This is a genomic window from Micromonospora sp. NPDC048839 (assembly GCF_040649915.1).
Classification (GTDB): Bacteria; Actinomycetota; Actinomycetes; order Mycobacteriales; family Micromonosporaceae; genus Micromonospora.
Genome location: NZ_JBEZGL010000010.1, coordinates 224122 through 280195, shown reverse-complemented (window position 1 = coordinate 280195; position 56074 = coordinate 224122). Strand labels below are relative to the sequence as shown.

The 56074-nt window shown below is 72.2% G+C and carries 55 protein-coding genes, 1 pseudogene and 1 riboswitch (1 of these 57 cut by a window edge); of the genes and pseudogenes, 12 read left to right on the top strand and 44 right to left on the bottom strand.

The features are described from left to right. The 4 genes from AB0C25_RS21095 to AB0C25_RS21080 form a co-directional block, all read right to left on the bottom strand. Positions 1 to 961 carry the 5' portion of an LLM class flavin-dependent oxidoreductase gene (locus tag AB0C25_RS21095; protein WP_357254918.1) on the bottom strand. 182 nt of this gene lie to the left of the window's left edge, so 961 of the gene's 1143 nt are visible here — the first part of the coding sequence; the start codon lies at positions 959 to 961; the stop codon falls past the left edge of the window. Positions 962 to 1120: 159 nt separating this feature from the next. Continuing rightward, positions 1121 to 1396: a ubiquitin-like small modifier protein 1 gene (locus AB0C25_RS21090; protein ID WP_357375531.1), complete on the bottom strand. Its 276-nt coding sequence runs from the start codon at positions 1394 to 1396 to the stop codon at positions 1121 to 1123. A 2-nt stretch (positions 1397 to 1398) separates the two neighbouring features. Further along, complete coding sequence (locus AB0C25_RS21085; RefSeq protein WP_357375529.1) at positions 1399 to 2556, bottom strand: exo-alpha-sialidase; 1158 nt, start codon at positions 2554 to 2556, stop codon at positions 1399 to 1401. A 10-nt stretch (positions 2557 to 2566) separates the two neighbouring features. Beyond that, the gene (locus AB0C25_RS21080; RefSeq protein WP_357375527.1) at positions 2567 to 3208 is read right to left on the bottom strand and encodes a DNA-3-methyladenine glycosylase; all 642 of its coding nucleotides are present in this window, start codon (positions 3206 to 3208) and stop codon (positions 2567 to 2569) included. 100 nt (positions 3209 to 3308) lie between these two features. Between AB0C25_RS21080 and AB0C25_RS21075 the strand changes: the two genes are divergently transcribed. Both AB0C25_RS21075 and AB0C25_RS21070 read left to right on the top strand, forming a co-directional pair. Beyond that, on the top strand, positions 3309 to 3734 hold the full coding sequence (locus AB0C25_RS21075; protein WP_357375525.1) for a DNA-binding protein: 426 nt from the start codon (positions 3309 to 3311) through the stop codon (positions 3732 to 3734). A gap of 435 nt (positions 3735 to 4169) precedes the next feature. After that, positions 4170 to 4523: an MmcQ/YjbR family DNA-binding protein gene (locus AB0C25_RS21070; protein WP_357375522.1), complete on the top strand. Its 354-nt coding sequence runs from the start codon at positions 4170 to 4172 to the stop codon at positions 4521 to 4523. Positions 4524 to 4566: 43 nt separating this feature from the next. Here AB0C25_RS21070 and argH read toward each other — a convergent pair whose 3' ends face one another. The 9 genes and pseudogenes from argH to AB0C25_RS21025 all read right to left on the bottom strand — a co-directional run bounded on the left by argH (position 4567) and on the right by AB0C25_RS21025 (position 13683). Next, on the bottom strand, positions 4567 to 6030 hold the full coding sequence (gene argH / locus AB0C25_RS21065) for an argininosuccinate lyase (RefSeq protein WP_357254943.1): 1464 nt from the start codon (positions 6028 to 6030) through the stop codon (positions 4567 to 4569). 65 nt (positions 6031 to 6095) lie between these two features. Beyond that, the gene (locus tag AB0C25_RS21060; RefSeq protein WP_357375520.1) at positions 6096 to 7307 is read right to left on the bottom strand and encodes an argininosuccinate synthase; all 1212 of its coding nucleotides are present in this window, start codon (positions 7305 to 7307) and stop codon (positions 6096 to 6098) included. Beyond that, on the bottom strand, positions 7304 to 7819 hold the full coding sequence (locus AB0C25_RS21055; RefSeq protein WP_357375518.1) for an arginine repressor: 516 nt from the start codon (positions 7817 to 7819) through the stop codon (positions 7304 to 7306). The genes AB0C25_RS21060 and AB0C25_RS21055 overlap by 4 nt, the downstream gene beginning before the upstream one ends. Before the next feature lie 113 nt (positions 7820 to 7932). Continuing rightward, positions 7933 to 8844: pseudogene (gene argF, locus AB0C25_RS21050) on the bottom strand (ornithine carbamoyltransferase); the annotation flags it as partial. Then, a complete protein-coding gene (locus tag AB0C25_RS21045) occupies positions 8841 to 10199 on the bottom strand; it encodes an acetylornithine transaminase (protein WP_357375516.1) in 1359 nt (452 codons plus the stop codon). The gene AB0C25_RS21045 and the pseudogene argF, both read right to left, overlap by 4 nt. After that, complete coding sequence (gene argB, locus AB0C25_RS21040) at positions 10196 to 11101, bottom strand: acetylglutamate kinase (protein ID WP_357375514.1); 906 nt, start codon at positions 11099 to 11101, stop codon at positions 10196 to 10198. Before argB ends, AB0C25_RS21045 begins: the two co-directional genes overlap by 4 nt. Beyond that, positions 11098 to 12270, bottom strand: coding sequence for a bifunctional glutamate N-acetyltransferase/amino-acid acetyltransferase ArgJ (gene argJ, locus AB0C25_RS21035; protein WP_357375512.1), 1173 nt, complete (start codon positions 12268 to 12270; stop codon positions 11098 to 11100). The genes argB and argJ overlap by 4 nt, the downstream gene beginning before the upstream one ends. Beyond that, on the bottom strand, positions 12267 to 13268 hold the full coding sequence (gene argC / locus AB0C25_RS21030) for an N-acetyl-gamma-glutamyl-phosphate reductase (RefSeq protein ID WP_357375510.1): 1002 nt from the start codon (positions 13266 to 13268) through the stop codon (positions 12267 to 12269). Before argC ends, argJ begins: the two co-directional genes overlap by 4 nt. A gap of 133 nt (positions 13269 to 13401) precedes the next feature. Beyond that, positions 13402 to 13683, bottom strand: coding sequence for a hypothetical protein (locus tag AB0C25_RS21025; RefSeq protein ID WP_357375589.1), 282 nt, complete (start codon positions 13681 to 13683; stop codon positions 13402 to 13404). 361 nt (positions 13684 to 14044) lie between these two features. Between AB0C25_RS21025 and AB0C25_RS21020 the strand changes: the two genes are divergently transcribed. The 3 genes from AB0C25_RS21020 to AB0C25_RS21010 all read left to right on the top strand — a co-directional run bounded on the left by AB0C25_RS21020 (position 14045) and on the right by AB0C25_RS21010 (position 16636). Continuing rightward, positions 14045 to 15211, top strand: a complete 1167-nt coding sequence (locus AB0C25_RS21020) for a helix-turn-helix domain-containing protein (protein ID WP_357375508.1) — start codon at positions 14045 to 14047, stop codon at positions 15209 to 15211. Positions 15212 to 15221: 10 nt separating this feature from the next. Continuing rightward, on the top strand, positions 15222 to 15932 hold the full coding sequence (locus AB0C25_RS21015; RefSeq protein WP_357375506.1) for a 5-formyltetrahydrofolate cyclo-ligase: 711 nt from the start codon (positions 15222 to 15224) through the stop codon (positions 15930 to 15932). Between the two features lie 128 nt (positions 15933 to 16060). Continuing rightward, positions 16061 to 16636, top strand: a complete 576-nt coding sequence (locus AB0C25_RS21010; protein WP_357375504.1) for a hypothetical protein — start codon at positions 16061 to 16063, stop codon at positions 16634 to 16636. A 570-nt stretch (positions 16637 to 17206) separates the two neighbouring features. On the opposite strand, the gene AB0C25_RS21005 is transcribed toward AB0C25_RS21010, so the two are convergent. Continuing rightward, positions 17207 to 17866: a hypothetical protein gene (locus tag AB0C25_RS21005; protein WP_357375502.1), complete on the bottom strand. Its 660-nt coding sequence runs from the start codon at positions 17864 to 17866 to the stop codon at positions 17207 to 17209. A 13-nt stretch (positions 17867 to 17879) separates the two neighbouring features. Next, entirely contained in the window at positions 17880 to 18605 is a 726-nt protein-coding gene (locus tag AB0C25_RS21000; RefSeq protein WP_357375500.1) for a hypothetical protein, read from the bottom strand. Between the two features lie 274 nt (positions 18606 to 18879). Here AB0C25_RS21000 and AB0C25_RS20995 point away from each other — a divergent pair, with 274 nt between their 5' ends. Further along, the gene (locus tag AB0C25_RS20995; protein WP_357375499.1) at positions 18880 to 19308 is read left to right on the top strand and encodes a DUF429 domain-containing protein; all 429 of its coding nucleotides are present in this window, start codon (positions 18880 to 18882) and stop codon (positions 19306 to 19308) included. 261 nt (positions 19309 to 19569) lie between these two features. On the opposite strand, the gene pheT is transcribed toward AB0C25_RS20995, so the two are convergent. The 9 genes from pheT to AB0C25_RS20950 form a co-directional block, all read right to left on the bottom strand. Beyond that, entirely contained in the window at positions 19570 to 22119 is a 2550-nt protein-coding gene (gene pheT, locus AB0C25_RS20990; RefSeq protein ID WP_357375496.1) for a phenylalanine--tRNA ligase subunit beta, read from the bottom strand. A 40-nt stretch (positions 22120 to 22159) separates the two neighbouring features. Next, positions 22160 to 23227 (bottom strand): phenylalanine--tRNA ligase subunit alpha, encoded by a 1068-nt coding sequence (gene pheS, locus AB0C25_RS20985; RefSeq protein WP_357254884.1) that lies wholly within the window; start codon positions 23225 to 23227, stop codon positions 22160 to 22162. Positions 23228 to 23445: 218 nt separating this feature from the next. Continuing rightward, on the bottom strand, positions 23446 to 24243 hold the full coding sequence (locus tag AB0C25_RS20980) for an RNA methyltransferase (protein ID WP_357375494.1): 798 nt from the start codon (positions 24241 to 24243) through the stop codon (positions 23446 to 23448). 83 nt (positions 24244 to 24326) lie between these two features. Continuing rightward, positions 24327 to 24719 carry a 50S ribosomal protein L20 gene (gene rplT, locus AB0C25_RS20975; protein WP_007458417.1) on the bottom strand — a complete coding sequence of 131 codons (393 nt, stop codon included), beginning with the start codon at positions 24717 to 24719 and terminating at the stop codon, positions 24327 to 24329. A gap of 32 nt (positions 24720 to 24751) precedes the next feature. After that, positions 24752 to 24946 (bottom strand): 50S ribosomal protein L35, encoded by a 195-nt coding sequence (gene rpmI / locus AB0C25_RS20970; protein ID WP_110566082.1) that lies wholly within the window; start codon positions 24944 to 24946, stop codon positions 24752 to 24754. A gap of 20 nt (positions 24947 to 24966) precedes the next feature. Then, complete coding sequence (infC, locus tag AB0C25_RS20965) at positions 24967 to 25635, bottom strand: translation initiation factor IF-3 (RefSeq protein WP_357375492.1); 669 nt, start codon at positions 25633 to 25635, stop codon at positions 24967 to 24969. 787 nt (positions 25636 to 26422) lie between these two features. Next, positions 26423 to 26896, bottom strand: coding sequence for a PH domain-containing protein (locus AB0C25_RS20960; protein ID WP_357375490.1), 474 nt, complete (start codon positions 26894 to 26896; stop codon positions 26423 to 26425). A 271-nt stretch (positions 26897 to 27167) separates the two neighbouring features. Continuing rightward, the gene (hisG, locus tag AB0C25_RS20955; RefSeq protein WP_357375488.1) at positions 27168 to 28013 is read right to left on the bottom strand and encodes an ATP phosphoribosyltransferase; all 846 of its coding nucleotides are present in this window, start codon (positions 28011 to 28013) and stop codon (positions 27168 to 27170) included. Positions 28014 to 28063: 50 nt separating this feature from the next. Continuing rightward, the gene (locus AB0C25_RS20950; protein WP_355030129.1) at positions 28064 to 28345 is read right to left on the bottom strand and encodes a phosphoribosyl-ATP diphosphatase; all 282 of its coding nucleotides are present in this window, start codon (positions 28343 to 28345) and stop codon (positions 28064 to 28066) included. A gap of 117 nt (positions 28346 to 28462) precedes the next feature. Here AB0C25_RS20950 and AB0C25_RS20945 point away from each other — a divergent pair, with 117 nt between their 5' ends. From AB0C25_RS20945 to AB0C25_RS20935, 3 genes are read left to right on the top strand one after another with little or no spacing between them, the layout of a single operon-like run. Then, positions 28463 to 29320, top strand: a complete 858-nt coding sequence (locus AB0C25_RS20945; RefSeq protein ID WP_357375486.1) for a transporter substrate-binding domain-containing protein — start codon at positions 28463 to 28465, stop codon at positions 29318 to 29320. Then, positions 29317 to 30162: an amino acid ABC transporter permease gene (locus AB0C25_RS20940; protein WP_357375484.1), complete on the top strand. Its 846-nt coding sequence runs from the start codon at positions 29317 to 29319 to the stop codon at positions 30160 to 30162. Before AB0C25_RS20945 ends, AB0C25_RS20940 begins: the two co-directional genes overlap by 4 nt. 2 nt (positions 30163 to 30164) lie before the next feature. Continuing rightward, positions 30165 to 30908: an amino acid ABC transporter ATP-binding protein gene (locus tag AB0C25_RS20935; protein ID WP_357375482.1), complete on the top strand. Its 744-nt coding sequence runs from the start codon at positions 30165 to 30167 to the stop codon at positions 30906 to 30908. A gap of 37 nt (positions 30909 to 30945) precedes the next feature. On the opposite strand, the gene ribH is transcribed toward AB0C25_RS20935, so the two are convergent. The 7 genes from ribH to rpe all read right to left on the bottom strand — a co-directional run bounded on the left by ribH (position 30946) and on the right by rpe (position 37176). Beyond that, positions 30946 to 31446, bottom strand: coding sequence for a 6,7-dimethyl-8-ribityllumazine synthase (ribH, locus tag AB0C25_RS20930; protein WP_357375587.1), 501 nt, complete (start codon positions 31444 to 31446; stop codon positions 30946 to 30948). Between the two features lie 2 nt (positions 31447 to 31448). Then, a complete protein-coding gene (locus AB0C25_RS20925; protein WP_357375480.1) occupies positions 31449 to 32714 on the bottom strand; it encodes a bifunctional 3,4-dihydroxy-2-butanone-4-phosphate synthase/GTP cyclohydrolase II in 1266 nt (421 codons plus the stop codon). Further along, on the bottom strand, positions 32711 to 33394 hold the full coding sequence (gene pnuC, locus AB0C25_RS20920) for a nicotinamide riboside transporter PnuC (protein WP_357375478.1): 684 nt from the start codon (positions 33392 to 33394) through the stop codon (positions 32711 to 32713). Before pnuC ends, AB0C25_RS20925 begins: the two co-directional genes overlap by 4 nt. Further along, positions 33394 to 34032, bottom strand: a complete 639-nt coding sequence (locus tag AB0C25_RS20915) for a riboflavin synthase (protein ID WP_357375476.1) — start codon at positions 34030 to 34032, stop codon at positions 33394 to 33396. Before AB0C25_RS20915 ends, pnuC begins: the two co-directional genes overlap by 1 nt. A 1-nt stretch (position 34033) precedes the next feature. Next, positions 34034 to 35095 carry a bifunctional diaminohydroxyphosphoribosylaminopyrimidine deaminase/5-amino-6-(5-phosphoribosylamino)uracil reductase RibD gene (ribD, locus tag AB0C25_RS20910; RefSeq protein ID WP_357375474.1) on the bottom strand — a complete coding sequence of 354 codons (1062 nt, stop codon included), beginning with the start codon at positions 35093 to 35095 and terminating at the stop codon, positions 34034 to 34036. Positions 35096 to 35289: 194 nt separating this feature from the next. Continuing rightward, positions 35290 to 35460: riboswitch (FMN riboswitch) on the bottom strand. Positions 35461 to 35537: 77 nt separating this feature from the next. Next, complete coding sequence (locus AB0C25_RS20905) at positions 35538 to 36494, bottom strand: response regulator (protein ID WP_357375472.1); 957 nt, start codon at positions 36492 to 36494, stop codon at positions 35538 to 35540. A 1-nt stretch (position 36495) separates the two neighbouring features. Beyond that, positions 36496 to 37176, bottom strand: a complete 681-nt coding sequence (gene rpe / locus AB0C25_RS20900) for a ribulose-phosphate 3-epimerase (RefSeq protein ID WP_357375470.1) — start codon at positions 37174 to 37176, stop codon at positions 36496 to 36498. A gap of 254 nt (positions 37177 to 37430) precedes the next feature. Between rpe and AB0C25_RS20895 the strand changes: the two genes are divergently transcribed. Next, positions 37431 to 38321 carry a septum formation family protein gene (locus AB0C25_RS20895; protein WP_357375468.1) on the top strand — a complete coding sequence of 297 codons (891 nt, stop codon included), beginning with the start codon at positions 37431 to 37433 and terminating at the stop codon, positions 38319 to 38321. An 82-nt stretch (positions 38322 to 38403) separates the two neighbouring features. Then, positions 38404 to 39294: a septum formation family protein gene (locus AB0C25_RS20890; RefSeq protein WP_357375465.1), complete on the top strand. Its 891-nt coding sequence runs from the start codon at positions 38404 to 38406 to the stop codon at positions 39292 to 39294. Between the two features lie 47 nt (positions 39295 to 39341). Here the strand turns inward: AB0C25_RS20890 and AB0C25_RS20885 are convergent, their stop codons facing one another. The 4 genes from AB0C25_RS20885 to AB0C25_RS20870 all read right to left on the bottom strand — a co-directional run bounded on the left by AB0C25_RS20885 (position 39342) and on the right by AB0C25_RS20870 (position 44943). Next, positions 39342 to 40820, bottom strand: a complete 1479-nt coding sequence (locus AB0C25_RS20885; protein ID WP_357375585.1) for a transcription antitermination factor NusB — start codon at positions 40818 to 40820, stop codon at positions 39342 to 39344. Further along, positions 40775 to 41701, bottom strand: coding sequence for a methionyl-tRNA formyltransferase (fmt, locus tag AB0C25_RS20880; RefSeq protein ID WP_357375463.1), 927 nt, complete (start codon positions 41699 to 41701; stop codon positions 40775 to 40777). The genes AB0C25_RS20885 and fmt overlap by 46 nt, the downstream gene beginning before the upstream one ends. A gap of 5 nt (positions 41702 to 41706) precedes the next feature. Continuing rightward, positions 41707 to 42264 carry a peptide deformylase gene (gene def / locus AB0C25_RS20875; RefSeq protein WP_357254853.1) on the bottom strand — a complete coding sequence of 186 codons (558 nt, stop codon included), beginning with the start codon at positions 42262 to 42264 and terminating at the stop codon, positions 41707 to 41709. Between the two features lie 189 nt (positions 42265 to 42453). Beyond that, a complete protein-coding gene (locus tag AB0C25_RS20870) occupies positions 42454 to 44943 on the bottom strand; it encodes a tetratricopeptide repeat protein (protein ID WP_357375461.1) in 2490 nt (829 codons plus the stop codon). A gap of 241 nt (positions 44944 to 45184) precedes the next feature. On the opposite strand from AB0C25_RS20870, the gene AB0C25_RS20865 reads away from it, so the two are divergent. Next, on the top strand, positions 45185 to 46465 hold the full coding sequence (locus AB0C25_RS20865) for a hypothetical protein (RefSeq protein ID WP_357375459.1): 1281 nt from the start codon (positions 45185 to 45187) through the stop codon (positions 46463 to 46465). Between the two features lie 79 nt (positions 46466 to 46544). Here AB0C25_RS20865 and AB0C25_RS20860 read toward each other — a convergent pair whose 3' ends face one another. The 9 genes from AB0C25_RS20860 to AB0C25_RS20820 form a co-directional block, all read right to left on the bottom strand. Further along, a complete protein-coding gene (locus AB0C25_RS20860; RefSeq protein ID WP_357254846.1) occupies positions 46545 to 47528 on the bottom strand; it encodes an AAA family ATPase in 984 nt (327 codons plus the stop codon). Positions 47529 to 47784: 256 nt separating this feature from the next. Then, positions 47785 to 49827: a primosome assembly protein PriA gene (locus tag AB0C25_RS20855; RefSeq protein ID WP_357375457.1), complete on the bottom strand. Its 2043-nt coding sequence runs from the start codon at positions 49825 to 49827 to the stop codon at positions 47785 to 47787. A 59-nt stretch (positions 49828 to 49886) separates the two neighbouring features. Next, the gene (gene metK, locus AB0C25_RS20850; protein ID WP_357375455.1) at positions 49887 to 51080 is read right to left on the bottom strand and encodes a methionine adenosyltransferase; all 1194 of its coding nucleotides are present in this window, start codon (positions 51078 to 51080) and stop codon (positions 49887 to 49889) included. A gap of 87 nt (positions 51081 to 51167) precedes the next feature. Further along, positions 51168 to 52376 carry a bifunctional phosphopantothenoylcysteine decarboxylase/phosphopantothenate--cysteine ligase CoaBC gene (gene coaBC / locus AB0C25_RS20845; RefSeq protein ID WP_357375453.1) on the bottom strand — a complete coding sequence of 403 codons (1209 nt, stop codon included), beginning with the start codon at positions 52374 to 52376 and terminating at the stop codon, positions 51168 to 51170. A 14-nt stretch (positions 52377 to 52390) separates the two neighbouring features. Continuing rightward, positions 52391 to 52654, bottom strand: a complete 264-nt coding sequence (gene rpoZ / locus AB0C25_RS20840; protein ID WP_030335666.1) for a DNA-directed RNA polymerase subunit omega — start codon at positions 52652 to 52654, stop codon at positions 52391 to 52393. 65 nt (positions 52655 to 52719) lie between these two features. Further along, a complete protein-coding gene (locus AB0C25_RS20835; RefSeq protein WP_357375451.1) occupies positions 52720 to 53253 on the bottom strand; it encodes a guanylate kinase in 534 nt (177 codons plus the stop codon). A gap of 25 nt (positions 53254 to 53278) precedes the next feature. After that, positions 53279 to 53596, bottom strand: coding sequence for an integration host factor, actinobacterial type (gene mihF / locus AB0C25_RS20830; RefSeq protein WP_030335662.1), 318 nt, complete (start codon positions 53594 to 53596; stop codon positions 53279 to 53281). Between the two features lie 178 nt (positions 53597 to 53774). After that, positions 53775 to 54611 (bottom strand): orotidine-5'-phosphate decarboxylase, encoded by an 837-nt coding sequence (gene pyrF, locus AB0C25_RS20825; RefSeq protein ID WP_357375449.1) that lies wholly within the window; start codon positions 54609 to 54611, stop codon positions 53775 to 53777. Positions 54612 to 54675: 64 nt separating this feature from the next. Beyond that, positions 54676 to 55950, bottom strand: coding sequence for an adenosylmethionine--8-amino-7-oxononanoate transaminase (locus AB0C25_RS20820; RefSeq protein ID WP_357375447.1), 1275 nt, complete (start codon positions 55948 to 55950; stop codon positions 54676 to 54678). Positions 55951 to 56074: the final 124 nt, after the last annotated feature.

Below are 56074 nucleotides of genomic sequence, written 5' to 3'. Positions count from 1 at the left end.
CGAGCTGCTCCAGCACGGTCTTCAGCGGCAACCCCGCGTGGTCCACCAGGAACAGCTGCCGCTGGTAGTCACCGACGTACTCCCGGAAGCCCAACGTGCGGTCGATGACCTGCTGCGGGCTGCCCACGGTCAGCGGCGTCTCCCGGGTGAACTCCTCCAACGACGGCCCGTGCCCGTAGACCGGGGCGTTGTCGAAGTAGGGCCGGAACTCGCGGACCGCGTCCTGCGAGTTGCGGCGCATGAACACCTGGCCACCGAGGCCGACGATGGCCTGGTCGGCGCTGCCGTGGCCGTAGTGTGCGTACCGCTGGCGGTAGAGCGCGACCATCCGCTGGGTGTGCTCCTTGGGCCAGAAGATGTGGTTGGCGAAGAAGCCGTCGCCGTAGTACGCGGCCTGCTCGGCGATCTCCGGGCTGCGGATCGAGCCGTGCCAGACGAACGGGGGCACGCCGTCGAGCGGGCGCGGCGTCGAGGTGAACGACTGCAGCGGGGTGCGGTACTTGCCCTTCCAGTCGACCACGTCCTCGCGCCACAGCCGGTGCAGCAGGTCGTAGTTCTCGATCGCGAGGGGGATGCCGGCGCGGATGTCCTTGCCGAACCACGGGTAGACCGGGCCGGTGTTGCCGCGGCCCATCATCAGGTCCACCCGGCCGTCGGAGAGGTGCTGGAGCATCGCGTAGTCCTCGGCGATCTTCACCGGGTCGTTGGTGGTGATCAGCGTGGTGGCGGTGGACAGCAGCAGTCGCTCGGTGCGCGCCGCGATGTGGCCGAGCATGGTGGTCGGCGACGAGGGCACGAACGGCGGGTTGTGGTGCTCGCCCGCGGCGAAGACGTCCAGACCGACCTCCTCGGCCTTGAGTGCGATGGCGACCATGGCCTTGATCCGCTCATGCTCGGTCGGCTCCCGACCGGTGGTCGGGTCGACCGTGACGTCGCCGACGGTGAAGACTCCGAACTGCATGACCAGCTCCTCGCGTGTCAACCGGGTGCCGTCGTGGTACCCGGACGCAGCTCACAACTTATTTGACGACGCAACTATTCCGTGGCCGGCCCATCTCGCGGTGACGCCGGTCACGCCCGATAGCGGACACCGCCGGACTTGACGGGGCTTGTCACCGGCTCAACCGCCGGCCACCGAGGGGAGCACCTGCACCTCGGCGCCCTCACCGACGGGCGTGGCCAGCCCGCCCGAGTGCCGGCAGTCGGCACCGTCGACGTAGACGTTGACGTAGCGGCGCAGCTCGCCACGCTCGTCGCGGATCCGCCGGGCCAGCCGCGGATGCGCGACGGCCAACTCGTCGAGGACCGCCCGCAGCGTCCCGGCGGCGCCGACGCTCAGCCGACTGGCCCCGCCGGCCTCGCCCCGCAGCGGGCCGGGCAGCAGCACGGTGACCACGCTCAGACCCCCACGGCCCGGACGCAGAGCACGTCCGGCAGGTGTGCGGCCACCAGGGACCAGGAGTCGCCCTCGTCGCGGCTGGCGTAGACCGAGCCGGAGCGGGTGCCGAAGTAGACCCCACCGGGGGTGGCGTCGTCGGCGCACATCGCGTCGCGCAGCACCGCCGGGTAGAACGGCCCCTCGGGCAACCCCACCGACAGCGGCTCCCACTTGCCGCCGGCGTCGGCGGAGCGGAACACCCGGCAGCGGTGGTCGGTCGGGAACCGCTCGCTGTCGGCAACCAACGGGAAGGTCCACACCATCCCGCCCCGCCCGGGGTGGGCCACCATCGGGAAGCCGAAGTCGCTGGGCAGCCCGTCGGCGATCGAGGACCAGGTGCGGCCGTCGTCGTCGGAGCGGTAGACGCCGTGGTGGTTCTGCGCGTACAGCCGCTCGGGATCGGCCGCGTCCCGGGCGACCTTGTGCACGCACTGGCCGAACTCCGGCCACTCGTTGGGCAGGTAGCGGGCGTGGATGCCGGTGTTGCCCGGCGCCCAGCTCGCCCCGGCGTCCTCCGAGCGGTAGACGCCACCGGTGGACATGGCAACCAGCAGCCGGGCCGGATCACGCGGGTGCGGCAGCACGGTGTGCACGGCCTGGCCGCCGAAGCCGGCGTCCCACTGCGGGCGGTGCGGGTGGTCCCAGAGGGAACGGACCAGCTCGAAGCTGCGGCCACCGTCGGTGGACCTGAACAGCGCCGACGGCTCGGTGCCGGCCCAGACCACGTCCGGCTGGTCGGGGCCGGCCGGCACCAACTGCCAGACCCGCCCGAGGGAGACGCCGGTGTCGACCGGGAACGCGACCGGCGCCTCGTCCGGCTCGTCCCAGGAGGCGCCGAGGTCGTCGCTGGTGGCGACGCTGGGGCCGAAGTGTGAGCTGGTCATCCCGACGAGCAGCCGCGGGGTGGACCGCCGCGTGTCGACCGCGACCGCGTAGACCCCGGTCATCGGAAAGTGCGGGCCGGTGATCTCCCAACCGCGCCGGTCATCGGCGCTGGTGGCGAGAAACAGCCCCTTGGCCGTGCCGATCGCGAGCAGCGTCGCCATGATCTCCTCCGAACCGTCAATGAGCAGTGCGGTGATTATGGCCACACCCTCCGACACGTTCCCCGGACCCACGCCCGCAGGGTCAGCGCCGGGTGCGGGGCGCGTGCCGGCGGTAGGCGCTGACCGTCGGATCGCCGTCGAGCCAGAACCGCCACGGCAGGTCGTGCGCGCCGGTCACCCCGACGCGCGGGCCGGCGACCACCGTCTCCGGCGGCACCGGCCGCGTCGGTGGGCGCAACCGGACCGGACCGTCACCCAGCAGGTACGCGCCGTACGCCTCGCGGTCGATGCCGAGCGCGGAGCAGAGCCGGGCGGGTCCGCGGGCCAAATCCACGTCCCGCCGGATGGCCGGCCGGCGCTCCCTGGCCGTGGCCAGCCCGTCGACGACCTCCCCGGCACGCAGCAGGACCGCGGAAGCCTCCCCCTCGACACCTGTCACCACGTTCATGCACCAGTGCATGCCGTAGGTGAAGTAGACGTACGCGTGCCCGGCCGGCCCGAACATCACCGCGTTACGGGGGGTGCGACCACGGTGCGCGTGCGAGGCCTGATCCCCGGCCATGCCGGCGTACGCCTCGACCTCGGTGATCCGGACGGTGACGCCGCCCGCGTGCAGCTCGCAGCCCAGCAGCCCGCGCGCGGCCGGCAGCAGGGGGCCGGCGAGCAGGTCGGCCAGCCCCGCCAGGTCGGCGTCGGTGGCGTGGTCACCGGGCGACAGGTCCATGCTTCCGACGTTACCCAGCCGAGCGGTGATCACCACGCACGACCCACCCCAGCATCAACATTATGTTGACAATTGCATGTTGAAGGTGTGTGCTCGGGGCATGACGACGAACGACCCGTTCACCGCGCCGCACCCGGCCCACGCCCGTGCCCACCGCACCCACGAGGCCCTCCAGCGGATCAGCGACCGCCACGCCGGCAACGACAACCAGCGCGGCCGCTGGGCCCACCCGTACGTGCTAGACCCGTGGGAGGCCGTCGCCCTGGTCACCGCGCTGGCCGCCGGCGGAGCCGAGCGGGAGCCGGCCGAGGAGCCGATCGACGCCGCCGACCTCACCGCCGCGCTGACCCTGCTGCCGCACGTCCGCGCCGAACTGGACGCGCTGGAGGCCGGGCTGATGACGCTGGCCCGCGACCGGGGGCTGACCTGGCAGGCCATCGCGTACGGGCTGGGGCTGGGCAGCGCGCAGGCGGCCCGGCAGCGCTACGAGCGGGTCGCCGCCCGCTCGGCCGAGCAGAGCGCCTGACGGCCGCGCTGGTCCGTGCAGATCGTGCTGGTCGGCGTCAAGGTCGGGCTCATCCGCGTCAAGGTCGCGCTGGTCCGTGCAGATCGTGCTGGTCGGCGTCAAGGTCGGGCTCATCCGCGGCAAGGTCGCGCTGGTCGGTGCAAGATCGCGCGCGACCGCGTCAAGATCGTGCTCGATCAAGGATGTAGTGGCCTCAACCGCGGCGGAGGCCACTAGATCCTGGATCGAGCACGATCTTGCGGGGCGGGCCGGGGCGGGGCGGGGCAGGGCGAGCCCAGAGCGGGGCGGGCCGGGCGGGATCGGCGCGCGGGGCGGGGCCAGAGCCGGGCGGGGGCCGGGTGGGATCGGCACGCGCGCTTGTGCGGGCGGGATCGGCACGGCGCGCGTGCGACGGCCCCGCGGCGGGCACACTGTGCGCACGACGAGGAGGCACCCATGGAGCGCGCGGAGATGCTGGCGTACTGCCTGGCCAAGCCGGGAGCGTGGCTGGACCGGCCGTGGGAGGGCGACGAGGTGGTGAAGGTGGGCAGCCGGATCTTCGCGTTCCTCGGCAGCGGCGCGGGAAAGCCGACGGTCGGCATCAAGTGCGGGCAGACCCGGGAGGTGGCCGACGAGTGGCTGCACCGGCACCCCGACGACGCCCAGGTGATGGCCTACATCGGCCGGTCCGGGTGGAACACGCTGCGCCTGGACGGCGGGATCGACGACGAGGAGCTGACCGAGGCGGTCGACGCGTCGTACGACATGGTGGTGGCGAAGCTGCCGAAGCGGGAGCGCCCGACGGCCTGAACCGCCGCGGCGCCGGCGGCCAGCGCCGACGCCACGGCACAGCTCAGCGCGGAACGACCCGCTCGGCGGCCCACTCCCGCCACGTGGTCAGCCGGTCCGCAGCGGTGGCGAGCTGGTCGGCCACCGGGCCGGGCCCGGTGGAGCCGGGGGTGGTGCGGGCGGCGAGGGCCGAGCGGACCGAGAGCACGTCGCGCACCGACGGGTCGAGGTGCTCGCTGATCGCGGTCAGGTCGTCGTCGGAGACGTCGTTGAGCTCGCACTCCCGGGCCGCGCAGAGCGCCACCAGCCGACCGGTGATCTCGTGCGCGTCGCGGAACGGCACGTTGCGCCGGACCAGCCAGTCGGCGACCTCGGTGGCCAGGGAGAAGCCGACCGGGGCTGCGGCGACGAGACGATCCACCCGGACCGTCATCGTGGAGATCATTCCCGCCAGGGCCGGGAGCAGCAGCTCCAGGGTGTCGACGGCGTCGAACGCCGGCTCCTTGTCCTCCTGCATGTCCCGGTCGTAGGTCATCGGCAGGCCCTTGAGCATGGTGAGCACCGTCACCAGGCCGCCGACCAGGCGGCCGGACTTGCCGCGGGCCAGCTCCGCGATGTCCGCGTTCTTCTTCTGCGGCATGATCGACGACCCGGTCGCGAACGAGTCGTCCAGCTCCACCCACCCGAACTCGTGCGAGGTCCAGAGCACGACCTCCTCGCCGAGCCGGGACAGGTGCACGCCGATCAGGGCGGTGGTGAACAGGAACTCGGCGACGAAGTCCCGGTCGGCGACCGCGTCCATGGAGTTGGCGAACGACGTCCGGAAGCCCAACTCCTTGGCCACGGCCACCGGGTCCAGCGGAAGCCCCGAACCAGCGAGGGCGCCCGCGCCGAGCGGGCTGACCGCCGCCCGGTGGTCCCAGTCGCGCAGCCGCTCCAGGTCCCGCAGCAGCGGCTGCACGTGGGCGAGCAGCCAGTGCCCGAACGTGACCGGCTGGGCGTGCTGGAGATGCGTCATGCCGGGCGCGGCCGTGTCGATGTGCCGCTCGGCCTGCTCCACCAGCGCCTCGGCCAGCTCGACGAGCCGGCTGGCCACGCCCCGGGCGTGGTCGCGCAGGTAGAGCCGCAGGTCGGTGGCGACCTGGTCGTTGCGGGACCGGCCGGCGCGCAGCTTGCCACCGAGGCTGCCGAGGCGCTCCAGCAGACCGCGCTCCAGCGCGGTGTGCACGTCCTCGTCCTCGATGGTGGGGCGGAACGCCCCGGAGGCGCAGGCGGCCTCCAGGTCGTCCAACGCGGCCAGCATGCGGCCCAGCTCCTCCGGGTCGAGCAGGCCGGCGCCGGCCAGGACCCGGGCGTGCGCCCGGGAACCGGCGATGTCGTACGGGGCCAGGCGCCAGTCGAACTGCACGCTCACCGACAGTCGGGCCAGCGCCTCGGCGGGGCCGCCCGCGAAGCGGCCGCCCCACAGGCTCGTCCGGTTGGTGGCTGCGCTGTTCTCGGTCAGGCTCTTGTCGTCCACGTCGCCCATCATTGCTCTGCTCGTCTCTCCCTCGCGACTGCGGGGCTCACTCACTGCGTTCGCGCTCGCACGGGTCACTGTCCGCCACCGCCCAATCGGGCGTCCCGAGCGGCGGCCATCCGGCTCGGCAGCCCCCACAACTGCACGAAGCCCTTCGCCAGGGACTGGTCGAACGTGTCTCCGGTGTCGTAGGTGGCCATCCCGAAGTCGTAGAGGCTCGCCTCGGAGCGCCGGCCGGTCACCGTCGCCCGACCGCCGTGCAGGGTCATCCGCACCTCGCCGCTCACGTGCCGCTGCGCGTCGTCGATGAACGCGTCGAGCGAGTCCTTCAACGGCGAGAACCACAGGCCGTCGTACACCAGCTCGCCCCAGCGCTGGTCCACGCCCTTCTTGAACCGGGCCAGGTCCCGCTCCACGGTCACCGCCTCCAACTCCTGGTGGGCGGTGATCAGCGCGATCGCGCCGGGCGCCTCGTAGACCTCGCGGCTCTTGATGCCCACGAGGCGGTCCTCGACCATGTCGAGCCGACCCACGCCCTGGGCGCCGGCGCGCCGGTTCAGCTCCAGGATCGCCTGGTACGGGGTGACCGTCTCACCGTCGATCGCCACCGGCACGCCGCCGTCGAAGGTGATCACGACCTCGTCGGGGTCGCGGTTCTGCGCCGGGTCGGCGGTGTACGAGTACAGGCCCTCGACGGGGGCGTTCCAGATGTCCTCCAGGAAGCCGGTCTCCACCGCGCGACCCCACAGGTTCTGGTCGATCGAGTACGGGGACTTGGCCGACACGTCGATCGGCAGCCCCTTCTCCTCGGCGAAGGCGATCGCCTTGTCCCGGGTCCAGGCGAAGTCCCGGGCCGGCGCGATGATCTTCAGGTCGGGGGCGAGCGCGTTCAGCCCCACCTCGAACCGGACCTGGTCGTTGCCCTTGCCGGTGCAGCCGTGCGACACGATCGTGCCGCCGTGCGTACGTGCCGCCGCCACCAGGTGCCTGACGATCAGGGGTCGGGACAGCGCCGACACCAGCGGGTAGCGGTCCATGTAGAGGGCGTTGGCCCGGATCGCCGGCAGGCAGTAGTCGGCGGCGAACTCGTCGCGCGCGTCGACGACCTCGGACTCGGCGGCGCCGCAGTCCAGGGCGCGCTGCCGGATGGCGTCGAGGTCCTCGCCGCCCTGCCCGACGTCGACCGCCACCGCGATCACCTCGGCGCCGGTCTGCTCGGCCAGGTACGGAATGGCCACGGAGGTGTCCAACCCTCCGGAGTACGCGAGCACGACCCGCTCGGTCATGACGGGAGGTTCCCTTCGACGGTGTCGTCCCGGCGGGCCCAACCGGCAAGCTTGTCGCCGAGCGCGGCCCCGCCGATGGCCTCGCGGGCCACCACGAGGATGGTGTCGTCGCCGGCGATGGTGCCGACGATCTCCGGCAGACCCGCCCGGTCCAAGGCGCTGGCCAGGTACTGGGCCGCGCCCGGCGGGGTCCGCAGCACGGCGATGTTGCCGCTGGAGTCGACCCCGTTGAGCAGCTCGCGCAGCAACCGCACCAGCCGCGCCGGCGCTGCCTCGGCGTCGCGCAGCGGTCGCTGGCCGTCCTCCGGGATCAGGTAGACGGCCGGTCCGTCACCGCCGCGCACCTTGACCGCGCCCAACTCCTCCAGGTCCCGCGAGAGGGTGGCCTGGGTGACGACGACACCGTCGGCGGCGAGCAGGTCCGCCAACTCGGTCTGCGACCGGATCGCCCCGTCGCGGATCAGCTCCACGATCCGGGCGTGCCGGGCCGCGCGGGTCAACGGCCCGGTCATCGCCGCGCCCCGGTCGCAGCGTCACCGGTCGCAGCGTCACCGGTCGCAGCGTCACCGGTCGCGGCGTCACCGGTCGCAGCGTCACCGGTCGCAGCGTCACCGGTCGCGATTTCCAGCAGGAACGCCAGCAACGCCTTCTGCGCGTGCAGCCGGTTCTCCGCCTGGTCGAAGACCGCGCTCTGCGGCCCGTCGAGCATCTCGTCGGTGATCTCCTCACCACGGTGCGCCGGCAGGCAGTGCAGCACGATCGCGTCCGGCGCGGCCTGACCGAGCAGTTCCTTGTTGACCTGGTACGGCAGGAACGGGGTGATCCGGTCCAGCCCGTCGGACTCCTGCCCCATCGACGTCCAGGTGTCGGTGGCCAGCACATCGGCGTCGCGTACCGCCTCGGCCGGGTCGGTCAGCACCCGCACCGACCCGCCGGTGTCGGCGGCGATCCGGGCCGCCCGGTCCACGACGGCCGGATCGGGCGCGAACCCCGCCGGCCCGGCGATCCGCACGTGCATGCCGGCCAGCGCCCCGGCCAGCAGGTACGACTGCGCCATGTTGTTCGCGCCGTCGCCCACGTACGTCAGGGTGCGCCCGGCCGTGCCGCCGCACCGCTCCCGGATGGTGAGCAGGTCAGCCAGCAGCTGGCACGGGTGGAAGCCGTCGGTGAGCGCGTTGACCACCGGCACGGTGGCTCCCGCCGCGACCTCGGCGATCCGCTCGTCGCCGTGCGTCCGCAGCACGATGGCCGCGACGTAGCGGGACAGCACACGTCCCGCGTCCGCCAGGGACTCGCCCCGGCCGAAGTGGGTGACCTGCGTGTCCACGACCAGCGGGTGTCCGCCCAACTCGGCGATCCCGACGTCGAACGAGATCCTGGTCCGCAGACTCTGCTTGTCGAAGAGCACCGCTACCGAGCGGGGGCCGGCCAGCGGCTGATGGCCGAAGCGGTCCGCCTTCATCTGCGCGGCCAGGTCGAGAACCGCGGACTGCTCGGTCGGCGAGAGGTCGTCGTCGCGCAGGAAGTGCCGGGTCATGCGGTCGTCCCCGTAGTGGTCGTGGTGGTCGGCGTGGTCGTGGTGGTCGGCGTGGTCGGCGTGGTCGGCGTGGTCGGCGTGGTCGGCGTCGAGATCTTGGAAGATTTCGGCCCCTGGAGGGGCGCTTTCGCTCCAAGATCTGGCTCGGTCCCGGCGGTCCCGGCGGTCCCGGCGGTCCCGGCGGCCGCCGGGGCCGACGCGTCCAGGGCGGCGGGCAGCGCGGCGACGAAGGCGTCCACCTGCGCGGCGGTGAGGATCAGGGGCGGGACCAGCCGGAGCACGCCCGGCTGCACCGGGTTGACCAGGAAACCGGCCTCCCGCAGCGCCTCGGCGAGCACCGACGCCACCGGCGCGGTGAGCGTCACGCCGAGCAGCAACCCGGCACCGCGTACGCCATCGATCAGCGGGTGACCCAGCGCCTCGATGCCGCGACGCAGCCGCTCGCCGACCCGCTTGACGTTGTCGAGCAGGCCCTCGTTGGCGATGGTCGCCACCACGGCGAGCGCCGCCGCGCAGCTGACCGGGTTGCCGCCGAAGGTGGTGCCGTGCGAGCCGGGGGTGAGCAGGTCGGCGGCCCGGCCGAAGGCCAGCGTCGCCCCGATGGGCAGCCCACCACCCAGCCCCTTGGCCAGGGTGACCACGTCCGGCTCCACGCCCTCGGCCTGGTGCGCGAACCAGTGCCCGGTACGCCCCACGCCGGTCTGCACCTCGTCGAGCACCAGCAGCGCGCCGTGCCGGGCGGTGATCCGCCGGGCCGCGGCCAGGTAGCCGGCCGGCGGGACGACGACGCCGTTCTCACCCTGGATGGGCTCCAGGATCAGCATCGCGGTGGCGTCCGTGACTGCCGCTTCGAGGGCGGCCACGTCGCCGTAGTCGACGTGGGTCACCTCGCCGGGCAGCGGCCGGAACGGGTCGGCCTTGGCCGGCTGACCGGTCAACGCGAGCGCGCCCATGGTGCGGCCGTGGAAGCCGCCCCGGGTGGCCACCACGTGCGTGCGGCCGGTGCGCCGGGAGAGCTTGAACGCCGCCTCGTTCGCCTCCGCGCCCGAGTTGGCGAAGAACACCCGGCCCGGCCGGCCGGCGAGCGCCAACAGCAGCTCGGCCAGGGCCACCGGCGGCTCCGCGACGAAGAGGTTGGACACGTGCCCGAGGGTCGCGACCTGCTTCGACACCGCCGCCACCACGGCCGGGTGGGCGTGACCGAGGGCGTTCACCGCGATGCCACCGACCAGGTCGAGGTATTCGCGGCCGGCGTCGTCGACCACCACGGCGCCGGCACCGGAGACCAACGCCAGCGGCGGCGTGCCGTAGTTGTCCATCATGGACTGCTTCCAACGCTGCGCCAACGTGCTCACGACGCGACCATCCCGTCTCCTGGCACCACCATCGTTCCGAACCCTTCCGAGGTGAACACCTCAAGCAACGTCGAGTGCGCCACCCGGCCGTCGACGACGTGCGCGGCGGGCACTCCCCCACGCACCGCCCGCAGGCAGGCCTCCATCTTCGGCACCATCCCCGACTCCAGACTGGGCAGCAGCTTGGCCAGGTCGTCCGCGACGATCTCGGAGACCAGGCTGGTGGTGTCCGGCCAGTCCGCGTACAGGCCGGCCACATCGGTGAGTACGACCAGCTTGCGCGCCCGCAACGCGATGGCCAGCGCCGCGGCGGCGGTGTCCGCGTTGAGGTTGTGCAGCACCCCGTCCGCGTCCGGCGCCACCGTGGAGATCACCGGAATCCGACCGGCCTCGATCAGGTCGGTCACCGCCGACACGTCGACCGACTCGACGTCACCGACCTGGCCGACGTCGACCGGCAACCCGTCCACGTACGCCGGGCGGCGCACCGCGGTGAACAGCCGCGCGTCCTCGCCGGAGAGGCCGACCGCGTACGGGCCGTGCGAATTGATCAACCCGACCAGCTCGCGGCCCACCTGCCCGACCAGCACCATCCGGACCACGTCCATCGCCTCGGCGGTGGTCACCCGCAGGCCGCCCCGGAACTCACTGGCGATGCCGAGCCGGCCCAGCATGGCGGAGATCTGCGGACCACCGCCGTGCACCACCACCGGCTTGAGACCGGCGTACCGCAGGAAGACCATGTCGGCGGCGAACGCCCGCTGCAACTCGGGCTCGGTCATGGCGTTGCCGCCGTACTTGACCACGACCGTGGAGCCGGAGAAACGCGCCAGCCAGGGCAGCGCCTCGATCAGCGTCTCCGCCTTGACCTGAGCGCGGGCGAGATCGGTGCTGAGGCTCATGAGGAGTACGCCGAGTTCTCGTGCACGTACGCGTGGGACAGGTCGTTGGTCCAGATCGTCGCGGCGGACGAGCCGGCGTGCAGGTCGATCCGGATGGTCACGTTGCGTCCGGTCAGGTCGACCTTCGAGCGGTCCTCGGCGGCGGCGCCGCCCCGGCACACCCACACCCCGTTGACCGCCACGTCCACCTCGTCCGGGTCGAAGGCGGCGGCGGTGGTGCCGACCGCGGCGAGGATCCGCCCCCAGTTGGGGTCGTTGCCGAACAACGCCGTCTTGACCAGGTTGTTGCGCGCCACCGTGCGGCCCACCTCGACCGCGTCGTCCTCGTCGGCCGCCCCGACCACGTCGATGGCGACCTCCTTGGTGGCGCCCTCGGCGTCGGCCACCAACTGCTGGGCCAGGTCGTGACAGGCCTCGGTCACGGCGGCGGTCAACTCGGCCAGCGTCGGCTCGATGCCGCTCGCCCCGCTGCTCAGCAGCAACACCGTGTCGTTCGTGGACATGCAGCCGTCGGAGTCGACCCGGTCGAAGGTGACCCGAGTCGCGGCCCGCAGCGCCTCGTCCAGCGTCGCCGGCCCGGCCACCGCGTCGGTGGTGAGTACGCAGAGCATGGTGGCCATCCCCGGCGCGAGCATCCCGGAGCCCTTGGCCATGCCGCCGACGGTCCAGCCCCCACCGGGGGCCACCGTGGTCTTCGGCCGGGTGTCCGTGGTCATGATCGCCTCGGCGGCGGCCTGGCCGCCGGCCCGGGACAGTCCGCGGATCGCCGAGCGGACGCCCGGCAGCAGCTTCGGCATCGGCAGCCGCTCACCGATCAACCCGGTCGAGCAGACCGCCACGTCGCCGGCACCGAGGATCAGTCGTGGACTCACCGAGGTCAGCGCGGCGGCGGTGTGCTCGGCGGTGGCGTGGGTGTCCTGGAAACCGCCCGGGCCGGTGCAGGCGTTGGCACCACCGGAGTTGAGCACCACGGCGCGAACCACGCCGCCCTGCACGACCTGCTGCGTCCAGCGCACCGGCGCGGCCTTGACCCGGTTGGTGGTGAACACACCTGCCACACCCGCGTCCGGGCCGTCGTTGACCACCAGGGCGACGTCCGCGCCACCGCCGGCCTTGAGACCGGCGGCGACCCCGGCCGCCCGGAACCCCCGTGGGGTGGTGACACTCATGGTGCGGTCCCCCAGATCGACAGGCCCGTCGTCTCCGGCAGGCCGAACATCAGATTGGCGTTCTGTACGGCCTGACCGGCCGCGCCCTTGCCCAGGTTGTCCAGGGCGCTGAGCACGATCAGGCGACCCGAGTCGACATCGACGGTGGCCTGCAGGTGACACGAGTTGGAGCCCAGCGTGGCGGCGGTGTGCGGCCAGCGGCCCTCCGGCAGCACGTGCACGAACGGCGCGTCGGCGTACGCCCGCGCCAGCACCTCTTGCGGGTCGACGCCGCGTGCCGGCACCGCCGTGACCGTGGCCAGGATCCCGCGCGGCATCGGCGCCAGGACCGGGGTGAACGACAGGCCGGTCGCACCGCTGGCCTGCTTGATCTCCGGTGTGTGTTGGTGGGTGCCCACCCGGTACGGCGACAGGTCCCCCATCACCTCGCTGGCCAGCAGGTGCGCCTTCGTCGACCGGCCGGCGCCGGAGGTGCCGGAGGCGGCGACCACCACCACGTCGGCGGGGCTGGCCGCACCGTCGGCGATCAACGGCGCGAGCGCCAGGGTGATCGCCGCGGCGTAGCAGCCGGTGTTCGCCACCCGGGTGGAACCGGAGATCAACTCCCGCTGGCCGGGCAGCTCGGGCAGGCCGTAGGTCCACTGCCCGGCGTGCGTGCCGCCGTAGTACTGCGCCCAGGCGTACGGGTCGGCGAGCCGGTGATCGGCGCCCAGGTCGACGATCCGCACCTCGTCCGGCAGTTGGGCCGCGAGGGCTGCCGACTCGCCGTGTGGCAGGGCCAGGAAGACCAGGTCCGCGTCTGCCAGGGTCGCCGGGTCGGTCTGGCCGAGCACCAGGTCCAGCCCGGTGAGCTGCGGATGCACCACGTCGACACGATGCCCGGCCTGGCTGTGCGCGGTGGCGGCGACCAGGTCGAACTCCGGGTGCCCGGCGATCAGACGCAGCAGCTCACCGCCTGCGTACCCGCTCGCACCGGCGACCGCGACTCGAATCCCCATACCCACCTCCGCATGACTATGCAGCGAAGATTAACAAGGACGACTCATGAGTGCAAGTTCATGCAGAGTACTGCATGCTAATGAACAGTTCGGTTGAACGGTGCGGTGCCCCCAACCCGGTAAGCGGGAGGCCTCATGCTCCGGTCTCCTCGGGCCGCGGAGAGCCGGCCTCAGTCATCCGGGATAAGCGGGTGCGTCGGGTGGGCCAGCCGAGGAACCGATCGAACATGTCACTGGCGCACCCGGTGGTGGTGGGGTTGAGCTTGTGCAGGTCGTCGATGGCGTCATGGAGCATACGGGCCAGGTAGAGGCACAGACTGACCTGATCGCCGTCGTACTCGGTGACGAGAGCGAGCTTCGCCCGGCCACAGGGCCAGGGTTGGCCACAGGCACGGCAGAGCCAGATCGGGCGCAGCGGAGTGTGCTCTCTGCACCCGGAGTCGAGGCGTTGGGCTTGGGTAAGGCGCTCTTCGTGGGTCCGGGCGGCAGAAGACGCTCCGGTGGAATCAAGCCGGTCCCGCTCCTGGGCGCTCACGTCTATCCCCACTCGGTAGGTCGGGCTTGGCACGGCGGCGGACCGGGCGGGAGTTCACGTGGCCGCCGCGCCTTGCACAGCGGCTTCTGCTCCCACCCGTTCCGGCCATGCGTCTACACAAGCCCCGGCGGGCGCTGCTGCCCAGCGCGGCAACGGCGCAGAACTGATGCATCCCCATTGCGTCGCACGGTGTGAGCTGGGTGAATGGACCGTGACGGATGGAGGCGAAGGGAGGCGGTACGTGGCGGACAGGCGTCGGCACCGGCTTGCGCAGCGCCGCAAGACGATCGGTCTGAGCCAGGAACGCCTCGCCGAAGCCCTCGGCGTCGACCGCTCCACCATCGTGCGGTGGGAACGGGCGGAGACTGACCCGCAGCCCTGGCACCGGCCGCGCCTTGCCACGGCCCTCAAGCTGTCGATCGAGGAACTGGCCGAGCTTTTGGCCGACGTCGGCCAGGCGCCGTCACTGCCCGACGAGCGTCTCGGCTACGTGCTGCGCAACCCCGGCCGCGTCGACCTGATCGCTGTGGCGCACCTACGGGAGCGCGTACGGCGCCTCGACGAGCGCTACGACCAGATGCCCTCGACGCTCCTGCTCGCCGAGGCCGGGCAACTACACGGTCAGGCAATCTTCCTTCGCCAGCACGCCCGCAACGGGCCGGTTCAGCGCGAGCTGGCGGCAGCAGTCGCCGAGTCCGCGACGTTGATGGGTCAACTTGTCTGGGACGCCTCGCAGCGGCGTGACCATGTCGCCAGCGCCGCGTACTTCGACCAGGCGATCAGCGCGGCCCAGGAAACGCGAGACCCGGTGACCGAGGCCAACGCGTTGCTCCGCAAGAGCTACCTCGCCCTCTACGGCACCAAGCAACCCAACGCCGGTCTTGTCCTGACGACCCGCGCCGCCGCCGTGAGCCACAGCGACAGTCACGTCATCGCCGGCCTCGCCGAACTGCATCGGGCTGAGGCACACGCGATGCTCGGTCAGGCCGGGGACTGCTCCGACGCTCTCGGTACCGCTGAAGGTCACTTCGCCGCCGTCGACGCCCGAGATCCAGCCACCGACATCTTCTGCCCCAGCCACTACACGAGGCTCGCGGGATCCTGCTGGCTCTCCCTCAACAAGCCAGACCAAGCCGTACCAGCGTTGGAAGACGCCCGACAACTGATCGCCGCCCGCCGCAAGTCCACCGCCGTCATCCTCGGCAATCTTGCCCTCGCCAGCATCCTCCAACGCGACGTCGACGCCGCAACGACCTACCTGCACCAGGCCATCGACGTCATCGAGCGGACCCGTGCCGGCGGCGGACTCAACCTCGCCTTCGCCGCCGCCCGGCAGCTACGCCCATGGCGCAACGAGCCCTCGGTCCAGGACGTGAACGACCGACTCCTCACCCTCATGAGCCCATAGGAGCACCAACGTGACCGACATCGACCGCGCCAAACACGCCGTTCGACAGCACGTATGGGACCTCCTCGAACGTCAAGGTGCCGCCCCATCCGGCGTGCACGGTCACATCCCCGACTTCGTCGGCAAGGAGGAGGCCGCAGCCCACCTCGCCGAGTTGGACGTCTGGAAGAACGCCCGAACCATCAAATGCAACCCCGACCGGGCACAACTTCCCGTCCGGGTACGTGCTCTGCAGGAAGGCAAGCTGCTCTACATGGCGGTCCCGAGACTCGCCACCCCAAAGCCCTTCTATCTGCTCGACCCCACCAACCTCACCGCACCGATCGAGACCGCGGCTACCAGTAGCGGCGCACCCCAGGTCGCTCCCACCGTGGGACCCGACGAGATGCGTCCGGTGGACCTCATCGTCTGCGGCAGCGTCGCGGTCAGTCGCCACAGCGGCGTGCGGGTCGGCAAGGGCGCCGGCTACTCCGACCTGGAGATCGCCCTCCTCACCGAGGCCGGACTCGTCACCACCGAGACCGCCATCGCCACCACGATCCACCAGACCCAACTCTTGGATGACGAGCTGCCCGATGCGGACCATGACTTCAGCGTCGACTTCGCGATCACGCCGAACGAGGTAGTGGCTTGCAGACCCGAGCGGGGACGGCCGTCCGGCATCATCGGATCAAAGCTTCATCAAGATCAGCTCGACAGCATTCCCATACTGCGCACCTAGCGACTGTCGCCACAGGACGATAGAAGGCCAGGGGCCTTCTCGCTAACGAGGCTCGCGCCCGGCAAGCCCAATGGGCGGCGTACCGCAAGTGGCAGGCGAAGCTGGCCGACAGCCCCTCCGACGCCGAGATGGCGGCCTGGCTGGAACACGACCGCAAGGTCCTGGTCGACCAGGCCATGAGGCAATTCCAACTGCACCCCAGTCAAGTCATCGCGCACGCATTCATCGAGGCACCCGGCCGTGCCTGCAAGCGGGCTCGCTATCCCCGTGGCCCCTGGCGATACTCCCGGTATCAGCTCCTGCTCTTCCTGCTCACCCAGGATGGTGTGCGGCAGGTCGACATCGAACTGGACTTCGAGCTGACCACGAGCCGGATCACCCAACGCCTCAACTACCGCTTCGACGCCGTCGCCGCCGTACGGATCGAAGGGGCCGCCGGACAGCAGCAGACCTTCAAGCTGACGCTCTTCAACGGCGACCCGGTTTCGGTGCAGGTGAGCGTGCCAGATGGCGAGACCGACCCACATGAGGATGATCCGACAAAGATCACCGAGCTGTCACAGGACGCGTCCGGACTCAGCCATACCCTGCACGTCCTGGAGGGGATCGCGGCTGAAGGCAAGCAGTGGGTGAGGCACCACCGCCGCCGCGCCGATGAGAAAATTGCCAGCCTCGCAAGTGCTGTTCGGCACGTGAGCGACTGACGACGACTCGTCTCCGGGAATTGCGGCGGGCGCTGGTGCCCGTTCGCCGCGTCGTTCCTAACCAAGCTCGGCGAAGGTGACGTCGCCTGGACCGTTGCCAGCCTAGGTCTCGCCGCCGCCAACACCAGCCACGATCATCTCGTGACCGGCTCACTCAGCCACCCTGGCGCGCACTTGATGGCGTCCATCGGCGAATACTGGTCGAACCCGTCCTCGCTGGTGCCGGAACTCGACGCCAACACCCAAGGGAACACGAAAAGGCCCCGACCCGATATGAACCACCAGCTCAGGGCCTATCTCGTTGATGCGCCGCCAGGGACTCGGACCCCGGACCCGCGGATTGAGAGGCGGCATTGATCAGTGCTCTCCCGCTCCTTCAGTCTCACCGGTCCACGCGCTGCCTGGCTTTGCCCGTTTGAGCCAAACCGACGTATCCCCAGTCCACTCTGAGCGAGCCGGTCCGTGGCGGCCGAGCACCCAGGGAGCACCACCGTGACGCGCCTCGGGTGGGCTGTCGGCGTGGCGTCGTCCGTTGATGCGGAGCGACGTGCCGGGTGTATGCACCTGGCCTTACCCGGGCCAGTTGGCCAGGTAGTCGTCAAACGGAACATCGTCAGGCCGCTTGCCGCCGATCTCGACGTAACCGTCGAGGTCCCGGTCGTACGGTGGGCCGACCAGGATCGGCATCTCGTGCGTGGAGTGGCGGGCCAGAAACCGCCACGCCGCCCGGTTGAGCACCGGCTGCCGGGAGTTGGCCGGAGTCTCCGGACCACCACGGTGGAAGAACAGCACCCGACCATCGGCGTCGCGCACCGCCTGCCCCAGGCAGAGCCGTTCCCGACAACGGAAACACGCCAGGTAGCCGACCTTCGACACATCCCAGCCGCTATCCGGGTAGTCGGCGAAATCGTCCTCTGGCCAGGCGGCAAGATAATCGCTGAACTCGATATCACCGGCCTCGTCACCGCCGATCATGGCCGGCGGCCCAGGCGGCTCCCACATCTCGTCGTACTCCAACTGAGAGTCGTAGATCACTTGCAACTGGTGACCGACGTGCTCAGCGAGGATCTTCCACAACGCCCCCGACATCTCCCGCGACTGACTGTGCTTTGGCGTACTCGGGTGTGCGTAGGCGAAGTAGATGATGTCGTCCCACGAGTTACGCACCGGCTTGCCGAGGACAAGCTGGACCCGTCGGCAGAGGCAGAACAAGGTGGCGTCAATTCCCACAGGTCGTCCCCGATCAGCCCGGCACGCCCATGCCACGCGCGCCCGGCATCCACAAGCCCAGCGGCCTTCCGTCCGGAGACCGGAACGCCACCCACATGTTCTGGTAGGCCGCCAGCCGTGCATCGGAGCGGTTGCCCCAGAAGCTTTTCATCATGCCCTCCACGGCCGCCGCGTCGACACCGGGCGCTACCTGGACCAGCAGCTCTCCGTCGTATTTCATGGTGGGCGCCGCCGCGCGGAGTCGGTTCGGAAACTGGTTGGGTTTGCCGGCGAACGTCTTGATCTGGCGTCCCAGCACCAGCTTGCCCGACGCATCGTAGAACAACACGTCGAATCCCTGGACGTTGTCCCCGGCCACCTTCGGCGTCGTCCCGGCAGGACCGTAAAGGGCAAGCTCCGCGTTCTTTCGCGTCAGTGCCGGGCCGGCCTGCTTGGAGTGCTCGGCAACCAGGGAGTCGATCGCCACCTGCAGGTCGGCACCGGAAAGCGCGAGCACTCCTCCGCAGCCGCCACACGCCGCATACGCACGCCGGGTATTGCGGGCAAGTACCTCGACGGGATTGACCGGCGCGGCCTCGGGCTCAACCGAGGCAGCCACCTCGCTGGCCGCCGGCGCGGCGGTCGCTGGCGATGGGCTCGGTCCGGCTGGCGGTTGTGTGCCGCCATCCGTGCCGCACCCGGCCAGCACAACCGACAACACCACCGCAAGAAACGCACTCGCCCCCGTGCGCGATGACATGTGAACCTCCCCCGCCGCCAAGAGCCCAGCCAACATCCATCGATCCATGTGTCGGAACACGAGGCAGCATGACCAACATGGACGGAGCCAACGACGGTTCTCTCCTCAACGCGGCAGCCGCGCCCGCCCCTGACTCAGCACATCGGATCTAGGACACAGTTGAACGTCGGCGAACGACCGTCGGTCGAGCAATGTCCGACTGCGCTAACGGCACCTGGAGTGGTGAGGCGTTAACCCTCGGCGTCGACCTCGCAGCGGGGACAAGCGCACAGCGATGGCCGCGGTCGAATGGCTGCCGGACCGCGCCATAGTGCCGGACCTGGTCCTCGACGTCAGCGACGCCGGCATCATCGAGGCCAGCGAGCACGCCGACAAGGTCGGACTGGACTGCCCGCTCGGCTGGCCGGAGCTTTTCGTAGCGCTCGTGCGTGCCCACGAAGTCGTCCGCGAGGAGACGGGCATCATCCCGCTGAGCGTGGCCGCGGACCGCATCGCCCATGCCGCCTTCCGCGGCGCCGGACTGCTGGCGATGTTCGCCGCTGCCAGGCACGACGTGGACCGTTGCCGCGGCGGCCGCGCCATCAGTGAAGGTGTTCCCGCAGCTGCCGGCGCAGCGAGTACGCGGCCCATCCCGCAGCTCGGTCACGAAGCTGGTCGCCCACGGCTGCTGGCCCAGCGCGGTGCCACAGACTCGAAATGGTGACTTCGATGCCGGCCATATCCCGCCGCACCGGCAACCACCGACCGGCGTCCTAAAGCAGCCCGCCGCGTCCCACCGGGACCACCCCGGTCCATCGGCTCCCGAGCACCTACCGAGCCGCCACCACCCAGACGCAGACACGAAAAAAGGCTCCGACCCGGTGTGAACCACCAGGTCGGAGCCTTGATCGATGGTGCGCCGCCAGGGACTCGAACCCCGAACCGGCGGATTAAGAGATCGCGGTGCGGGGACGGGCCGAGCCGGTTACGCGCCGCGCAGGGTCGCGCCGAGCCGTTCCGCCGCGACGGCGACCGCCGCATCCCGTGCCGCGACCGCCTCCTCGACGGTCAGCGTCCGGTCCGGCGCCCGGAAGGTCAGTTTGTACGCCAACGACCGGCGACCCTCGCCGAGCTGCGTCCCGGAGTAGACGTCGAACAGCCGCACGTCCTCCAACAGCTCACCGGCGCCCGCCTCCAGCGCCCGGCGCACCTGCTCCGCCGGCACCGAGTCGTCCACGACCAGGGCCACGTCGATGAGCGCCGGCGGGAAGCCGGACACCGTCGGCGCGGGCGTCACCGGGGTCGCCGGCAGCGCGTCGAGGTCCAGCTCCATCGCGCAGGTGCGCCGGGGCAGTTCCAGCGCCGCGACCACCACCGGGTGCAGTTCACCGGCGTGCCCGACGACCGTGTCGTCGACCCGCAGTTCGGCGCAGCGACCGGGGTGCCACGGCGCGTACTCGGCCGCGCGCACCTCGACCCGCTCGTCGGGGATCCCGGCGGCGGCCAGCACGTCCCGGGCCGCCTCGATCGCGTCCGCCCAGCCGGCCGGTCGACCCGCACCCCACCAGCCGGCCGGGTCGAGGTCGCCGGCGAGCACCACCGCGACGTGCACCGGCTGCGCCGGCACCACCGCGTCGGCGGCCGCGAACTCCGCGTCGGTGGGCCGCCGGTCCACGCCCATCGCGGGCGGGCTGCCGGCACCGACGCGCGGGTGGAAGACCGCGCCGATCTCGTAGAGGGCGAGGTCGCGGTGACCCCGGCCGAGGTTGCGCTTGAGGATGCCGAGCAGCGGGCCGAGCAGCGTGGTGCGCAGCAGCGGCTCCTCCTCGGACAGCGGGTTGGCCAGCCGCACCGCGGGTCGGCGCGCGTCGTCGGCGGGCAGGCCCAGCTGATCCGCCAGCTCCGGCGACACGAACGGGTGCGCGAGCACCTCCACGTACCCCCGCTCAGCGAGGGACCCGGCGACGGCCCGGCGGCGACGCTGCCGCGGGGTCAGGCCGCGGCCGGGGGGCGCGGTCGGCAGCACCGACGGGACCTTGTCGTACCCGTCGAGGCGGACCACCTCCTCGACCAGGTCGGCCGGGTCGGTCAGGTCGGGCCGCCAGGTCGGCGGGGTGACGCTCAGCGCCGCCCCGGCGCCGCTGGCCATGCCGAGAGCGCCCGGGTCCTCGAACAACCGGTCGTCGCCCTGCGCGACGGTGCAGCCCACCCGCTCCAGCAGGGCGACCACCCGCGCCGGCGGGTACTCGACCCCGACCCGCCGGGTCGGCAGGTCCGCCGGCAGCGTGATCGGGGTACGCGGACGGACGTGGTCGATGTCCAGGATCTCCGCGCTCGGGGTGCCGCCGCCGTGCTCGGTGAGCAGCCGAACGGCACGGTCCAGCGCGACCAACGCCACGGCCGGGTCGACGCCCCGCTCCCAGCGCTTCGCGGCCTCGCTGAACAGCTTGTGCCGGCGGGCCGTGCGCCCGACCATGGCGGGGTCCCAGTGGGCGGCCTCGAAGAGCACGTTCGTGGTGCCGCCGGTGTCGACCTCGCTGGTCTCGCCGCCCATCACCGCGGCCAGGGAGATGGGGCCGGTGTCGTCGCAGATGACCATGTCGTCGGCGGTGAGCACACGCTTGACCCCGTCCAGGGTGGTCAGCTTCTCCCCCGCCTCGGCACGGCGAACCACCAGCGGCCCGGCGATCCGGTCGGCGTCGAACGCGTGCATCGGCTGGCCCAGTTCCAGCATCACGTAGTTGGTGATGTCGACGGGCAGCGAGATGCTGCGGATGCCGGCGGTGACGAGTCGCTGGGCCATCCAGGACGGGGTGGGCGCGTTCGGGTCGACGCCGCGGACCAGGCGGGCGGTGTACCTGTCGCAGCCGACCGTGTCGCGGACCTCCACCGGGTACGCCGGCGTCTCGGTGCCGCCCGGCGCCGGCGTCAGGGCCGGGTCGTGCAGCGGCACGTCGAAGGCGTGCGACAGCTCCCGGGCCAGGCCGCGCAGGCTCAGCGCGTACCCCCGGTCGGGGGTGATCTCCAGGTCGAACACGACGTCGTCGAGGCCGACCACCGGGCGCGCGTCGTCGCCCGGCTTGGCCGTCACCTCCGGCCCCAGCACGATGATGCCGGAGTGGTCGTCGCCCAGACCCAACTCCTTCGCCGAGCAGATCATGCCCGCCGAGTTGTGCCCGTACGTCTTGCGGGCGCCGATCGCGAACCCGCCGGGCAGCACACCGCCGGGCAGGATCACCACGACCCGGTCACCGACGGCGAAGTTGCGCGCCCCGCAGACGATCTCCTGCGGCTCGCCGGTGCCGTTGGCGGCGCCCACGTCGACCCGGCAGAAGCGGATCGGCTTCTTGAAGCCGGTGAGTTCCTCGATCTCACGCACCTCGCCGACGACGAGCTGACCGGTGACGGTCTCGGTCAGGTCCACGGCGGACTCGACCTCGATGCCGAGGTCGACCAGGGCCTGCTCCAGGTCACCGGTGGGCAGGTCGGCGGGGAGATCGACGTACTCCCGGAGCCAACTGACAGAAACTCGCATGACGTCAGACCACCGTTCCCGTGTCTCGTACCCGCATCGCCTACGCCCCGGTCCCGAGCGCGCGGCTGAACCGCACGTCGCCCTCGAAGAGATGGCGGATGTCGCTGACCCCGTGCCGGACCATCAGGGTCCGGTCGATGCCCATCCCGAACGCGAAGCCGGAGTAGACCTCCGGGTCGACGCCGCAGGCGCGCAGCACCCGCGGGTTGACCATCCCGCAGCCACCCCACTCGACCCACTGCGGGCCGTCGCGGTGCTCCGGGAACCACACGTCGAACTCCGCCGACGGCTCGGTGAACGGGAAGTAGTGCGGCCGCCACCGGGTCTTCGCCTCCGGACCGAACATCGCCCGGGCGAAGTGGTCGAGTGTGCCCCGCAGGTGCGCCATCGTGATGCCCTTGTCGACCACCAGGCCCTCGGCCTGGTGGAACACCGGGCTGTGGGTGGCGTCGATCTCGTCGGTGCGGTAGACGCGGCCGGGCACGATCACGTAGATCGGCGGCTTCCGACTGAGCATGGTGCGGGTCTGCACCGTGGAGGTGTGCGTCCGCAGCACCAGCCCGGACCCCTCCGGCGCGATGTGGAAGGTGTCCATCAACCCGCGCGCCGGGTGGTCGGCAGGGATGTTCAACGCGTCGAAGTTGACCCACTCCAGGTCGACCTCGGGACCCTCGGCCACCTCGTAGCCCATCCCGACGAACAGGTCGCTTATCGACTCCATCAGGACGCTCAGCGGGTGCCGGGCTCCCCGCGGACGCCTGTCGTAGGGCAGGGTAACGTCCACCCGCTCCTCGACCAGCACCCGCTCGGCCTGCTCACGCTCCAGCACCTCGGCGCGGTCGGCGTACGCGGTCTCGATCGCCCGGCGGGCCTCGTTGACCCGCTTACCGGCGTCGGACTTCGCGGCCGGCGGCAACGCGCCGATCTCGCGGCGCGCCAGGGAGACCGGCGACCGGTCCCCCAGGTGCACCGAGCGCAGCGCGGTCAACGCGTCCGGGTCGGCGGCGGCCGTGAACGCCTTCGTGGCGTCCGCGACAGCCTCGTCCAGGGCGGCGGGGTCGAGCAGGGCGACCTGCTTCGGGTCGTACGGATCGTTTCGGTAGCTCATGGCGTACGGGCACTCCCTCACGGCGGCGCCAGCCCTCACCGGGGCGGCTAGGCGAGTCTACGGACGCGCGGCTTCGCCGCAGCCCGCCGGTAGGAGTTGTGCAGGGAGCAGGTCAGGCCCGCCGCCCGCCGACGCCGGCGGGCTGGCTAAACGAACGCCGTGTCGCGTTCATGGGCGGACGCTCTCCCCTGCTGTCAGTCGCGCCGGGCACGATCACCTCAGCGCTGTGCTCTCGCTGAAGCGTACAGGCACACCGCCGCCGCGGCAGCCAGGTTGAGGCTCTCCGCGCGCCCGTACAGCGGCACCCGCACCGTGGTGTCGGCGGCGGCGGTCAGCTCCTCGGGCAGGCCGTGCGCCTCCGAGCCGAACAACCAGGCGGTGGGCCCGACGAGCCGACCGTAGTCGGTCAGGTCGTCCAGGTCGTTGTCGCCGTACCCCGTGGTGGCGAAGATCGACAGCCCGGCGGCGCGCAGCGCGTCGACCACCGTGACCGGGTCCGGCGCGCGGACCACATCGACGTGGAAGAGGCTGCCGGCCGACGCCCGCACGCACTTGCCGTTGTACGGGTCGACGGCGTCGCCGGCGAAGATCACCGCACCCGCGCCGGCCGCGTCGGCGGTGCGCAGCACCGTGCCGGCATTGCCGGGGTCGCGGATCTCGGCGAGGACCGCCACCAGCCGGGGCGCATTCGCGAGGGCCTGCTCCAACGACACGTCCAGGTGTTGGCAGACCGCGACCAGCCCCTGTGGGGCGACGGTCTCGGTCAGGGCCGCGAGGGCGTCGTCGGTGATCTCGGAGACGGGCACGTCGGCGCGGGCCGCCGTGGCGGCCAACTCCGGGTGCCGGTCGAGCGCGGCGGGCGTACCGAACAGCTCGGTGACCACCCCCGGCCGCGCCAGAGCCTCGCGGACCGCCTGCGGTCCCTCGGCCAGGAACCGGCCGGTGGCGTCGCGGTCGCGCCGGCGCTGCAACCGCCGAGCGGCGACAACCCTGGGGGTACGCGGGGTGAAGGCCATGATGTGCGTTCCTCCGACACGATTGAGGCGCCCCCCGGACGGCGGTGCCGACACGGGAGACGCCTCGCTCTGGTGCGTGGGGATCAGGCGGCCTGAGCCGCCGCGCCGCCGGTGCCCTCGGCCGTGACCGCGGCCCGGGCCAGCTCCACGATCGCCGCGAAGGAAGCGGCGTCGTTGACAGCCATGTCGGCCAGGATCTTGCGGTCGACCTCGATGCCAGCCAGACGCAGGCCCTGGATCAGACGGTTGTAGGTCATCCCGTTGGCCCGGGCGCCCGCGTTGATCCGCTGAATCCACAGCTGCCGGAAGTCGCCCTTGCGGTCGCGACGGTCCCGGTAGGCGTACTGCATCGAGTGCAGCACCTGCTCCTTGGCCTTGCGGTACAGGCGGGAGCGCTGACCGCGGTAACCGCTCGCGGTCTCCAGCAGGGTACGACGCTTCTTCTGGGCGTTTACAGCCCGCTTGACGCGTGCCATCTCAACTCCTTAAAACGTAAAGGTGGCGCGCGTCAGCGGCCGAGCAGCTTCTTGATGCGCTTGACGTCAGCCTTGGCCACCTCGACCGTGCCGGTCAACCGGCGGGTACGGGTGGAAGACTTGCCTTCCAGCAGGTGGCGCTTGCCGGCCTGCTCGGCCACGATCTTGCCACGGCCGGTCACCTTGACCCGCTTGCCCATACCCGTGTGGCTCTTCATCTTCGGCATGTGGAACGTCTTCTCCCCTGTTACTCGCCGCTTGTGTCGGCGGCGAGGCCGGTGTCACCGGCAGTTGCGGTCTCGCCGGCCGTTGCGGTCTCGCCGACCGCCGCGGTCTCATCGGCTGCCGGAGCGGCGGACTCGTCCGCTGCCCGGTCCCGAGGTGCACCGCGGGACGCCGTGGCGGCGACCGCGGAGGCCTTCACGGCCCGAAGCGGAGCGAGAACCATGATCATGTTTCGGCCGTCCTGCTTGGGGGCGGCCTCGACGTATCCCAGGTCCGTGATCTCGGATTCGAGCCGGCGCAGGAGCCGGTAACCCAGCTCCGGGCGACTCTGCTCGCGACCACGGAACATGATCGTCACCTTGACCTTGTCGCCCGCCTTGAGGAACCGCACCACGTGACCCTTCTTGGTCTCGTAGTCGTGCGGGTCGATCTTCGGCCGAAGCTTCATTTCCTTGATGACGGTCTGCTGCTGGTTACGCCGCGCTTCGCGCGCCTTGAGTGCGCTCTCATACTTGAACTTGCCGAAGTCCATGAGCTTGCACACCGGCGGGCGCGCCATCGGCGCAACCTCGACCAGGTCCAGATCGACGTCCGCGGCCAGCTGAAGGGCGCGCTCCAGCGGGACGATGCCCACCTGCTCACCCTCGGGGCCGACCAGTCGGACCTCACGTGCCCGGATCTGCTCGTTCACGCGTGGTTCGACGCTGATGGGGCCTCCTCGAGTCGTTTCTGCTCAGGTAACCGACCCCGGCGGCTCCCAGGTGGGAACCGACCTGGAAAGCAGAAGGCCCCGGCGCATGCCAGGGCCCGCTCGACCGGTCGGTGCGATCACAGGATCACACGTCCGGTGCCGGGACGTGCCCGGAACCGGTGACCGGACCCGGCCACCGTAGCGGCGACTCGGGTGGGAGCAGGCGCTCCGCTTTCAAGGCTGCCTGCTCGCATGCGGAGACAGCCCGGTCGACTCGATAACACTACACCCGCGCCCCGGCTGGCCCCAAACCGGGCACACCCCAGCCACGCTGGGCCTACCCGCCCGCCCCGCCCGCGTACTGCCGGGCGCTCGACCCCGCCCGGCCCGCGCACGGCGGGCGCTCAGCCGCGCCCCGTCCGGGTACGGCGGATGCTCGGCGCCCGTCCCCCCGCGCGGGGCGCTCGGCCCGCCCTGCCCGCGCACGGGGCACGGGGCACTGCGCACGGGGCACGGGGCACTGCGCACGGGGCACGGGGCACTGCGCACGGGGCACGGGGTACTGCGCACGGGGCACTGCGCACGCGGCACGGCGCACGCGGCACGGCGCACGCGGCACGGCGCACGCGGCACGGCGCACGCGGCACGGCGCACGCGGCACGGCGCACGGCGCACGGCGCGTCAAGATCCGAGCAACATCGGCGATAGTGCTACCTCCGGCGGGCGTGAGGCAGCAGTTTCGGTGTTGTTGCGCGGATCTTGGACAGCTGGGGGTCGGGTCAGCGGGTCAGCGGCCGCCGGCACGCTCGGCGAGACGGGCCTGGTGCGCCTCGTGCAGTCGCCGCAGCGCGCGGACCCCGTCGACGGCCAGCTCCTTGTCGGCGGCCTGCAGGGCGACCATCGGCAGGAGATCGTCGTCGTGCAGCTCCAGGCTGGCCCACGGGGCGCCCCGGTCGAAACGGACTCCCCGGACAACCTCCCAGGGCAGCTCGTAGGAGCTGATGACGTTGCGGACCCGAATGCCACGAGCGTCCGCCTCTACCCGTGGACGGGTGAACAGCAGAAAGCCCAGCGCGCCGAAGATGCCCAGGCCGATCATGGCGATCTGGTCGCCACGTTGGAAGCTGCCGTAACCGTCGCCGGTCGGCCCACTCAGCGAGGTGGCGACCAGGCCGAACACGACCACCAGCGCGACCGCCGCCGACCAGCAGACCACGCGGATGCGGCGGGGCTTCAGGTGGACCAGTTCGGTGTCACTCACCCCACCAGTCTGCCATCCGCACCCGCCCGTCGAGCGCACCGCCCGCGCAAGCCGCACCGCCCGCGCAAGCCACACCGCCCCGCGCAAGCCACACCGCCCCGCGCAAGATCGTGCTCGATCCGGGATGTAGTGGCATCGGTGGCGCTGGAGGCCACTACATCAATGATCGAGCGTGATCTTGCGCAGGACGGCACCGCGCGGACGGCACCGCGCGGACGGCACCGCGCGGACGGCGCCCTACCGTGGCGGGCCGAGCGGTGGATGCCGACGGTCAGAGGCGACAGGCGTGGATGTTGGTGACGAGGATGGCGCGGGCGCCCAGCTCGTACAGCTCGTCCATGATGCGGTGGACGTCCTCACGGAGGACCATCGCCTGCACCGCCACCCACCCCTCGCGGTGCAGCGGCGACACCGTGGGCGACTCGATGCCGGGGGTGAGCCCGCTGGCCCGTTCCAGCAGACCGGCCGGCACGTCGTAGGCGAGCATCACGTAGCGGCGGGCGACCAGCACACCGTGCAGGCGACGCAGCAGCTGCGCGGCCTGCGGGTGGGCCGGCGCGGCGGCGCGGCGGACCAGCACCGCCGAGGAGCGCAGCAGCGGCTCACCGAACACCACGAGGCCCGCCTGACGCAGGGTGGCGCCGGTCTCCACGACGTCCGCGATCACGTCGGCGACGCCGAGGCGTACGGCGTTCTCCACCGCGCCGTCGAGGCGGATCACGTCGGCCTTGACGCCCACCTCGCCGAGGTGCCGCTCGACCAGCCCGGGGTACGCGGTGGCGATCCGGTGCCCGCCCAGGTCCCGCACGGAGGCGATGTCGTCGGGGCGGGCGGCGAAGCGGAAGGTGGCCTGCCCGAAGGCGAGGTCGACGACCTCCTCCGCCGGCGCGGCCGAGTCGATCAGCAGGTCCCGGCCGGTGATCCCGAGGTCGAGGTCACCGGACCCGACGTAGGTGGCGATGTCCTTGGGGCGCAGGTAGAAGAATTCGACGTCGTTGGCCTCGTCGCGGCAGACGAGGTCCTTGGGGTCGGTGCGCTGGCGGTAGCCCGCCTCACGCAGCATCTGGGCGGCCGGCTCGGCCAGGGTGCCCTTGTTGGGAATGGCGACACGCAGCATGACGGGAGTGCTCCTTCGATCCGGATGGCGATCAACGGGTGGGGATGCACTCACAGATGTCGGTAGACGTCCTTGAGGTCGAGACCACTGGCGAGCATGAGCACCTGGACCTGGTAGAGCAGTTGGGAGATCTCCTCGGCGGTGCGCTCCGGCCCCTCGTGCTCGGCGGCCATCCACGACTCGGCCGCCTCCTCGACGACCTTCTTGCCGATGAAGTGCACGCCCTTCTCCAGAGCGGCGACGGTGCCCGAGCCCGGGGTGCCGGCGGCGGCCTTGGCCTGCAGCTCGGCGAACAACTCCTCGAACGTCTTCACGGTGGACGATTCTTCCAGCCACCGGGGCGGCACCCCGCGTCCGGGTCCGCCGAAATCCAGCAAGCGGACAATTCCCTATCAACATGGTGGGATAAAACCCCAAGCAGGCCGGTCGATACCTCTACGCTGTCGGCCATGGCCAGCAGCTCACGTCTCCTCGCGCTCACCCTCGCCGGTGCCGTCGTCGTCGCCACCGCCGGATGCGCGCCCCAGAAGGAGCCAACCCCCACTGTCACCGCACCGTCCTGCGCCAAGGACAGCCTGCCCACGCGGACACCGGGCAAGCTCACCATCGCCACCGACCAGCCCGCCTACGAGCCGTGGTTCGCCAAGGACAAGCCGGACAACGGCGAGGGCTTCGAATCCGCCGTCGCGTACGCGGTGGCCGAGAAGCTCGGCTACGCCCGCGCGGACGTCGCCTGGACCCGGGTCAAGTTCGACACCGCCATCGCACCCGGGCCGAAGGCCTTCGACTTCGACATCAACCAGTTCTCCATCACCGACGAGCGCAAGCGGGCGGTCGACTTCTCCGCGCCGTACTACCTGGTCCGGCAGACCGTGATCGCCTTGAAGTCGTCCAAGATCGCCGGCCGGAAGTCGCTGGCGGAACTCCGTGACGCCCGGCTCGGCGCCCAGGTCGGCACCACCAGCCACCAGGCGATCGTCGACGTGCTCAAGCCGACCAGCAAACCCCAGGTCTACAACAGCAACGACGACGCCAAGAAGGCCCTGCAGAACGGGCAGATCGACGGTCTGGTGGTGGACCTGCCGACCGCCTTCTACATCACCGGCGCGGAGCTCACCGACGCGACGATCGTCGGGCAGGTGCCGCAGGTCGGCGCGCCCGAGGCCTTCGGGTTGCTGCTGGACAAGAACTCGCCACTGACCCCCTGCGTCACCGGCGCGGTCGGTCAACTCACCGAGGCGGGCACGCTCAAGCAGCTGGAGGAGAAGTGGCTCGCGCAGGTCGCGGGGGCGGCCGAGCTGCGGTGACCCTGCGCGAACACGTTCCCTCCGAGGCGCAGCGGCGGCGGTCGGCGTACCGGCATCGGCAGACGGTCCACAGCGTGCTGGTCGCGGCCGGCTCCACGGCGGCGCTCGGCACGCTGCTGGTCGTCGCGCTGACCGGCGCGCCCGGCTGGGACCGGGTCCGGCAGTCGTTCCTGGACCCGGCGATCGCCCGGGACGCGCTGCCGGCGGTGCTCGGCGGGCTCTGGCTCAACGTCCGACTGCTGGTCTGCTGTGCCGTCGGCGCGCTGGTGCTCGGGCTGGTGATCGCGGTGCTGCGGACGTTGCGCGGCCCGATCTTCTTTCCGGTCCGGGCGCTGGCCGCCGGCTACACCTACACCTTCCGCGGTCTGCCGCTGATCATCGTGCTGTACGTGCTCACCCTCGGCGTGCCCGGCCTGCGCCTGCAGGGCATGCCGCCGGCGCTGGTGCTCGGCGGGCTCGCGCTGGTCCTCACCTATGGCGGATACCTCGCCGAGGTGTTCCGGGCCGGCATCGAGTCGGTGCATCCCAGCCAGCTCGCCGCGGCCCGTTCGCTGGGCCTGACGTACCGGCAGACCATGCGGCACGTGGTCCTGCCGCAGGCCGTCCGCCGGGTGGCGCCACCCCTGCTCAACGACGTGGTGGCGTTGCAGAAGGACGTCGGGCTGGTCTCGCTCGCCGGGCCGATCGACGCGGTCCGGGCCGCCCAGATCGCCACCGCCCAGACCTTCAACTACACGCCGTACATCGTGGCGGGAGTGCTCTTCGTGCTGCTCGCGATCCCGTTGATCGCGGTCACCGACTGGGTGACGCTGCGGGCGGCCCGCCGACAGTCGGGAGGCTGACCATGGCTGTGCTGCGGTGCCGGGGCCTGCGCAAGGAGTTCGCCGGTCAGGTCGTGCTCGACCAGCTCGACCTGACGGTCGCCGAGCATCAGGTGGTCGCGCTGATCGGCGCCTCCGGCTCGGGCAAGTCCACCCTGCTGCGCTGTGTGAACCTGCTGGAGGAGCTCGACGACGGCACCATCGAGTTGGACGGGGAGGACATCTCCGATCCCCGGGTGGACCCGGACCGGGTCCGCCGGCGGATCGGGATGGTGTTCCAGGCGTACAACCTGTTCCCGCACCTGAGCGTGTTGGACAACATCACCCTCGCGCCGCGGCGCGTACACCGGCGGGATCGTGCGGCGGCGGAGGCGCAGGCCCGGGAGTTGCTCGACCGGGTGGGTCTGGGCGCCCGGGCGGACGCCTACCCGGATCGGCTCTCCGGCGGGCAGCAGCAGCGGGTGGCGATCGTCCGGGCGCTGGCGAACTCACCTCGACTGATGCTGCTCGACGAGATCACCTCCGCGCTGGACCCGGAACTCGTCGGCGAGGTGCTGGCGATGATCCGGGACCTGAAGGCCGACGGCATGACGATGGTGCTGGCCACCCACGAGATGGGCTTCGCCCGGGAGGTCGCCGACCAGGTCTGCTTCCTCGACGCCGGGCGGGTCGTCGAGAGCGGCCCGCCGGAGCAGGTGTTCGGCGAGCCGACCCAGCCGCGGACCCGGCAGTTCCTGCACCGGATCATCGAAGCCGGTCGTCTCTGAAGGCCCGCCCCCAGAGACGACCGGGGCGGCACGGGCGTCAGCCGCTGAAGCCGACCCGCTGGGCGTTGCCCGCCGCGACGGTTCGCACGGCGAGCGCCGCGTCGAGCGCGGCCACCGTGGCGGCCCAGCCCTTGTCCTCGGCCGAGCCGGGCAGACCGGCCCGGTCGCGGGCCTGCTCGATGGTCTCCACGGTCAGCACCCCGTGCGCCACCGGCTTGCCCTCGTCCAGCGCCACGCGGGTCAGCCCGTCGGTCACCGAGCGGCAGACATAGTCGAAGTGGGCGGTGGAGCCGCGCACCACCACGCCGAGCGCGACCACCACGTCACAGCGACGCGCGAGGGCCTGCGCCACCACCGGCAACTCGACCGACCCGGCGACCCGGGCGACGACCGAACGCGCCCCGCACGCCTCGGCGGCGGCCACGGCCCGCTCCAGCATGTGGTCGGTCAGGTCACCGTGCCACCGGGCTGCCACGATCCCGACGGTCAGCCCCGCGGCGTCCACCGCGTCGACTCCCGGCTCACCGAAACCCGCCATCGTCATGCTCCGATCTCGTCGTTGGCGACCGGGCGCCCCAGTGGCGCCTCGGACACCTCGTCCAACTCGTCCAGCAGGTGACCCATCCGGTCCCGCTTGGTGCGCAGGTAGCGCAGGTTCTCCGGGTGCGCGCCGGCCGGCAGCCCCTCCCGGCCGGTGATGGTCAACCCGTACCCTTCCAGCCCGGCCCGCTTGGCCGGGTTGTTGGTCAGCAGGCGCATCGAGCGCACGCCGAGGTCGTAGAGGATCTGGGCGCCGGTGCCGTAGTCGCGGGCGTCCGCCGGCAGGCCCAGGTCGAGGTTGGCGTCGACGGTGTCGCGGCCGGCGTCCTGCAACTGGTACGCCTGCAGCTTGTGCAACAGCCCGATGCCGCGCCCCTCGTGTCCGCGGACGTAGAGAACCACGCCCCGGCCCTCGCGGCCCACCCGGGCCAACGCGGCGTCCAACTGCGGCCCGCAGTCGCAGCGCAGCGAGCCGAACACGTCACCGGTCAGGCACTCCGAGTGCACCCGCACCAGCACGTCCTGGCCGTCGCCGAGGTCACCCAGCACCATGGCGACGTGTTCGGCCGGATCGTGCTCGGCGCGGTAGCCGAGCGCCCGGAACACCCCGTGCCGGGTGGGCATGCGGGCGTCCGCGACCAGTTCGACCTGCTTCTCGGTACGCCGCCGGTAGGCGACCAGGTCGGCGATGGTGATCAGCATGAGGCCGTGCTCGGCGCAGAACTTCTCCAGGTCCGGCACCCGCATCATGGTGCCGTCGTCGTTGACCAGCTCGCAGAGCACGCCCGCCGGGCGCAGACCGGCGAGCCGGGTCAGGTCGATCCCCGCCTCGGTGTGCCCGGGTCGCCGCAGCACCCCGCCCTCACGGGCGCGCAGCGGCACCACGTGGCCGGGCCGGGCCAGGTCGGTCGGGTCGGTCGCCGCCGAGGCGAGCAGCCGGCTGGTGTGCGCGCGGTCGGCCGCCGAGATGCCGGTGCTGACCCCCTCCCGGGCGTCCACGGTCACCGTGTACGCGGTGCCGCGCCGGTCCTGGTTGGTGTGGTGCATCGGCGGCAGGTCGAGGCGGTCGGCCTCGCTCTCGGTCAACGCCACGCAGACGTACCCGGAGGTGTAGCGCACCATGAACGCCATCAGCTCCGGCGTGGCCAGCTCGGCCGCGAAGATCAGGTCGCCCTCGTTCTCCCGGTCGGCGTCGTCGACCACGACGACCGGCCGGCCGGCGGCGATCTCCGCGATCGCCTGCTCGATGCTCCCAAAACTGGTCACGCGACGGCCTCCCGGTAGATGGGCGTGCGGGCGAGGGCCGCAGCGCGCGAGGTGCGCCACCAGGCGGCGAAGCCCCAGGCGCAGATGGCGCCGTAGACCAGGTACATGACCGCCGACGGATAGAAGCCGCCGCGCAGCAGCAGCGGCACGCCGACGGCGTCCACCGCGATCCACAGCAGCCAGAACTCCACCCAGCCACGGGCCATGCCGTAGGTGGCCAGCAGGCTGCCGGTGAGGATCCAGGCGTCGGGCAGCGGACCCCACGAGCCCAGTGCCTTGAGCACCGGGTACGCCGCGGCGGTGCCGACCACCGCGGCCAGCAGCAGCATCAGCCGCTCCCGCCCGGTGGCCCACCGCGGGACGACCGCCGCCTGACCGGCGTCGGCGCGACGGTTCGACTGCCAGCGCCACCAGCCGTAGACGCTGACGGCGAAGAAGAACACCTGCCGGCCGGCCTGCCCGTACAGGTCGTGCTCCTGCGGGGTGGCGAACACCCCGCCGAGGAAGACGGTGAGCAGCAGCGCGTTACCGACCATGCCGACCGGCCACGCCCAGACCAGCCGGCGCAGCCCGAGCAGCGCGGAGACCAGCCCGAAGGCGTTGCCGACGATCTCCCGGGCCAGCACCGGCGAGCCGGCCACCTGCACCTGGGCGTCCAACAGCCAGCTGAGCGGACCCATCAGGCCACCTCGCCCAGGGTCGAGGCCGTCGCGGGAGCGTCGGTGAGCCGGTCGCCGAGCAGCCGCTCGACGTACTTGGCCAGCACGTCGACCTCCAGGTTGACCGGGTCGCCGACACCCTTGGCGCCGAGCGTGGTCATTGTGAGCGTGGTCGGGATCAACCCGACGGCGAACTCGTCCGCGCCCACCTCGGCCACGGTCAGCGAGACGCCGTCGATGGTGATCGAACCCTTCTCCACCACGTACCGGGACAGCGCGGCGGGCAGGCGGAACCGGACGGTCTCCCAGTGCTCGGCCGGCTCCCGGGAGGTCAGCTCGCCGACGCCGTCGACGTGGCCCTGCACCAGGTGCCCGCCGAGCCGGCTGCCGAGGGCGGCGGCCCGCTCCAGGTTGACCGGGTCGCCGACGTTCAACGCGCCCAGCGCGGAGCGGCGCAGCGTCTCCCCCATCACGTCGGCGGTGAAGACCCCGTCGGTGACGTCCACGACGGTCAGGCAGACGCCGTTGACCGCGATGGAGTCGCCGTGCCGGGCATCGGACGTGACGAGCGGACCGCGCACGGCGACAAGCGCGGAATCGCCCGCCGTCGCCGTGACCCGGACGATCTCGCCCAACTCCTCGATAATGCCGGTGAACATGTCAGCCCTCCCTTTTTCGGGGCAAAGCGGTGATCCGGAGATCCGGACCGATCTGCGTAACGTCGACGAACTCCAGATCGATGGCCTCGGCGATGGTGGTCACTCCCGCGTCGACCAGGGCGGTCGGACCGGCGCCGAGCAACCGGGGCGCCACGTACCCGACGATCTTGTCGATCAGGCCGGCCCGCAGGAACGCGCCGGCCAGTCGGGGGCCGCCCTCCAGCAGCACCGCGCGGACCCCGCGCTGGTGCAGCGCCGCGAGCAGCGCCGACAGGTCCACCCGGCCGTCCGGGTCGGCGCCGACCTCGGCGGCGGTCGCGATCCACGTCCGCGCGGCGCCGTCGCGGACCCGGGCGTCGGCCGGGGTACGCCCCGAGCTGTCCACGACCACCCGCAGCGGCTGCCGGATGGCCAGGCTGCCGTCGCGCAGGTTGCGGGCGGTCAACCGGGGGTCGTCGGCGAGCACGGTGCCCACCCCGGCGAGTACCGCGTCGACGGTCCCGCGCAGCGCGTGCACGTCGATCCGGGCCGCCTCCGAGGTGATCCACATGCTGGTGCCGTCCGCCGCGGCGGAGCGCCCGTCGAGCGTGGCGGCGTACTTCCAGATGACATACGGCCAGCCGCGGCGCATCGAGGTCAGCCACGCGACGTTGCCGGCCTCGGCCTCCTCGCCGCGTACCCCCAGGTCGACCCGGACCCCGGCGGCGCGCAGGGTGGCGGCGCCCCCGGACGCGACCGGGTTCGGGTCGGGTACGGCGATGACCACCCGGGACACCCCGGCCTGGACGAGGGCGGAACTGCAGGGGCCGGTGCGGCCGGTGTGGTCGCACGGTTCCAGAGTGACGACGGCGGTGCCGCCCTTGGCGCGTCGCCCGGCCTGCGCCAGCGCGACGATCTCGGCGTGCGGCCCGCCCGCGTACGCGTGGAAGCCCTCGCCCACGACCTGGCCGTCCTCGTCGAGCAGCACACAGCCGACCACCGGGTTGGGACTGGTGGTGCCGAGCCCGCGTGCCGCCAACTCGATCGCACGCCGCATCGCCTCGTCGACGGAGACGCTGGCCATCGCCCTGTCCTGCCCTCTCACTCGCCGGTCCGCGCGCGGGCGGTCAGGGAGGCTGCGGCCATGGGGCCGCGGGCAGGCGGAGGCGGATCCGGGAACGGCGCGAGCCGCCCACGGATTCCGGGAACGGCACAGCCGCCCCCGGAGGGTCGGCGCGGCACGCTGAAGCCAGCGGCCGGCTCGGACCCGTCCGTCCCGCGCGCTGTCTCCCATCCGGACTGTCTGGGGGCGGACGAACCGCTCCCAACCGTCGGCCCCGGATTTTCACCAGGTCCACCGGACAGCAGAGCCGTCCGGGTCGCGGGCTGACCACGGTTGGACCGTGGATCACCGCCGGTTCGGAATTTCACCGAGTCCCGCCAGCGCGTGGTGGGTACAGGAAAGTGTTGCACGCCGACGGGCGCGCGTCGCCACCTAGGCGAGCTACTTCACAGGGCCGTCATGCTCACGTGACACCACGGCGCCGGTCCACCGCGACGTACGACCCCGGTTGACTCTTCGCCACCGTCTTCATCTCCGAGGCCACCGCGATCGCCTCCAGGGGGTCGGTGAACCGCTTGCCGGCGTCGGAGAGGGACACCCCGATGGAGAGCGTGACCAGGGCGGCGCGGCGGATGTTGCCGCGCCGGTCCTTCAGCTCGACGAAGCCGCGCTCCCGGTCGGTCGGGTCGTAGAGCGTGTCGGCCGCGTTCTCGAAGTCGACGACCGCCCGGGACGTCAGTGGGCGCACCTGGTCCGGTGCGCAGACGATGACGAAGTCGTCGCCGCCGACGTGACCGAGGAAGGCCGGTGGCAGCCCGACGCCCACCACCGCCCGGTGCAGGCTGCGGGCCAGCGCGGAGATGAAGTCGTCGCCCCGCACGAAGCCGTACCGGTCGTTGACGCTCTTGAACCGGTCGATGTCGACGTAGCCGACGGCGTAGTCCACGCCGTTGCGGACCCGGTCGCTGATCTCCCGACGGATCCGGCTGTTGCCGGGCAGCCCGGTCAGCGGGGAGACCTCCCGGAACTCCTTGTTGCGGCGCAGGGTGGACGAGACCCGGGCCACCAGTTCGGCGGTGTCGAACGGCTTGACCAGGTAGTCGTCGGCGCCGGCGCTGAGCCCGTGCACCTTGTCGACAGTCATCCCCTTGGCCGTCAGCATGATCACCGGAAGGGCGGAGGTCATCGGGTCGGCGCGCAGCCGCCGGGTCAGCTCCAGCCCGTCGATGCGGGGCATCATGAGATCGACCACCGCCAGGTCCGGTCGCTGACGCTCGATGACCTCCAGGGCCTCCTGACCGTCGCTGGCGTGGATCACCTCGAAGCCGTGCAGCCGCAGGTTGAACTCGACGAAACGAGCGATGTCCGCGTCGTCGTCGACGACGAGGATGATGTCCTTGCGGTCGACCTCGGGTTCCACCTCAGGCCCCGGGAGCCGCGCGTTCCGCCAGTGCCCGCAGGTGTCGTACCGCCTCCGCCGGGTCGGCGGCGCCGTACACGGCGGTGCCGGCCACGAACGCGTCGGCGCCGGCGGCGGCCGCCTGCTCGATGGTGTCCGCGGCGATCCCGCCGTCCACCTCGATGCGCAGTTCCAGGTGCCCGGCCGAGACGTGCCGGCGGGCGGTACGCACCTTCTCCAGCAACTGCGGAATGAACCGCTGCCCACCGAAGCCGGCCTTGATCGTCATGATCAGCAGGGTGTCGAAGCTGGGCAGCAGGTCCAGATACGGCTCGATCGGAGTGTCCCGGTCGATGGCCAGGCCGGCCTTCGCGCCCGCCGAGCGCAGGTCCTTGGCCAGCGCCACCGGGTCGTCGGCCGCCTCCGCGTGGAAGGTGACGTTGTACGCCCCCGCGTCGGCGTAACCGGGCGCCCACCGGCGCGGATCCTCGATCATCAGGTGCACGTCGAACGGCATCGCGGTGACCGCCCGCAGGCTCTGCACCACCGGCAACCCGATGGTCAGGTTCGGCACGAAATGGTTGTCCATCACGTCGACGTGCAACCAGTCCGCAGCGTCCTCGACGGCACGGACCTCTTCGGCGAGATGGGCGAAATCGGCGGCCAGGATGCTCGGCGCGACGATCGGCGGCGGTACGGTCACGGGGCCAGTGTACGAACGCGGTCACGCGCGACCCGCAGCGCGGCACCAACTCCGACGCGTTGTGATGCGACAGTGACCAGTGGTGCAGAATTAGGCGCTCCGGACTGCCGAATCCGGACGAACAGACATGAGTGGCTGGCCGATCGACGGAAACGCGACGACACTCCAAGCGGGACGGTGCCGAAGGGCGCACGCCCGCCGGGGTTTCGCCGCGGGGCGCGGTGACCGGCCGCCAGCTCCCGGAAGGGCGGACGATGCGACGGTGGCTTCCAGCGCTGGTGCTGGCCGGCGTCACGACGATGCTGCTGGCTGGCTGCTCGCCGGCGCGGGGCGCGGACGGTGATCTCACCGACGACTGGCCGGCGCTGCGGGACCCGACGCCGTTCACCCCCGCCACCGACACCTGCCTGCCCCGGATCACCGGCGTCGTGCAGGCCAGCACCTACGAAACGGTGGACTGCGCGCGCAACCACCTCGCCGAGGCCATCCACGTCGGCACCTTCGTCGGCCCCGACGCGCTGACCGAGACCCGACCGGAGCCCGGCTCGGCGGCGCTGCGCACGGCCCGCGCCGAGTGCGACCAACGGGCCCGGGAGGTGCTCGGCGGCGACTGGCACACCGCCCGGCTCACGCTGTCCCTGGCGCTGCCGTCGGCACCGGCCTGGGCCGGCGGCGCGCGCTGGTTCCGCTGCGACCTCAGCGAGACCGGCAGCATCGACAACACCCGCCCGGTGAACCGCACCGGCAGCCTGCGGGGCGCGTTGATCGGCGACAGCCCGCTGACCCACCGCTGCTTCGATCCCAAGCTGATCGGCGACAACCTCAACTACATGGCGCCGGTGCTCTGCACCGAGCCGCACCGCGCCGAGTTCGTGGGCGTCTACCAGGAACGGGACGCCAGCTGGGCGGAGTTCACCGCCTCCGCCGCGCAGTCCCACCGACGCTGCATGGAGTTGATCGCCGCGTACGCGGCCGTGCCGAACAACAAGGACCTCCCGTACCGGGCCGGGTCCATCTACTACCCGCCGTCGCAACGGGAGTGGGAGGAGGGCGACCGCGGCGTGCGCTGTTTCCTGTGGAGCGACGACCGGAAACTCACCCGCTCGATGCGCGGCGCCGGCCCCGAGGGACTGCCCGCCATCTAGGGGCCGGTGCCGTATGCTGCTGCGCCGTGGCGCTACCGACCGGCGGGGTCCGGCCGGAGGCCACAGTGGCGGGAGGTCAGGGATGCGACGGTGGTGGGCGGCGTACGCCGGGGGTGCGGCCCTGGCCCTGGTGCTGACCGGGTGCAGCGCACCCGCCGGAGTCGACACCGACCTCGTGGACGACTGGCCGGCACCCGTGGCGGCGCAGCAGTTCGTGCCCGCCGCCGACGTCTGCCACCTGACCTCTCAGCAGGTCGGCTTCCTGACCGGCTACAACCCGACGGCGTGCACCGAATCGCATCTGGTGGAGACCATGCACGTCGGCACGCTCACCGGCCCGAACGCCCAGCCGGGCACGCCCCCGCAGCCCGGCTCGGCGGGCATGCGGGCCGCGCAGGCCGGGTGTGACACGGCTGTCAACAAGGCGGTGGGCGCCGACTGGCGTTCCGGGCGGATCGGCCTGACCGTGGTGCTGCCGTCGCCGCAGGCCTGGGCGGGCGGCGCCCGGTGGTACCGCTGCGACGTCAGCGAGATCGCCAGCATCGACGACACCACCGTCGGCCCGCGCACCGGCAGCCTCCGGGGCGCGCTGTCCGGCGCGGCACCGCTGGCGTACCGCTGCTTCAACCCCAAGCTGGTCAAGGACGACATCGACGAGATGCTGCCGGTCTCCTGCACGGCCAAGCACCACGCCGAGTTCGTCGGGGTCTGGCAGGCCCCGGCGGTCAGTTTCGCCGAGTTCTCCCGCACCGTGAAGAAGACCCACCGGGCCTGCCAGACGATGATCGCCAGGTACGCCAAGGTGCCGGACAACTCCCAGCTCGAGTTCCGCGCCGGCACGATCTTCTACCAGCCGTACGAGGAGGAGTGGAAGAACGGCAACCGCGGCGTGCAGTGCTTCCTCTGGATCTCCGACCGGAACCTGACCCGCTCGATGCGCAACGCCGGCACCAAGGGGCTCCCGGTCACCTGAGCGTCCGACGCCCGGCCGGTCGGGTGACCGGCCGGACGTGAGCCCCGTCAGCCTCGCCGCAGGACGGCGAGGAACATCGCGTCGGTGCCGTGCCGGTGCGGCCAGAGCTGCACCGTCGGCCCGTCACCCAGACCGGGCATGCCGGCCGGCAGCAGCGGTCGGGCGTCGACGAAGTCCACCGCGACACCACTGCGGCGGGCCGCCTCGGTGACCGTCACGTGCGTCTCGACAGTGTGCGGCGAGCAGGTCACGTAGGCGACCAGACCACCCGGGCGGACCGCCCGCAACGCCGCGCCCAGCAACTCCCGTTGCAGCCGGGTCAGCGGCGGCAGGTCGGACGGTTCGCGACGCCACCGCGACTCCGGCCGACGCCGCAGCGAGCCCAGCCCCGTGCAGGGGGCGTCCACCAGCACCCGGTCGAAGTGCTGCTCCGGCAGCTTCGGGTCGGCGCCGACGTCACGGCCGTCCATCGCCAGCACGGTCACCGGCAGGTCGCGGGTGGCCAGGGAGACCAGCCGGGCGCGGTGCTCGGCCACCTCCACCGCGGTCACCCGCGCGCCACGCTGCGCGGCCAACGCGCCGAGCAGGCCGGCCTTGCCGCCCGGGCCTGCGCACAGGTCCAGCCACCGCCCGTCCGGGCCGTCCAGCGGTGCGTCGGCGAGTGCCGCCGCGACCAGTTGGGAACCCTCGTCCTGGACGTGGGCACGGCCGTCGACCACCGCCGGGATGTCGCCCGGCGCGCCGCCGGGCAGATAGACGGTGTACGGCGAGAAGGCGCCGGGCGCCCCGCCGACCTGGTCGGCCAGCTCGATCGGGTCGATCAGGCCCGGCCGGGCGCACAGGTGCACCGGGGGACGCTCGTTGTCCTCGATCAGGAGCCGGGCCGTCTCACCGAGATCGCCGTCCAGCGCCTCGGAGAAGGCCCGCACGATCCACTGCGGATGGCTGTACGCCAACGCCAGGTGCCCGACCGGGTCGGTCTCCATCGGCGGGGCGAGTTTCGCCACCCAGGCGTCCGCGTCCCGGCTGGACACCTCGCGCAGCACCGCGTTCGCGAAGCCGGTCGCGCCCGGTGCGACCGAACGGACCAGGTCGACGGTCGACGAGACCGCGGCGTGCGCGGGCACCCGGGTGTGCAGGAGCTGGTACGCCCCGAGCCGTAGCGCGTCACGGACCGGCGGGTCGATCCGGGCCACGTCCCGGCCGGCGGCGTCGGTCAGGATCGCGTCCAACGTGCCCAGGTTGCGCAGGGTGCCGTAGGTCAGCTCGGTGGCGAAGGCCGCGTCCCGGCCGAACAGCCCCTCCTCCCGCAGGATGATGGGCAGCACCAGGTTGGCGAACGCGTCGTCGCGGTGCACCGCGGCCACCGCCTCGTACGCCGCACGGCGCGGGCGGTCCAGTGGTGGCCGGACCGGCCGGCGGTCCCCGCCACGACCCGGAGGCGGGCCGGAGCGGGTCGGGCGGGTGCCTTCCGGGGCTGTCACGCGAAGTCCTCTCCGGCGCCGACCCGGACGCCGCGCGCCCAGTCGGTCGCGCCCATGGCCCGCTTGCCCGCGGCGCGGACCTCACCGAGGCGCACCGGCACGGTCGCCGTGCCGGCCAACACCCGGGACTTCTCCACCAGCAACTCCCCCGGCTTCAACTCGGGGCCGTCGGGCACCGGCACGACCGGGCCGAGCTTCACCCGCTCACCCCGGAACGTGGTCCAGCCGCCCGGGGCCGGCGTGCAGGCCCGGATCCGGCGGTCCACGGCGAACGCCGGGTCACCCCAGCGGACCCGGGCGTCGTCCACGGTCAGCTTCGGCGCCAGCGACACCCCGTCGGCGGGCTGCGGCTCGGCGCGGGCGGTGCCGTCGGCGATCGCGTCGAGCACCGCCACGAGCAGCCCGGCACCGGAATCGGCGAGCCGTTCCAGCAGGTCACCGGAGGTGTCGGCGGCCCGGATCTCGTCGGTGAGGGTGCCGTAGACCGGACCGGTGTCCAGACCCTCCTCCAACTGGAAGACGCTGGCCCCGGTCAGCTCGTCACCGTGCAGCACGGCGTGCTGCACGGGAGCCGCGCCACGCCACGCCGGCAGCAGCGAGAAGTGCAGGTTGATCCAGCCGTGCCGGGGGATCTCCAGGGCGGCCGGTGGCACCAGCGCGCCGTAGGCGACCACCGGCACGCAGTCCGGCGCGAGCTCGCGGAGCCGGTCGAGGAACTCGGGGTCGCGGGGGCGCTCCGGCGTCAGCACCTCGACGCCGTGCGCGTCGGCCCACTCGCCGACCGGGGAGCGGGACAGGCCACGCCCACGCCCGGCCGGCGCGTCCGGTCGGGTCACCACGGCGACCAGGTCGTGCCGGGACGCGGCGACGGCGGCCAGGGCGGGAACGGCGACGGCCGGCGTACCGGCGAAGATCACACGCATCGGGGTCACCGACCCAGACCGAACGGGTCACTGATGTGCGGGCTCAGCTTGACCGTGGGTGGGGCCGCCGCGTCGTACCAGTCGGCCTGCCGGATCGCCTTCATGGCTTCCTTGCGCCCCTCCTGGTCCAGCCGGTCCAGGAACAGCACCCCGTCGAGGTGGTCGGTCTCGTGCTGCACGCAACGCGCCATGAGGCCGGTGCCGACGATCTGCACCGGGTCACCGAAGGAGCTGAAGCCCTTGGCGATGACATTCTGCCGACGCTTGGTGTCGAAGTAGAGCCCGGGAATCGACAGGCAGCCCTCCGGGCCGTCCTGCTCCTCCTCGTCCGGAAACTCCAGCACCGGATTGATCAGGTGCCCGAGCACATCGTCGACGTCGAAGGTGAACACCCGCAGACTCACGCCGAGCTGCGGCGCGGCCAGGCCGGCGCCGTTCTGCTCACGCATCGTGTCGGTCAGGTCGGCCACGAGCCGACGCAGCTCGGCGTCGAAGGTGACCACCGGATCGGCCGGCGTGCGCAGCACCGGATCCCCAAACAGACGGATGGGCTGAACGGTCACGCGGGATGGCTCCTTCGACAGGTGGACGGGCATCGCGTACCAGTCTACGGAGTGCCCGGCCGCGCGCTGGCCGGCGTACCTCGATCGGCCACCGCAGGTGTGCCCAGCGTCACCGGCCGGCTGCCGGGCACCGGCCGAGCGCGCCCGGCGCCGGCCCCTCGCCGGTGTCCGAGCGGCCCGTGCGGAGCGTCAGCCCCGCGCCGAGCAGCTGGGCGTCGCCTGGCTCAGCAGGTCACGTACCCGCTCGACGTCGGGGTGGCCGAGATCGTCGAGGATGCCCAGGGCCCGCCGCCAGGTGCGGACGGCGCCGGCCGTGTCCCCCGCTGCGTCTCGGCTCTCGCCGAGCCGGGCCAGGGTGTCCGCCTCGTCGTAGCGGTCGCTGACCCGCCGGTACAACCCGAGCGCCCGCTGGTAACAGCGGATCGCCGCGCGGTGGTCACCCAGCCGGGCGTGGATGAAGCCGAGGCTGTCCCAGGTGTTCGCCTCACCGTGCCGGTCACCGGTCGGGCGCAGCAACACCAATGCCTGCTCGCAGTGCTCGAGCGCGGGCCCGTACTGGCCGAGCTGGGCGTGCGCCCAACCGACCGCGTTGCGGGCGCTGGCCTCCCCGGCCGGATGGCCGGCGGCCCGGTACAGCGCCAGGGCCCGCTGGCCGTGGTCCAGCGCCTCGGCGTACCGGCCGAGCCCGTCGAGCATCGCGCCGAACGCCCGGTGGGTGCGCGCCTGCCCGGTGTGGTCACCCAACGCCTCGAAGATCACCAGGGCCTGGCGGTAGTTCCGGGCCGCCTCGTCCACCCGGCCCAGCCGGGAGAGCACCCGGGCCAGGTCGCGGTGGGCGTTCGCCTGCCCGAGCCGGTCACCCGCGCGCCGCGCCCCGGCCAGGGCGGTCCGCTGGGCGACCGCGAGATCCGTCCACCGCCCCCGGCGTTGCAGGAAATCCACAAGTGTCCAGGCCAACTGCCAGGCGTGGCCGTCGAACCCGGCACGTCTCGCGTGTGCGACCGCCGCCAACAGCACCGGGTACTCGATGGTGAACCAGGTGAGCGCCTGACCGTGGTTGGTGATCTCCTCGGGCAGCACGCCCGGTGGGGCGGCGGCCAGGGCGACCGGATCCCGGCCCGGTTGCAGCAGCAGCGCCGCCGCGTGGGCGGTGTGCAGGTAGTGGTCCAGCCCACGCCGGATCGCCGCCCGCCGGGCCTGCGCCGGTTCGAGGCGTTCCGCCAGCTCCGCCGCGTACGCCCGGAGGAGGTCGTGTGCGCCGAACCGGCCCGGGGCCTGCTCGGTGACCAGGTGGGCGTGGGCCAGTTCCGTCAGCAGTCGAGGCACCTGGCCCCGGGGCAGCCCGGCCAGGCTGGCCGCCGCGGCGACCCCGATCTCCGGCCCCGGATGGCAGCCGAACAGCCGGAACAGACGCGCTGCCGCGGGCGTGAGGCTCCGGTACGACCACGAGAAGACCGCCTGCACGTCGCTGCCGGCGTCGCCACCGTCGAACGAGTCCAGCGGGTGCGGCGCCGCACGCAGCTCGTGGGCGAGGGCGGCCAGGCCGAAGGCGGGGTTCGCCGCGCCTCGGGCGGCGAGCACCGCCAGCGCCAACGGCAGCCGCGCGCACCGCTCGATGATCTCGTCCACCGCCCGCGGTTCGGCCGCCAACCGGTCCGCGCCGAGCCGCCGGCCCAACAGTTGCCAGGCCTCGACGGTGCTGAGCAGGCCGACGCCGATCGGGCGGGCGCCGTCGGCGGCGATCAGACCGGCGAGCCGGTTGCGGCTGGTGACCAGGACCAGGCAGCTCGGGTTGCCGACCAGCAGGGGACGGACCTGGTCGATGTCGCGGGCGTTGTCGAGCAGCACCAGCATCCGGCGACCGGCGAGCAGACTGCGATAGAGGCCCACCTGCGCGGAGAGGTGGGTGGGGATTCGTTCGGGCGGCACCTCGAGGGCCTCCAGGAAACCCCGGACCGCCTCGACGGCAGTCACCACCACCCCGGAGGAGTCGAACCCCCGCAGGTCGACGTAGAGCTGGCCGTCCGGAAAACGGTCGGCGACCTGGTGCGCCCAGTACACCGCAAGCGTCGTCTTGCCGACCCCGGCGGTGCCGGACAACGTCAGGACGGTGCCCGGCGCCATGCTGTCGTCCCCGGACCCGCCGGGGCTGGCACACGCGGCGTCGAGCTCGGCGAGCTGGGCGGCACGCCCGACGAACCCCGGCAGCGCCGGGGGCAGTTGGCGGGGCACCGGGAACCGGGCCGGCGACGTACCCGGGCGTGGGCCGCCGGCCCTGGCCCGTCCCGCCCCGGCGCTCGCCCGTCCGGTCGTCGCGTGGTCCCGGTTCGGGCCTCGGCGGCGCTCCTCGACCCGGTCCCGTGCCGTGGCCAGCGCTCCCTGCTCGGTAGGGGTGGCCCCGAGCAGCCTGATGAGCGCGTCGAACCGCTCCGGCGGAGGCAGGATGTTACCGGCGAAGTACTCCCCGATGATCCCGCGCGACCAGCCGGTCTTCGCCGCCAGTTGCCGGTACGTCAACTGGGTCTCGCCCTGCTGACGGGCTTCCCGACGGCGCAACTGGCGCAGCAGCCCGGCCAGCTCCTGCAACGTCTGCGCCTCGGCGGCGCCGCTGGCCACCTCGAACGCCGCCGACGATCCCGGTGCCGCCGGTCGACCGAGAGGTACGCGTTGGTCGGACATGCGGCTCCCACCCCCCGGTCACCCGGCCGCCCCGGATGCGCACGGGCAGGCTAATTCCGCCCCAGCACCAGTTGATAGGCGAGCGCCGATGTCTGACAGTTCCATGTCGGACGGTCGCCCGTCCGGCGCTGTCCGACGGTGTCCAGCCCCGTCCAGGATGCGCCGCGCGGAGCCGACCTCCCATGCCACCGTCCTGGTGCGGGTTCGACCCGCTCCACACACCCTGGGGGAAGAGGTACTGATGATCCGTCCACAGCTGACCGTCCGGCGAGCCCCGTCGCTGCTGCGTCGCGCTGCCGTCGTCGCGTTCGGCCTCACGCTGCTCGCCGCGGGCGTGACCGCCGCACCGGCCAGCGCCGCGCCCGGAGGCAAGGCCGCCACCACCGGCTCGTTCGTCGACAGCACACCGGTGCCCGGCGGCTTCGCCTCCTGGTCGGAGCTGCTCGGGCTCCAGCAGCGCATGAACACCGCCGCCGCGCGGATCACGAAGGCCGCCGAACGCAACGCGACCTCCGGCTTCGCTGGAATCGTCGCCGATCCCACCACCCGGCACCTCCAGGTCTACTGGAAGGGCGAGCCGCCGGCCAACCTGGTGGCCACCACCCGGGCCACCGTCGCCACCAAGGTGCTGTCCGCCCCGTACACGCAGCGGGAACTCGTCGCCGCGGCCGACCGGCTGCGGGCCAAGGTCGGCAACCAGATCACCACGGTCGGGCCACGCGCCGACGGCGCCGGCCTGCTCGTCGGCACCCAGGACGGCCTGCTCGGCGCGACGGCACTCGCCGGCGTACCGGTGACCGTGCAGACCGGGGTCGCCGCCGCGCCGGCCACCCGGTGGGACGACAGCGCGCCGTGGTGGGGTGGCGCCGCGTGGCGCAACACCGCCACCGGTGGTGGCTGCTCGACGGGCTTCGGGGTCTACCAGGGCGGGGTGACGCGGGTGCTCTCCGCCGCACACTGCGCCAACCTGAACGTCCTGGCGACCGACCCGACCGGGCAGACGATCGGCACCGTCGGCACCCGCAACGTCGGCACCGACACCCTGCTGCTCAACGGCAGTGGCGGCGGCCGGGTCTTCAACAACAGCACCAACGCGGCCGGCCAGGTGGTCAGTGAGTTCAACAACCAGGTGATCGGCGCGACGGCCAGCCAGGTCGGCAACTGGGTGTGCACCTCCGGCGCGTACTCCGGGACCCGCTGCTCGATCCAGGTGAAGGCCCGCAACCTGTGCATCAACGTGCGCAACTTCGGCACGGTCTGCGGTCAGGTGCAGGCCGAGAGCACCACCCGCACCAACGCCGTCGGTCAGGGTGACAGCGGCGGCCCGGTGGAGATCGTGAACGCGGCGAACACCCTCCAGGTCTGGGCGACCGGCACCAACACCGCCATCGACGACACCAACACCGTGACCGCCTGCACCGGCTACGTCCCCACCGGTCGGACCTGCGCCTGGCGGTTCTACTACGAGGACATCTTCTCCGGCATGGCCGGCGTCGGCGCCTCCGGCGTGGTCCTCGGCTGAGGCAGCCCCTCGACGCAACGACCGAACAGGTGGCCGGGCCGGCGCGCACCCCGCGTGCCGGTCCGGCCCATCGCTGGGCTCAGGCGCCGGCGGCCGGGTCCCCGGCGAGCACCGCGTCACCGCGCAGCAGCGCCGGCTCGGGCAGCGGCAGCTGGATCTTGTGGGCCGCCTCCCAGTCGTAGATCAGGCCGGGGCGCACCTGGGCGGCGAAGTAGTCGATCGCGCTCATCCCACCCACCACCGGCTCGTCGACCTCGGCGACCAGTTGGGCCGGGACCAGCGAGAACCCGTTCTGCAGGGCGGCGCTGAGCCGACGGTGACCGTCGACGACGAAGAAGTACTCGCCGGTGAACCCGATCTTCAGCGGTTCGAGGGCCTCGTCGCCGGCCTCGGCCACGTCACCGACGAAGTCGGTGTCCCACAGACCCCGCAGGGTGGCGATGTCCTCGGTCGGATAGACGCGGGCCGGGTCCAGCAGCAGCAGCGGCGGACCGTCGCGCAGCACCTCGGCGCCGAGCGTGCCCTCGTACGCGGCGACGATGTGCTCGATCACCTCGGCCGCCGAGGCGCGGGTGGTGTCGCAGATCAGGTCGTAGTTGCGCAGTCGGGCCTTGTCCACCCCGTACCGGACGATGAACCGGCTGCGCTCGCTCGCGCTGCGTTCCCGGAGCTTGGCCTTGGCCTCCTCCAGGGAGGCGTAGCTCTCCGCCGGCCCGGACGGCCGGGCCAGCACCCGGCGGGCCGCCTCACCCGGCTCGGTGATCATGTGAACCTTGAGCGCGTCGGTGAAGAAGTGCCAGGCCAGCCGGGAATCCATGACGAGGCGCTCACCGGAGGCGGCGATGTTCCGCTGGAGCTGGTCGACGTAGCCGTCGACGGCCTGGTCGAGCTCGGCGTGCAGATTGAGCTGCAGAGCGGTCATCTGCCGCTGCTGCGCCATCTCCCGGTAGAGGTCACCCACACTGACCCGGCGCATACCGAGCCGCTTGGCGATCTCGACCGACACGGTGCTCTTGCCGCTGCCGAGGTCGCCGTTGAAGACGATCGATTGTCCAACGGTCACGACTGGTCCACCCCTGCTCACCGGCTCAAAGACATCATCGACATCGCGTCCGACCGACGCGTTCCCGCCATCGTCGCGCCATCCTGCGGCGGCCCCAGCACGGCGCCTGTGACGCTCCGTCGCAACCTGGAGCCGTCGTACGCCTTGGCATGACGGGCGATGCTACCACTCCACCGCCACCACCCGGTCGGACGCGGTGTGCGAGGACCAGCCGCGCGGGCCGGGGCCGCCGCCCGCCGACGCCCCCCGAAACCGCTCAGAACAGGCTCAGCGGGTCGACCTGGAGACGAACCGGATCGGCGGCCTTGCGGGCGGCGCGCACACCCGCGGCCGAGTGCAGCGCCTCGGCGAGCGCGGCAGCCCGCGCCCGGGGCACCCGGACCAGCATCCGCTCCCGGCCCTCCTCGGCCGGCACCGGCCCGAGCACCTCGGCGTCGTCGGGCAACCGGGCAGCGGCGAGCAGGTCGGCCACCGCCTCGGCCGCGCCGGTGACGCTCGCCATTCGGACGGCCGGTGGGAAGCCCAGCTCCCGACGCTCGGCCAACTCCCGGCCGGCGAACCAGGCGGCGTCCCAGCGCAGCAGCGCCTGCACCGGGGCGAGCGCACCGTCGGCGACCACCACCACCCGGCCCGCGGGTGCCGGACGGGCCAGGGCCGCCGCCGCCAGCCAGCGACGCAACGCCTCCTCACCGGCGCGCAGGTCGGCCCGGGTCAGCAGGGCCCACGAGTCGAGCAGCAGCACCGCTCCGTAGCCGCCCGCGGCGACCGGTTCGGCGCCGGGCGTGGTCACCACCAGGGCGGCGCCGCCGGGCACGTCGGTCAGGACCTCCTCGCGCCCCGAGGTGCGCACCGGCACGCCGGGGAACGCCCGACCCAGCTCCTCGGCGGTCCGCCGGGCACCGGTCACCGCGGCCCGCAGCCGCCGCCCACCGCACTCCGGGCAGGCGTACGCGGCAGCCACCCGAGCGCACCACCGGCAGGCCGGGGTGCCACCGGCCGAGGGCAGCGCGAGCGGCCCGGAGCAGTGCTCGCACCGGGCCGGGGTGCGGCACTCGGCGCAGGAGATCGACGGCAGGTAGCCGCGACGGGGCACCTGCACCAGCACCGGCAGGTCCTGCCGGAGAGCGTCGCGGGCGGCCGTCCAGGCCAGGCTGGGCAGTCGGGCGGTGGCAGCCCCCGGGTCGCGGGCCAGTTGCGGGTCGTCGCCGGTCGGCGCGATGGCCGGAATCCGGGCCCGCACGGTGGCCCGGTCGGCGACCACCTCCCGCGCCCAGCCGGTCTCCAGCAGCAACTGCGCCTCGGCGGTGCGGGCGTACCCGCCGACCAGCGCGCCGGCCTCGGCGAGCTGGACGCGGGTGAGCAGCACATCGCGGGCGTGCGGATACGGCGACCGGGGCTCGGAGTGCAGGTCGTCGCCGTCGTCCCAGATGGCGACGAGGCCGAGCCGGTCCACCGGGGCGAACATCGCCGCCCGGGTGCCGATCACCACCGGCACCTGCCCGCGGCGGGCGGCGAGGAACGCCCGGTAGCGCCGGGCCGGACCGAGGGCGGCGGAGAGGCTGACGTGCCGCCCCGGGCCGAGCACGCCGGTGAGCGCGGCGTCCAGCCGGTCCAGGTCGCGGGCGTCGGGCACCACCACCACCGCGCCGCGCCCGCCGGCGACGGTGGCGGCCACCGCGTCGGCGTAGCGGGCCGCCCAGTCCTCGCCGGGCAACGCCGACCAGACCGCGCGGGGCGCCCGGCCGTCGGTGAGCGCCCGCAGCAGCGCCGGACCCGTCGGGTAGTCCCGCCACCCACGCGGGTCGACCGGGTCGGCGGCCCCGACCGGGTCGGCGGGCACCGGGTCGGCGGGCGCCGGGTCGGCGGGCCCGGACCGCACGGACGCGGACGCGGGGAGCCCCGGCCGCGCAGTCGAGGGTTCGGCGGCGGGCGGGTCGAGGGTGTCGGCGTCCGGGGGAACGGACGTGCCGTCGTCGCGGGGCTCCTTCTCGACCCGGGCGTGCCGGGGTGGGACGGCGAGCCGGAGCACGTCGGCGAGGCTGCCCGCGTACCGGTCGGCGACCGCGCGGGCCAGCCGGGCGATCTCGGGTGCCAGCACCGGCTCCGGCGAGACGACCTTCTCCAGGTACGCGAGGCGGCCGGTGTGCCCGGAGTCGTCGGCGCGCGACAGCAGCCACCCGTCGACGAGTTGCCCGGCGAAGCGCACCTTCACCCGGGTGCCGGGCACCGCCACCTCGTCCAGCTCCGCCGGCACCAGGTAGTCGAACGGCCGGTCCAGGTGCGCCAGTCCGACGTCCACGCAGACGCGCGCGACCGGCGACCCGTCCGCGGGTCGCCGGTCGCTGCGCTTGGTGGCGGTCAGGCTCCCGCGGCCGACTTGAGGTCGGCGGCCCGGTCGGTGCTCTCCCAGGTGAGGTCCGGCAACTCCCGGCCGAAGTGACCGTACGCGGCGGTCTGCTGGTAGATCGGGCGGAGCAGGTTGAGGTCCCGGATGATCGCGGCCGGACGCAGGTCGAACACCTCGGTGACGGCCTTCTCGATCGAGGAGACCGGCACGGTCTCGGTGCCGAACGTCTCGATGAACAGGCTCACCGGGTGCGCCTTGCCGATGGCGTAGGCGACCTGCGCCTCGCACCGCTCGGCCAGGCCGGCGGCGACCACGTTCTTGGCGACCCAGCGCATCGCGTACGCGGCGGAGCGGTCCACCTTGGACGGGTCCTTGCCGGAGAACGCGCCGCCGCCGTGGCGGGCGTACCCGCCGTACGTGTCGACGATGATCTTGCGACCGGTCAGCCCGGCGTCACCCATCGGGCCACCGATCTCGAACCGGCCGGTCGGGTTGACCAGCAGCCGGTAGCCGTCGGTGTCCAGGCCGAGGCTCTCCAACTCCGGAGCGATCACGTGGTCGCGCACGTCGGGAGTGAGCAGCGAGTCCAGCGAGATGTCCGCGGCGTGCTGGCTGGACACGACCACGGTGTTCAGCCGGACCGGGCGCAGCCCCTCGTACTCGATGGTGACCTGGGTCTTGCCGTCCGGCCGCAGGTAGGGGATCGTGCCCTCCTTGCGCACGGCGGCCAGCCGGCGGGCCAGCCGGTGGGCGAGGGCGATCGGCAACGGCATCAGCTCGGGCGTCTCCGAGCAGGCGAAGCCGAACATCATGCCCTGGTCGCCGGCGCCCTGCGCGTCCAGCGCGCTCTCCGACGCCCCGGTCCGCAGCTCGAAGGCGTTGTCCACGCCCTGTGCGATGTCCTCGGACTGCGCGCCGATGGAGACGCTGACGCCGCAGGACGCGCCGTCGAAGCCCTTCTTCGACGAGTCGTAGCCGATGTCGAGGATGGTGCGGCGGACGATCGTCGGGATGTCCGCGTACGCCTTGGTGGTCACCTCACCGGCGATGTGCACCTGGCCAGTGGTGATCATGGTCTCCACCGCGACCCGGCTGTGCGGATCCTCGGTCAGCAACGCGTCGAGGATGCCATCGCTGATCTGGTCGGCGATCTTGTCCGGGTGGCCTTCCGTGACCGATTCGGACGTGAAGAGGCGGCGTGTCACGGCACTCCTAAGCGTGTGAGGTCGTTCCGCGGCAGTCTAATCACCACTGCGGCCGGTGCAGGGACCGGTCGCGCTCCGTTCCACCCGTCAGGAGCGGACCGGCAGCCGCGCCACGACGAGATCCCAGACGGTGTCGGCCACGGCTTCCTTGGCCTGCTCGGGCAGCCGGCTGACCGAGCCGTCCGCGCCGATGACCGTCACCGTGTTGGTGTCGGCGCCGAAGACCAGGTCCGGACCGACCTCGTTGACGACGATCAGGTCGGCCCGCTTCCGAGCGAGTTTCGCCCGGCCGTTGGCCTCGGCGTCGCCGGTCTCGGCGGCGAACACCACGAGCACCTGCCCTGGTCGTTTGCGCTGGCCGAGCTCCGCCGCGATGTCCGGGTTCGTGACGAGCTCGATGGTGGGTGCGACACCGTCGTCCGACTTCTTGATTTTGCCAGTCGCGTACGTCGCGGGCCGGAAATCGGCCGGAGCCGCCGCCATCACCACCGCGTCGGCCTCGACGGCGGCCTTCAGCGTCGCCTCCCGCAACTCCGCGGTGGTGCCGACCCGGATCAGGTCGACGCCGGCGGGGTCGGCGAGGCCGACGTTGGCCGAGATGAGGGTGACCCGGGCACCCCGGGCGACCGCCGCACGGGCGAACGCGTACCCCTGCTTGCCGGAGGAACGGTTGCCCAGGAAGCGGACCGGGTCCAGCGGCTCCCGGGTGCCACCGGCGGTGACGACCAGCCGGCGGCCGGCCAGGTCGGCGGGGGCGGAGGCACCTCGGGCCAGGACCCGACGGGCAACGGCGAAGATCTCCGCCGGGTCGGGCAGCCGACCCTTGCCGGTGTCGACGCCGGTGAGCCGCCCGACGGCCGGTTCGATGACCCGGACCCCCCGGGAGCGCAGCGTGGCGACGTTGGCCACGGTGGCGGGGTGCTCCCACATCTCGGTGTGCATGGCCGGGGCCAGCAGCACCGGACAGCGGGCGGTCAGCAGCGTGTTGGTCAGCAGGTCGTCGGCGAGCCCGTGCGCGGCCTTGGCGAGCAGGTCGGTGGTGGTCGGTGCGACCACCACCAGGTCGGCCTGCTGACCGAGCCGGACGTGCGGCACCTCGTGGACGTCGGTCCAGACGTCGTCGGCGACCGGCTGGCCGGAGAGCGCCGCCCAGGTCGGCGCCCCGACGAACCGGAGCGCCGACGCGGTCGGCACGACCCGGACCCGGTGACCTGATTCGGTGAAGAGTCGCAGCAGCTCACACGCCTTGTAGGCGGCGATGCCGCCGCCGACCCCGAGGACGATCGAGGCGGACATCGGCCGGCGAGTGCTTACGGCTGGTCGGTCGGCTCGGCGGTGAGCAGGCCCGAGTTGATCTCGCGCATGGCGATGGAGAGGGGCTTCTCCTGCGGGGTGGTCTCGACGAGCGGGCCGACGTACTCCAGCAGGCCCTCGCCGAGCTGGCTGTAGTAGGCGTTGACCTGGCGCGCGCGCTTGGCGGCGAAGATGACGAGCGCGTACTTCGACGTCGTCTTCTCGAGGAGCTCGTCGATCGGCGGGTTGGTGATGCCTTCGGGGTTGGCGATGGATCCCACGAATTTGACCTCTGCGTCTTTCGAGCCGCGCGCACGCGGTGTTGAGTCTCAACGGCGGCCGGCGGTCAGCCGCGCACGCGCGACCAGGCCGGATCCGGATAAGAAGAACCGAGTAAGCCTACCAGCTCGTCGACCACCCGCTCGGTGCGGTCGTGGGTCAGCGTGTGCGTGAAGGCGGCCGTCACGGTGGGGTCGGGTTCGTACCCCGGTGGGCTCAGCAGCACCAGCCGCGCATCGGGCCGGCGGGCCCGCACCACCGCCGCGCCGGGCAGGTCGAGCGGGAGCAACACCGGCTGCCCGGCGTCGAGCCGGGCGCGCAGCGGTGGGTACGGCGTGCCCCGGCGGTATGCGCCGATCCGGGACCACTCCAACAGCTCGCCCACGGCGACCCGGCGATCGAACTCGGCGGGGGCGAGGAAAACGCGGTCGTCCCCGTCGATCTCCGCCTCCCGGCGCGGGCGGGTCGTTGCCGGCACCGGGATCCACACGGACGGAGAACGCGCCCGGACCAGCTCGACGACACTCTCCCTGCCGGAACCCGAAGGTCCAGCCAGGACAGTGAGCCGAGCAGCCGGGCGCGCCTCGTCATCCGTGCTCACTGCTTGTTTCTACACGCTGCCAGGTTCAGTTGGCGGCGAACTCTCCAAGCAGTGCCTTGCGCTGCTGCTCGCCGAGGCCACGCAGGCGACGGCTGTCCGCAATCTTGAGCTTCTCCATGATCTGGGTAGCCCGGATCTTGCCGATACCCGGCATGGCCTGCAGGACGGCCGAAACCTTGAGCTTTCCGACGACGTCGTCGCTCTCGGCGCGCTCGAGGACGGCACCAAGAGTGGTCTTGCCCTGCTTGAGCTGCTCCTTCAGCTGAGCACGGGCCTTGCGGATCTCCGCGGCCTTCTCGAGCGCGGCAGCGCGTTGTTCGGGGGTCAGTGACGGGAGCGGCACCAGTTCTCCTCAGGTCCCTATCGCGGCGGGCGGGGCGCACCGCCGCATCTGTGAAACGTGGTGTCGCTGTGAACCAAGGGGTCCATGGTTCCCAGCGCGGGGAAAACTAGCGGCCAACGGAGCTTTCGGCAACGTGGGGGCCGCATGATCACCGTAAGGTGACCGACCCGTCAGTCAGTCACCGGGCAGGCAGGACGGCCCGACAGTCGGCCAACACGCGGTCCGCGGCGGCCCGCAGGGCGTCAACGTCGGGGCCGGCGGAGAGCACCTCCCGGGAGTACGACGGGAGCACCGAGGCGAGGCTCGAACCGAAGACGGTACGCAGATCGGCGGCACCGGCACCCTGCGCTCCGAGCCCCGGAGCGAGTAGTGGACCCCCCACGCCGGAGAGGTCGTGACCGGTGTCACCGATGGTCGCCCCGACCACCAGACCGAAGCTCCCGAGCGGAGTCGCACCCTCGTTGAGCTGGGAAATCTCGTCGATCACGGTTTGCGCCACGCTGCGGCCGTCGGCCGTGCGGGCCCGCTGCACGGCCGCGCCCTCGGGGTTGGAGGTGAGGGCCAGCACGAACACGCCACCGCCGTGCTCGGCGGCCAACTCGAACATCGGCGCCAACGAACCGACTCCGAGGTAGGGGCTCGCGGTGACCGCGTCGACATACATCGGGCTGGATGGATCGAGGTACGCGGAGGCGTACGCGCGCATCGTCGAGCCGATGTCGCCGCGCTTCACGTCGAGGAGAACGAGCGAGCCGGCATCCCGTAACTGTCGGATAGTTGACTCAAGAATCTCCACTCCGCGGGATCCGAATCGCTCGAAAAAGGCCGACTGAGGCTTCACCACCGCAACCTGGTCACCGAGCGCCTCGACGACGGTCCGCGCGAACCGATCCAGCCCCGAGACGTCGTCCGGGAGGCCCCAACGAGCCAGCAGACCCGGATGCGGGTCGATGCCCACACAGAGTGGCCCCCGCTCGCCGACCGCCCGGTGCAGCCGGGTTCCGAAGCTCTCCATCCGGTACTCCCTCTCTCCTGCCGGGCGGCGAACCGCCTCCCGGGTGTGCGTTGACGACGGCGGTTCAGCCGGCAGCCACCGCCGCCGCCACCCCGGCCGTGATCCGGGCCAGGTCGGCGTCGTCGGTGACGTACGGCGGCATCGTGTAGACGAGGTCGCGGAACGGGCGCAGCCACACCCCCTGATCCGCCGCGGCCACGGTGGCCGCACCGAGGTCGACCTCGTGGTCGAGTTGGACCACCCCGATCGCGCCGAGCACCCGCACGTCGGCCACGCCGGGCGCACCGCGCAGGGGCTCCAGGCCGGCGCGCAGGCCGGCGCCGACCCTGGCCACCTGGGCCGGCCAGTCCCCGGCCCGCAGCAGCCCGAGGGAGGCGTTGGCCACCGCGCAGGCCAACGGGTTGCCCATGAACGTGGGTCCGTGCGCGAGGACGCCGGCGGCGGAGATGCCCCGGGCGACCTCCGGGGTGCAGAGCGTCGCCGCCAACGTCAGGTAGCCCCCGGTGAGTGCCTTGCCCAGGCACAGCACGTCCGGCGTCACCCCGGCGTGCTCGGCGGCGAACATCGCACCGGTACGGCCGAACCCGGTGGCGATCTCGTCGAAGATCAGCAGCACCCCGTGCGCCCGGGTCACCTCGCGCAGCACCCGGAGGTAGCCCGGATGGTGGAACCGCATCCCGCCGGCGCCCTGGACGACGGGCTCGACGATCACCGCGGCCAGTTCGTCGGCGTGCCGCTCGACGGTCTCCACCAACGCCGCCACGTACGCGTCGTCGGGCGGGTCGTCGAAGCCACCGGGCGGGACCGGGGCGAACACCTGCCGGGGCAGCACGTCACCCCAGAGGTGGTGCATGCCGCCCTCCGGGTCACAGACGCTCATCGGGTGGAACGTGTCGCCGTGGTAGCCGCCCCGCCAGGTCGCCAACCGGCGCCGCTGCGGCCGACCGACGGCCCGCTGGTACTGCAGGCACATCTTCACCGCCACCTCGACGCTCACCGAGCCGGAGTCGGCCAGGAACACGTGCTCCAGACCATCCGGGGTCAGCTCGACCAGGGTCCGGGCGAGCCGTACGGCGGGCTCGTGGGTGAGTCCGCCGAACATCACGTGGCTCATCCGGCCGAGCTGGTCGGTCACCGCCGCGTCCAGCACCGGGTGCCGGTAGCCGTGGATCGCCGCCCACCAGGACGACATCCCGTCCACCAGCTCCCGCCCGTCGGCCAGCCGCAGCCGCACCCCCTCGGCGCTCTCCACCACGTACGGCGGGTTCGTCGGCGGCAGCGCGGCGTACGGATGCCAGACGTGCGCCCGGTCGTAGGCCAGGATCTCCTCCGGTGTCACGGGTACTCCTTCCAGACACGGACGGGCCAGGCGGCGGACGTCGCGCGGCCGAGTCGGGTCGCCTCTTCGCGCCCTTTGCTCTGCTTCAACCCACGCACCGGCCAACGTCCGATATCCGGACGCC

Excerpts from the sequence above, each read along its gene's own strand:
- AB0C25_RS21080 (WP_357375527.1), bottom strand. The coding sequence starts at position 3,208 with ATGGACCTGTCGCCCGGTGACCACGCCACCGACGCCGACCTGGCGGGG.
- AB0C25_RS21075 (WP_357375525.1), top strand. The coding sequence starts at position 3,309 with ATGACGACGAACGACCCGTTCACCGCGCCGCACCCGGCCCACGCCCGT.
- AB0C25_RS21070 (WP_357375522.1), top strand. The coding sequence starts at position 4,170 with ATGGAGCGCGCGGAGATGCTGGCGTACTGCCTGGCCAAGCCGGGAGCG.
- argH (WP_357254943.1), bottom strand. The coding sequence starts at position 6,030 with ATGGGCGACGTGGACGACAAGAGCCTGACCGAGAACAGCGCAGCCACC.
- AB0C25_RS21060 (WP_357375520.1), bottom strand. The coding sequence starts at position 7,307 with ATGACCGAGCGGGTCGTGCTCGCGTACTCCGGAGGGTTGGACACCTCC.
- AB0C25_RS21055 (WP_357375518.1), bottom strand. The coding sequence starts at position 7,819 with ATGACCGGGCCGTTGACCCGCGCGGCCCGGCACGCCCGGATCGTGGAG.
- argB (WP_357375514.1), bottom strand. The coding sequence starts at position 11,101 with ATGAGCCTCAGCACCGATCTCGCCCGCGCTCAGGTCAAGGCGGAGACG.
- argJ (WP_357375512.1), bottom strand. The coding sequence starts at position 12,270 with ATGAGTGTCACCACCCCACGGGGGTTCCGGGCGGCCGGGGTCGCCGCC.
- argC (WP_357375510.1), bottom strand. The coding sequence starts at position 13,268 with ATGGGGATTCGAGTCGCGGTCGCCGGTGCGAGCGGGTACGCAGGCGGT.
- AB0C25_RS21010 (WP_357375504.1), top strand. The coding sequence starts at position 16,061 with ATGGCGGCCTGGCTGGAACACGACCGCAAGGTCCTGGTCGACCAGGCC.
- AB0C25_RS21000 (WP_357375500.1), bottom strand. The coding sequence starts at position 18,605 with ATGTCATCGCGCACGGGGGCGAGTGCGTTTCTTGCGGTGGTGTTGTCG.
- AB0C25_RS20995 (WP_357375499.1), top strand. The coding sequence starts at position 18,880 with ATGGCCGCGGTCGAATGGCTGCCGGACCGCGCCATAGTGCCGGACCTG.
- pheT (WP_357375496.1), bottom strand. The coding sequence starts at position 22,119 with ATGCGAGTTTCTGTCAGTTGGCTCCGGGAGTACGTCGATCTCCCCGCC.
- pheS (WP_357254884.1), bottom strand. The coding sequence starts at position 23,227 with ATGAGCTACCGAAACGATCCGTACGACCCGAAGCAGGTCGCCCTGCTC.
- AB0C25_RS20980 (WP_357375494.1), bottom strand. The coding sequence starts at position 24,243 with ATGGCCTTCACCCCGCGTACCCCCAGGGTTGTCGCCGCTCGGCGGTTG.
- rplT (WP_007458417.1), bottom strand. The coding sequence starts at position 24,719 with ATGGCACGCGTCAAGCGGGCTGTAAACGCCCAGAAGAAGCGTCGTACC.
- rpmI (WP_110566082.1), bottom strand. The coding sequence starts at position 24,946 with ATGCCGAAGATGAAGAGCCACACGGGTATGGGCAAGCGGGTCAAGGTG.
- hisG (WP_357375488.1), bottom strand. The coding sequence starts at position 28,013 with ATGCTGCGTGTCGCCATTCCCAACAAGGGCACCCTGGCCGAGCCGGCC.
- AB0C25_RS20945 (WP_357375486.1), top strand. The coding sequence starts at position 28,463 with ATGGCCAGCAGCTCACGTCTCCTCGCGCTCACCCTCGCCGGTGCCGTC.
- AB0C25_RS20935 (WP_357375482.1), top strand. The coding sequence starts at position 30,165 with ATGGCTGTGCTGCGGTGCCGGGGCCTGCGCAAGGAGTTCGCCGGTCAG.
- ribH (WP_357375587.1), bottom strand. The coding sequence starts at position 31,446 with ATGGCGGGTTTCGGTGAGCCGGGAGTCGACGCGGTGGACGCCGCGGGG.
- pnuC (WP_357375478.1), bottom strand. The coding sequence starts at position 33,394 with ATGGGTCCGCTCAGCTGGCTGTTGGACGCCCAGGTGCAGGTGGCCGGC.
- AB0C25_RS20915 (WP_357375476.1), bottom strand. The coding sequence starts at position 34,032 with ATGTTCACCGGCATTATCGAGGAGTTGGGCGAGATCGTCCGGGTCACG.
- ribD (WP_357375474.1), bottom strand. The coding sequence starts at position 35,095 with ATGGCCAGCGTCTCCGTCGACGAGGCGATGCGGCGTGCGATCGAGTTG.
- AB0C25_RS20895 (WP_357375468.1), top strand. The coding sequence starts at position 37,431 with ATGCGACGGTGGCTTCCAGCGCTGGTGCTGGCCGGCGTCACGACGATG.
- AB0C25_RS20890 (WP_357375465.1), top strand. The coding sequence starts at position 38,404 with ATGCGACGGTGGTGGGCGGCGTACGCCGGGGGTGCGGCCCTGGCCCTG.
- fmt (WP_357375463.1), bottom strand. The coding sequence starts at position 41,701 with ATGCGTGTGATCTTCGCCGGTACGCCGGCCGTCGCCGTTCCCGCCCTG.
- AB0C25_RS20870 (WP_357375461.1), bottom strand. The coding sequence starts at position 44,943 with ATGTCCGACCAACGCGTACCTCTCGGTCGACCGGCGGCACCGGGATCG.
- AB0C25_RS20865 (WP_357375459.1), top strand. The coding sequence starts at position 45,185 with ATGATCCGTCCACAGCTGACCGTCCGGCGAGCCCCGTCGCTGCTGCGT.
- coaBC (WP_357375453.1), bottom strand. The coding sequence starts at position 52,376 with ATGTCCGCCTCGATCGTCCTCGGGGTCGGCGGCGGCATCGCCGCCTAC.
- pyrF (WP_357375449.1), bottom strand. The coding sequence starts at position 54,611 with ATGGAGAGCTTCGGAACCCGGCTGCACCGGGCGGTCGGCGAGCGGGGG.